This window comes from Streptomyces sp. NPDC021100 (genome assembly GCF_044333095.1).
GTDB lineage: Bacteria > Actinomycetota > Actinomycetes > Streptomycetales > Streptomycetaceae > Streptomyces.
In genome coordinates this window covers 1-55760 of record NZ_JBIRQH010000033.1, presented here as the reverse complement: position 1 = coordinate 55760, position 55760 = coordinate 1, and the positions used below count along the sequence as shown (strand labels likewise).

Annotated in this window: 54 protein-coding genes and 1 pseudogene (1 of these 55 running past the window's edge); 26 read left to right on the top strand and 29 right to left on the bottom strand. The window is 74.0% G+C overall.

Features of this window, described 5'->3' with window-relative positions; all coding sequences use genetic code 11:
* The 3 genes in view from ACH4PU_RS34875 to ACH4PU_RS34865 are tightly spaced (at most 4 nt apart) and all read right to left on the bottom strand, a layout consistent with a single transcriptional unit that may run on beyond the window.
* Positions 1–62 carry the 5' portion of a hypothetical protein gene (locus ACH4PU_RS34875; protein WP_398281601.1) on the bottom strand. Its footprint begins 574 nt before the window's first position, so the window shows 62 of its 636 coding nt (coding positions 1–62); its start codon is at positions 60–62; its stop codon lies off the left edge, out of view.
* 4 nt (positions 63–66) lie between these two features.
* Positions 67–720 (bottom strand): RNA polymerase sigma factor, encoded by a 654-nt coding sequence (locus ACH4PU_RS34870; protein ID WP_398281598.1) that lies wholly within the window; start codon positions 718–720, stop codon positions 67–69.
* Positions 717–944, bottom strand: coding sequence for a hypothetical protein (locus tag ACH4PU_RS34865; protein ID WP_398281595.1), 228 nt, complete (start codon positions 942–944; stop codon positions 717–719). The genes ACH4PU_RS34870 and ACH4PU_RS34865 overlap by 4 nt, the downstream gene beginning before the upstream one ends.
* A gap of 322 nt (positions 945–1266) precedes the next feature.
* Between ACH4PU_RS34865 and ACH4PU_RS34860 the strand changes: the two genes are divergently transcribed.
* Positions 1267–2175 (top strand): ATP-grasp domain-containing protein, encoded by a 909-nt coding sequence (locus tag ACH4PU_RS34860; protein WP_398281592.1) that lies wholly within the window; start codon positions 1267–1269, stop codon positions 2173–2175.
* Between the two features lie 54 nt (positions 2176–2229).
* On the opposite strand, the gene ACH4PU_RS34855 is transcribed toward ACH4PU_RS34860, so the two are convergent.
* On the bottom strand, positions 2230–2679 hold the full coding sequence (locus ACH4PU_RS34855) for a rhodanese-like domain-containing protein (protein WP_398281589.1): 450 nt from the start codon (positions 2677–2679) through the stop codon (positions 2230–2232).
* Positions 2680–3394: 715 nt separating this feature from the next.
* Here ACH4PU_RS34855 and ACH4PU_RS34850 point away from each other — a divergent pair.
* A complete protein-coding gene (locus ACH4PU_RS34850) occupies positions 3395–3907 on the top strand; it encodes an Lrp/AsnC family transcriptional regulator (protein ID WP_398281586.1) in 513 nt (170 codons plus the stop codon).
* Here the strand turns inward: ACH4PU_RS34850 and ACH4PU_RS34845 are convergent.
* Positions 3831–6932: an AAA family ATPase gene (locus ACH4PU_RS34845; RefSeq protein ID WP_398281583.1), complete on the bottom strand. Its 3102-nt coding sequence runs from the start codon at positions 6930–6932 to the stop codon at positions 3831–3833. The genes ACH4PU_RS34850 and ACH4PU_RS34845 overlap by 77 nt on opposite strands.
* A gap of 73 nt (positions 6933–7005) precedes the next feature.
* A complete protein-coding gene (locus tag ACH4PU_RS34840; protein ID WP_398281580.1) occupies positions 7006–8163 on the bottom strand; it encodes an exonuclease SbcCD subunit D in 1158 nt (385 codons plus the stop codon).
* 324 nt (positions 8164–8487) lie between these two features.
* Here ACH4PU_RS34840 and ACH4PU_RS34835 point away from each other — a divergent pair, with 324 nt between their 5' ends.
* Complete coding sequence (locus ACH4PU_RS34835; protein WP_398281577.1) at positions 8488–8976, top strand: Pycsar system effector family protein; 489 nt, start codon at positions 8488–8490, stop codon at positions 8974–8976.
* A gap of 38 nt (positions 8977–9014) precedes the next feature.
* Here the strand turns inward: ACH4PU_RS34835 and ACH4PU_RS34830 are convergent, their stop codons facing one another.
* Positions 9015–9641, bottom strand: a complete 627-nt coding sequence (locus tag ACH4PU_RS34830; protein WP_398281574.1) for a YigZ family protein — start codon at positions 9639–9641, stop codon at positions 9015–9017.
* A 214-nt stretch (positions 9642–9855) separates the two neighbouring features.
* On the opposite strand from ACH4PU_RS34830, the pseudogene ACH4PU_RS34825 reads away from it, so the two are divergent.
* The 3 genes and pseudogenes from ACH4PU_RS34825 to ACH4PU_RS34815 form a co-directional block, all read left to right on the top strand.
* Positions 9856–10089: pseudogene (locus ACH4PU_RS34825) on the top strand (hypothetical protein); the annotation flags it as partial.
* 494 nt (positions 10090–10583) lie between these two features.
* A complete protein-coding gene (locus ACH4PU_RS34820; RefSeq protein ID WP_398281571.1) occupies positions 10584–11009 on the top strand; it encodes a CoA-binding protein in 426 nt (141 codons plus the stop codon).
* Positions 11010–11018: 9 nt separating this feature from the next.
* The gene (locus ACH4PU_RS34815) at positions 11019–11534 is read left to right on the top strand and encodes a GNAT family N-acetyltransferase (RefSeq protein ID WP_398281568.1); all 516 of its coding nucleotides are present in this window, start codon (positions 11019–11021) and stop codon (positions 11532–11534) included.
* A gap of 19 nt (positions 11535–11553) precedes the next feature.
* Here ACH4PU_RS34815 and ACH4PU_RS34810 read toward each other — a convergent pair whose 3' ends face one another.
* Together ACH4PU_RS34810 and ACH4PU_RS34805 are read right to left on the bottom strand one after the other, a co-directional pair.
* Positions 11554–12105, bottom strand: a complete 552-nt coding sequence (locus tag ACH4PU_RS34810; protein ID WP_398281616.1) for a YbaK/EbsC family protein — start codon at positions 12103–12105, stop codon at positions 11554–11556.
* Positions 12106–12136: 31 nt separating this feature from the next.
* Positions 12137–12757 (bottom strand): helix-turn-helix domain-containing protein, encoded by a 621-nt coding sequence (locus ACH4PU_RS34805; RefSeq protein WP_398281565.1) that lies wholly within the window; start codon positions 12755–12757, stop codon positions 12137–12139.
* A gap of 95 nt (positions 12758–12852) precedes the next feature.
* On the opposite strand from ACH4PU_RS34805, the gene ACH4PU_RS34800 reads away from it, so the two are divergent.
* The gene (locus ACH4PU_RS34800; protein ID WP_398281562.1) at positions 12853–13713 is read left to right on the top strand and encodes an EamA family transporter; all 861 of its coding nucleotides are present in this window, start codon (positions 12853–12855) and stop codon (positions 13711–13713) included.
* A 42-nt stretch (positions 13714–13755) separates the two neighbouring features.
* Here ACH4PU_RS34800 and ACH4PU_RS34795 read toward each other — a convergent pair whose 3' ends face one another.
* From ACH4PU_RS34795 to ACH4PU_RS34780, 4 genes are all read right to left on the bottom strand, one after another.
* The gene (locus ACH4PU_RS34795; protein WP_398281558.1) at positions 13756–14463 is read right to left on the bottom strand and encodes an acyltransferase; all 708 of its coding nucleotides are present in this window, start codon (positions 14461–14463) and stop codon (positions 13756–13758) included.
* 93 nt (positions 14464–14556) lie between these two features.
* A complete protein-coding gene (locus ACH4PU_RS34790) occupies positions 14557–15090 on the bottom strand; it encodes a gamma carbonic anhydrase family protein (RefSeq protein WP_185942879.1) in 534 nt (177 codons plus the stop codon).
* Positions 15091–15215: 125 nt separating this feature from the next.
* The gene (locus ACH4PU_RS34785; protein WP_398281553.1) at positions 15216–15878 is read right to left on the bottom strand and encodes a DedA family protein; all 663 of its coding nucleotides are present in this window, start codon (positions 15876–15878) and stop codon (positions 15216–15218) included.
* A gap of 113 nt (positions 15879–15991) precedes the next feature.
* A complete protein-coding gene (locus ACH4PU_RS34780; protein ID WP_398281550.1) occupies positions 15992–16450 on the bottom strand; it encodes a DUF4442 domain-containing protein in 459 nt (152 codons plus the stop codon).
* 83 nt (positions 16451–16533) lie between these two features.
* Between ACH4PU_RS34780 and ACH4PU_RS34775 the strand changes: the two genes are divergently transcribed.
* Positions 16534–17586 carry a hypothetical protein gene (locus tag ACH4PU_RS34775; RefSeq protein ID WP_398281547.1) on the top strand — a complete coding sequence of 351 codons (1053 nt, stop codon included), beginning with the start codon at positions 16534–16536 and terminating at the stop codon, positions 17584–17586.
* A gap of 18 nt (positions 17587–17604) precedes the next feature.
* On the opposite strand, the gene ACH4PU_RS34770 is transcribed toward ACH4PU_RS34775, so the two are convergent.
* From ACH4PU_RS34770 to ACH4PU_RS34750, 5 genes are all read right to left on the bottom strand, one after another.
* On the bottom strand, positions 17605–18450 hold the full coding sequence (locus ACH4PU_RS34770; protein WP_398281544.1) for a spermidine synthase: 846 nt from the start codon (positions 18448–18450) through the stop codon (positions 17605–17607).
* A gap of 52 nt (positions 18451–18502) precedes the next feature.
* A complete protein-coding gene (locus ACH4PU_RS34765) occupies positions 18503–19675 on the bottom strand; it encodes an elongation factor Tu (protein ID WP_398281613.1) in 1173 nt (390 codons plus the stop codon).
* Between the two features lie 846 nt (positions 19676–20521).
* Positions 20522–21991, bottom strand: a complete 1470-nt coding sequence (locus ACH4PU_RS34760) for an MFS transporter (RefSeq protein ID WP_398281542.1) — start codon at positions 21989–21991, stop codon at positions 20522–20524.
* On the bottom strand, positions 21988–22779 hold the full coding sequence (locus ACH4PU_RS34755) for a methyltransferase domain-containing protein (RefSeq protein ID WP_398281539.1): 792 nt from the start codon (positions 22777–22779) through the stop codon (positions 21988–21990). The genes ACH4PU_RS34760 and ACH4PU_RS34755 overlap by 4 nt, the downstream gene beginning before the upstream one ends.
* Positions 22779–23861 (bottom strand): LLM class flavin-dependent oxidoreductase, encoded by a 1083-nt coding sequence (locus ACH4PU_RS34750; protein WP_398281536.1) that lies wholly within the window; start codon positions 23859–23861, stop codon positions 22779–22781. Before ACH4PU_RS34750 ends, ACH4PU_RS34755 begins: the two co-directional genes overlap by 1 nt.
* A gap of 635 nt (positions 23862–24496) precedes the next feature.
* On the opposite strand from ACH4PU_RS34750, the gene pabB reads away from it, so the two are divergent.
* The 3 genes from pabB (at position 24497) to ACH4PU_RS34735 (ending at position 28961) form a co-directional block, all read left to right on the top strand.
* Positions 24497–26614, top strand: coding sequence for an aminodeoxychorismate synthase component I (gene pabB / locus ACH4PU_RS34745; protein ID WP_398281533.1), 2118 nt, complete (start codon positions 24497–24499; stop codon positions 26612–26614).
* 41 nt (positions 26615–26655) lie between these two features.
* The gene (locus tag ACH4PU_RS34740; protein ID WP_398281610.1) at positions 26656–27849 is read left to right on the top strand and encodes a 4-hydroxybenzoate 3-monooxygenase; all 1194 of its coding nucleotides are present in this window, start codon (positions 26656–26658) and stop codon (positions 27847–27849) included.
* 389 nt (positions 27850–28238) lie between these two features.
* On the top strand, positions 28239–28961 hold the full coding sequence (locus ACH4PU_RS34735; protein WP_398281530.1) for a TVP38/TMEM64 family protein: 723 nt from the start codon (positions 28239–28241) through the stop codon (positions 28959–28961).
* 58 nt (positions 28962–29019) lie between these two features.
* On the opposite strand, the gene ACH4PU_RS34730 is transcribed toward ACH4PU_RS34735, so the two are convergent.
* On the bottom strand, positions 29020–29151 hold the full coding sequence (locus ACH4PU_RS34730) for a hypothetical protein (RefSeq protein ID WP_398281527.1): 132 nt from the start codon (positions 29149–29151) through the stop codon (positions 29020–29022).
* Positions 29152–29241: 90 nt separating this feature from the next.
* Positions 29242–29655 (bottom strand): hypothetical protein, encoded by a 414-nt coding sequence (locus ACH4PU_RS34725; protein WP_398281524.1) that lies wholly within the window; start codon positions 29653–29655, stop codon positions 29242–29244.
* A 141-nt stretch (positions 29656–29796) separates the two neighbouring features.
* Between ACH4PU_RS34725 and ACH4PU_RS34720 the strand changes: the two genes are divergently transcribed.
* The 9 genes from ACH4PU_RS34720 to ACH4PU_RS34680 all read left to right on the top strand — a co-directional run bounded on the left by ACH4PU_RS34720 (position 29797) and on the right by ACH4PU_RS34680 (position 40883).
* On the top strand, positions 29797–34794 hold the full coding sequence (locus ACH4PU_RS34720; protein WP_398281521.1) for an HAD-IC family P-type ATPase: 4998 nt from the start codon (positions 29797–29799) through the stop codon (positions 34792–34794).
* A 100-nt stretch (positions 34795–34894) separates the two neighbouring features.
* Positions 34895–35314, top strand: coding sequence for an SRPBCC family protein (locus ACH4PU_RS34715; RefSeq protein WP_398281518.1), 420 nt, complete (start codon positions 34895–34897; stop codon positions 35312–35314).
* The gene (locus ACH4PU_RS34710; RefSeq protein WP_398281515.1) at positions 35311–35739 is read left to right on the top strand and encodes a MarR family winged helix-turn-helix transcriptional regulator; all 429 of its coding nucleotides are present in this window, start codon (positions 35311–35313) and stop codon (positions 35737–35739) included. The genes ACH4PU_RS34715 and ACH4PU_RS34710 overlap by 4 nt, the downstream gene beginning before the upstream one ends.
* 311 nt (positions 35740–36050) lie before the next feature.
* Complete coding sequence (locus tag ACH4PU_RS34705; RefSeq protein WP_398281512.1) at positions 36051–36668, top strand: TetR/AcrR family transcriptional regulator; 618 nt, start codon at positions 36051–36053, stop codon at positions 36666–36668.
* A gap of 123 nt (positions 36669–36791) precedes the next feature.
* A complete protein-coding gene (locus ACH4PU_RS34700) occupies positions 36792–38186 on the top strand; it encodes an FAD-dependent oxidoreductase (RefSeq protein WP_398281509.1) in 1395 nt (464 codons plus the stop codon).
* A gap of 28 nt (positions 38187–38214) precedes the next feature.
* Entirely contained in the window at positions 38215–39072 is an 858-nt protein-coding gene (locus tag ACH4PU_RS34695; protein ID WP_398281506.1) for an alpha/beta fold hydrolase, read from the top strand.
* A 131-nt stretch (positions 39073–39203) separates the two neighbouring features.
* Positions 39204–39392: a hypothetical protein gene (locus ACH4PU_RS34690; RefSeq protein ID WP_398281503.1), complete on the top strand. Its 189-nt coding sequence runs from the start codon at positions 39204–39206 to the stop codon at positions 39390–39392.
* A 774-nt stretch (positions 39393–40166) separates the two neighbouring features.
* Positions 40167–40289, top strand: coding sequence for a hypothetical protein (locus tag ACH4PU_RS34685; RefSeq protein ID WP_398281500.1), 123 nt, complete (start codon positions 40167–40169; stop codon positions 40287–40289).
* Between the two features lie 42 nt (positions 40290–40331).
* Complete coding sequence (locus tag ACH4PU_RS34680) at positions 40332–40883, top strand: YciI family protein (protein WP_398281607.1); 552 nt, start codon at positions 40332–40334, stop codon at positions 40881–40883.
* A gap of 694 nt (positions 40884–41577) precedes the next feature.
* On the opposite strand, the gene ACH4PU_RS34675 is transcribed toward ACH4PU_RS34680, so the two are convergent.
* The gene (locus ACH4PU_RS34675; protein ID WP_398281497.1) at positions 41578–42171 is read right to left on the bottom strand and encodes a TetR/AcrR family transcriptional regulator; all 594 of its coding nucleotides are present in this window, start codon (positions 42169–42171) and stop codon (positions 41578–41580) included.
* 117 nt (positions 42172–42288) lie between these two features.
* Between ACH4PU_RS34675 and ACH4PU_RS34670 the strand changes: the two genes are divergently transcribed.
* The gene (locus ACH4PU_RS34670) at positions 42289–43155 is read left to right on the top strand and encodes an SDR family NAD(P)-dependent oxidoreductase (RefSeq protein WP_398281494.1); all 867 of its coding nucleotides are present in this window, start codon (positions 42289–42291) and stop codon (positions 43153–43155) included.
* A 532-nt stretch (positions 43156–43687) separates the two neighbouring features.
* On the top strand, positions 43688–44341 hold the full coding sequence (locus ACH4PU_RS34665; protein ID WP_398281491.1) for a hypothetical protein: 654 nt from the start codon (positions 43688–43690) through the stop codon (positions 44339–44341).
* Here ACH4PU_RS34665 and ACH4PU_RS34660 read toward each other — a convergent pair.
* Positions 44302–45372, bottom strand: coding sequence for a fatty acid desaturase family protein (locus tag ACH4PU_RS34660; protein ID WP_398281488.1), 1071 nt, complete (start codon positions 45370–45372; stop codon positions 44302–44304). The genes ACH4PU_RS34665 and ACH4PU_RS34660 overlap by 40 nt on opposite strands.
* Before the next feature lie 502 nt (positions 45373–45874).
* Here ACH4PU_RS34660 and ACH4PU_RS34655 point away from each other — a divergent pair.
* Entirely contained in the window at positions 45875–46123 is a 249-nt protein-coding gene (locus ACH4PU_RS34655; protein WP_398281485.1) for a hypothetical protein, read from the top strand.
* 287 nt (positions 46124–46410) lie between these two features.
* Here ACH4PU_RS34655 and ACH4PU_RS34650 read toward each other — a convergent pair whose 3' ends face one another.
* A complete protein-coding gene (locus ACH4PU_RS34650) occupies positions 46411–47124 on the bottom strand; it encodes a Mu transposase domain-containing protein (RefSeq protein WP_398281482.1) in 714 nt (237 codons plus the stop codon).
* Between the two features lie 13 nt (positions 47125–47137).
* Between ACH4PU_RS34650 and ACH4PU_RS34645 the strand changes: the two genes are divergently transcribed.
* On the top strand, positions 47138–47470 hold the full coding sequence (locus ACH4PU_RS34645; RefSeq protein ID WP_398281479.1) for a hypothetical protein: 333 nt from the start codon (positions 47138–47140) through the stop codon (positions 47468–47470).
* A 201-nt stretch (positions 47471–47671) separates the two neighbouring features.
* On the opposite strand, the gene ACH4PU_RS34640 is transcribed toward ACH4PU_RS34645, so the two are convergent.
* The 4 genes from ACH4PU_RS34640 to ACH4PU_RS34625 form a co-directional block, all read right to left on the bottom strand.
* Positions 47672–48994, bottom strand: coding sequence for a hypothetical protein (locus tag ACH4PU_RS34640; protein WP_398281476.1), 1323 nt, complete (start codon positions 48992–48994; stop codon positions 47672–47674).
* 109 nt (positions 48995–49103) lie between these two features.
* The gene (locus tag ACH4PU_RS34635) at positions 49104–50573 is read right to left on the bottom strand and encodes a class I SAM-dependent methyltransferase (protein WP_398281473.1); all 1470 of its coding nucleotides are present in this window, start codon (positions 50571–50573) and stop codon (positions 49104–49106) included.
* A gap of 147 nt (positions 50574–50720) precedes the next feature.
* Positions 50721–51506: a hypothetical protein gene (locus tag ACH4PU_RS34630; RefSeq protein ID WP_398281470.1), complete on the bottom strand. Its 786-nt coding sequence runs from the start codon at positions 51504–51506 to the stop codon at positions 50721–50723.
* 566 nt (positions 51507–52072) lie between these two features.
* Complete coding sequence (locus tag ACH4PU_RS34625; RefSeq protein WP_398281604.1) at positions 52073–52315, bottom strand: winged helix-turn-helix domain-containing protein; 243 nt, start codon at positions 52313–52315, stop codon at positions 52073–52075.
* Between the two features lie 89 nt (positions 52316–52404).
* Here ACH4PU_RS34625 and ACH4PU_RS34620 point away from each other — a divergent pair, with 89 nt between their 5' ends.
* Together ACH4PU_RS34620 and ACH4PU_RS34615 are read left to right on the top strand one after the other, a co-directional pair.
* Positions 52405–53148 carry an FAD-dependent monooxygenase gene (locus ACH4PU_RS34620; protein WP_398281467.1) on the top strand — a complete coding sequence of 248 codons (744 nt, stop codon included), beginning with the start codon at positions 52405–52407 and terminating at the stop codon, positions 53146–53148.
* A gap of 206 nt (positions 53149–53354) precedes the next feature.
* Positions 53355–53696 (top strand): transposase family protein, encoded by a 342-nt coding sequence (locus ACH4PU_RS34615; protein WP_398281464.1) that lies wholly within the window; start codon positions 53355–53357, stop codon positions 53694–53696.
* 16 nt (positions 53697–53712) lie between these two features.
* Here ACH4PU_RS34615 and ACH4PU_RS34610 read toward each other — a convergent pair whose 3' ends face one another.
* Positions 53713–54267, bottom strand: a complete 555-nt coding sequence (locus ACH4PU_RS34610; RefSeq protein WP_398281461.1) for a hypothetical protein — start codon at positions 54265–54267, stop codon at positions 53713–53715.
* A 79-nt stretch (positions 54268–54346) separates the two neighbouring features.
* Positions 54347–55408: a NucA/NucB deoxyribonuclease domain-containing protein gene (locus tag ACH4PU_RS34605; protein WP_398281458.1), complete on the bottom strand. Its 1062-nt coding sequence runs from the start codon at positions 55406–55408 to the stop codon at positions 54347–54349.
* Positions 55409–55760 lie beyond the last annotated feature (352 nt).

Here is a 55760-nt window from a genome sequence, read left to right as displayed (position 1 = left end):
CTGTCGGAGAACGGGTCGGGCAGGGCGGCTCCGGCCAGGAAATCGTCGATGCTGCGCGGCACGGTGTCACTCCTCTTCTAGTTCTTCGTCGGCTGCCGGCGGTGTGGAGAGGCCGAGTTTGGTGGCGATGCGCTCTTTCGCCAGCCGGCGGTGGGTACGGACGGTGTCCGCCTTGATGCCCATGACGTAAGCGATGTGGGAGCAGGGGTATCCCAGGACGTAGCGCAGCACGATGACGTCGTACTGCCGGGGAGGCAGCGCCGCTATGGCGGTGAAGAGGCCCAGGGAGGAGTCCATCACCCGCAGCTGCCTGCGCATGGCCTCCAGCGTGGCGCGGGCCGCCTGCCGCAGACCGGCGGTGCGCAGGCTCTGCGACAGGCTGCCCGTCAGCCGCAGATGGGTCTCCACGCACTGTTTCAGGTAGGAGAAGGCGTACGCCGCGGGGCTCTCCTCTTTCAGCACCATGACCCAGTTGAGCGCCAGGTGGACGTAGACCCGGCGGACGACGGTCCTGGCGGCGTCCTCGTCTCCGAGCAACGTGTGGGCGTAGCGCAGGTGCGCGCGGGCGTAGAGGTCGTAGAAGCCCTCCAGATCCGGCGGCATCCGGTACTGCACGCCCCGCAGCGCGTCGAGTTCCCTGGAGAGGTCCTGCGGGAGGAGGGGCTGCGCCGCGCCGGCTCCGTCGGCCTCGTCGGGTGACGGCAGGATGGTCACGGTCATCCCTCCTCGTCCCGCGGGACCGGCGCCAGGGCCGGCCCGTCGCCGGAGCCGCGGGTGCGGGCGCGGGTACAGGTACCGGTACGCACCATGCCGTCCGACAGACCGGCGATGCCGATCCGTACGCCGGTACGGAGCATGCGCCGCGCGAGGACACGAACGTCCGGGACGAGCACTCGCAAGGCGGCGGCCACGGCCGCCCAGTCCAACGCGTCATGAACAGTCATGAGCAGTCCTTGAGATAGTCGGCGCGACGCCCAACCCCCGGTGTCCCGGGCGCCGGAGAACGTTTGTCCTCCCTCGCAGGATCGCGAATGGGTACGCCCGAACACGTATGCCCATGACGACTTTTTTACGAGGCGTGATCATCTGAACACGAAGAGGAGTAGACCAATCAGGGCCGTCGACCGGCAGCCACCGCGCCGACCAGCGCAAACTCGCCCCCTTGCCCACCCCGTGCCAAGACCACACCTCCGCACGACTCCCTCTCAAGTGACCCGGATCACAGGGGAGTCGAGGCCCTCCCGGTACCCCCGTAGAGTCCCGCACATGACTCCGCTCCTCCTCGTCTGCCGCGACCCGCTCTCCTCCCGCCGTACGGACCCGCACTTCGCCGCCGAGGCGCGGGCGGCGGGTGAACAGGGGCTGCCGGTCGCACGGATCGACCATGACGCGCTGCTCGCCGGGGACACGGCGGGGGCGGTCGCGGACGTGCCGCGCGAGGCGGGCGCGGCGTGGTACCGGGGCTGGATGATTCCCGCCGCGCGGTACACGGAGCTGGCGGAGGCCCTGGCCGGGCGCGGGGTGACGCTGCTGACCCCACCGGCGGACTACCGGCGGGCCCACGAACTGCCGGGCTGGTACCGGATGTTCGCCCCTGTGACCCCTCGTAGCGTGTGGTTCCCGGCGGCGGCCGGGCGGACACCGGGCCGGGAGCGGCTGGCGGCGGGAGCGGCCCTGCTGGGCGGCGGCGGTCCGGTGGTGGTCAAGGACCACGTGAAGTCGCGCAAGGACGAGTGGGACGAGGCGTGTTACGTACCCGACCTCGCCGACACGGACCGGCTGGCGGCGGTCGTCGGACGGTTCGTCGAACTCCAGGGGGAGTTCCTGGCGGGCGGCGTCGTCCTGCGGTCCTTCGAGCGCTTCACGACGACCGGTGAGGCCCGGGTGTGGTGGGTGGACGGCCGCCCGGCCCTGGTGACCGCCCACCCGGACACCCCGGAACGTCTCCCGCGCCCGGATCTCGACGCGGTGGCGCCGTACGTCTCCGCGCTGGGCTGCCGTTTCGTCACCACGGACATGGCACTTCGGGAGGACGGGGTGTGGCGGGTGGTGGAGGTGGGCGACGGCCAGGTGAGCGACCTGCCACAGGGACACGATCCCGGTCCGCTGCTCGCGGCCCTCGCCCGGAGCGGACGGTCGGTTCCTGTGGCGGAGGAGCCGGCAGACACTCGCTGACCACCCGGCGGCGCCCGCTCTCCCTCGGGGACCGCGATCCCCGCCGGCCCGGCGTCAGCAGCCGCAGTCGGCGCCGTCCACCGGCGCGGTCAGCGGGTCGGGCGCCGACCGGCGCGTCCCCTCCCGGGTCTCGACCTCGTACCCCTCGCGCACCCAGTACTCGATGCCGCCGAGCATCTCCTTGACCCGGTACCCGAGCGTCGCGAGCGCGAGCGCCGCCCGCGTGGCCCCGTCGCAGCCGGGCCCCCAGCAGTACACGACGACGGGCCGCGCGGGATCGAGGAACTCCGCGGCCAGCTGGGGGATTTGGGCCGTGGGCAGGTGGACGGCTCCGGGTACGTGTCCCTGATCCCACGCCGCCGTGGAGCGCGAGTCGACGACGGTGAAGCCCGCGGCGCCGGCGGTGAGGGCGGCGTGGACGTCGGCGACGTCGGTGTGGAAGGCGAGGCGGGCGGAGAAGTAGGCGGCGGAGTCGGCGGGTCCGGCGAAGGGGGTGATCGTCATGCGGGGAAATCTATGCGGGCTCCACCGGGCCGGGAACGGCCGATCCCCGGCGGATCATGACCCTTGCCACTGATTCACCGGTCTCTCCGACACACCGCCACTGAATCCCCGACCGTAACGGCACGGTCGCGGAGCGGCACCAAGCGCACCTCGACGAGCCTCCGGACGTCATGCGGTGGCACGGAACCCGGCCCGCCGCATACCGAGCAAGTGGCGCGGCCGGTGACCACGGCGGCCCGAGAGGCCCTGCGCGAGGCGTCCGAGGAGTCGGCGCACCTCAACCGGGCGGCCGCGAAGTGGCAGCGCGCCACCGGGGCCGAGCGGCGCCGCGCCCTGGCCCGGGCGAAGGCCAGGGCCCGGCACCAAGGCAGGTGGCACCCGGGCGGCAGAACTCGCGGGCGGCAACCCCGCCCGAAGCACCCTCGGTGGAGAAGTCGGCTGCGGCCTCGGTTCGACCGGGCTCCCGACCGCCGGCCTGCTGCTGTGCGAGACCGTGCTGGGCAAGGTCGCCCAGGTCGGCCCGGCCAGGACCGACACCGCCTGCAAGCAGGCCGCCGGCTGACACCGGCGCGGCGGCGCTGTGAGCACCCCGCTGCCCACAGCGCCGCACACCCACGCCGGAACCCCACGGGCCTCGCGGAAGGCGTGCAGCGCAGTCTCCGCTTCCACGGCGAAACCCTTGATCTGCCGGACGTTCCCCTGCTAGACACCGCCTATGACCGATCATTCCCCGGACGCCACCGACTGGCGCATACTCGACGCCCTCCAGCAGAACGGACGCGTCGGATACGCCGAACTGGCGCGGATCGTGAACATGTCCTCCAGCGCGGTGACCGAGCGCGTCCGGCGGCTGGAGGAGGCGGGGGTGATCGAGGGGTACACGGCCGTCGTCCGGCCGGAGCGGCTGGGGATGCCGGTGCTCGCGTTCGTCCGGCTGCGGTATCCGAACGGCAACTACAAGCCGTTCCACGACCTCCTCGACACCACCCCCGAGGCGCTGGAGGCGCACCACGTCACCGGGGACGACTGTTTCGTCATCAAGGTCGCCGCCCGGTCCATGCGGCACTTGGAGGAGGTGGCGGGGCGGATCGGGGCGCTGGGGTCGGTGACGACGAGCGTGGTGTACTCGTCGCCGCTGGAACGCCGGGCGTTCAGCCGGCCGGAAGATCCTCAGCGCGACGGCTCCCGGCCGTCCGGTGCCGTATCGCCGAGCCCGAGCGGTCCTTGACCACCTGGAGCTGGGCCGGGACGCGCTGCCGCAGGTCGGCGACGTGGCTGACGATGCCGACCGCGCGGTCGCGTTCACGCAGCGAGTCGAGGACGTCGAGGACCTCGTCGAGGGTCTGCTCGTCCAGGCTGCCGAAGCCCTCGTCGATGAAGAGGGTGTCCAGGCGGGTGCCGCCCGCCTCCTCCGTGACGACGTCCGCGAGGCCCAGGGCAAGGGCGAGCGAGGCGAAGAAGGTCTCGCCGCCGGACAGGGTGGCGGTGTCGCGCTCGTTGCCGGTCCAGGCGTCGACGACGTGCAGGCCCAGGCCGGAACGGCCGCGTCCGGTGCCGCGGGCGTCGGAGTGGACGAGGGTGTAGCGGCCGGCGGACATCCGGTGCAGGCGGGCGGTCGCCGCGGCCGCGACCTGTTCCAGGCGGGCGGCGAGGACGTACGACTCCAGGCTCATCTTCAGCTCGTTGTCGGCGGAGGTACCGGCGGCGAGCGCGGCGAGGCCGGCGATCCGGTGGTACTCCTCGCGCAGCGGGGCGAGCCGCCGGACGTCGGCCGCGGCCTCGGCGGAGAGCCTGTCGAGGGCGTCGCAGCGGCGCCGGGCCTCGGCGTCGCGGTCGGAGGCGGCCCGCAACCGATCGACGGCCGCGGCGAGTTCGGCGTCCGCCGTCTCCGGGGCGGCGGGCGGGAGGCCGGCGGCGGCGACCGTCTCCTCGTCGGCCATAGCCGCCGCGACGGCGGCCTCCTCCTGCCGCCAGGCGTCCAACCGGGCCTGTACCGTACGAAGTTGGGCGGCGTCGAGCAGGGCGTCGGCCGCCTCGGCGGGGGTGGTGAAACCGGCGCGGTACGCGGCGTCGGCGAGCCGGTCGTCGGCGCCCTTGAGGGCGGTCGCCGCGTCCTCGGCGGCGCGGACGGCCCCGGCGGCGGCGGCGAACAGCCCGGCCCGCTCCTCCAGCGCCGCGGCGCGCCGTGCGACGGACTCCTCGCCGCCGCGCGCCCGCGTCAATTCCTCGCGGAGAGTATCGAGTTCGCGTTCGAGGTCGTCGCGGTGGGAGGCGCGGGCGGCGATCCGCAGCCGGGCGGCCTGTTGGGCGTCGCGGCGGCGTTCGTACTCGCGCTCGGCCTCGGCGAGGGCGGTGCGGGCGGCGGGCGCGTCGGCGGCGGCCGTACGCGCCTCGGCGTACGCGCGCCGGGCGGCGTCGGCGAGGGCGGTGAGTTCGGCGGTGGCCTCCTCGCCGGCGGCGGCACGGGCCGCGGCGAGGGCCTCGCGGAGCGGGCCGCGGCGGTGGGCGGCCTCCTCGCGGGCGGTCTCGGCGCGCCGGTACGCGGCCTCGGCGGTCTGCTCGGCGGCGCGGTCCACGTGGCCGGCGGCGGCACGGGCGGGGGCAGGGTGCTCGGTGGCGCCGCAGACGGTGCAGGGGTCGCCGGGGACGAGCCCGGCGGCCAGTTCGGCGGCGATGCCGCGCAGCCGGCGTTCCTTGGTGTCGAGCCAGTGCTCGCGGGCGCGGGCGGCCGCGTCGCGCGCGTCGGCCTCCGCCTGTTCCGCCGCCGCGGCCCGGACGGCGAGTTCGTCGCGGCGGCGGGCGGCGGCGAGGCGTTCCTCGGCGGGGGTGACGCGCGCGCCGAGCTGTTCGGCGCGGGCGGTGGCCTCGTGGGCGGCGTCGAGGCGGCGCTGGTGCCGCTCGCGCAGGGCGGGCCAGCCGGCCAGCCAGTCGGCGTCGTCGGTGAGGGCCTCCTCGTCGGCGCGGGCCTGCCGTTCGAGGGCGGCGATCTCGGCGGTGACCTCGGCGGCGCGGGCCTCGGCTCGGCGGGCGGCGGTGAGCGAGCCGAGTTCCTCGCGGTGGGCGCGGTCGAGGGCGGCGAGCCGGTCGGCACCGGCCTCGCGGTGCTCCTCGGGCAGCCGGGCGCGGGCGCGGCGTTCGGCTTCGGCCGCCGCGCGGTGCCGGCGCTCGGCCTCGGCCCGGAGTTCCAGGGCGGGGGCGACGGCGGCGGCCTCGCGGGCCCGGTCCAGCCGGTCGCGGAGCGCGTCGCGTTCGGGGCGCCGCTCCGCCAGCCCGTCGGCGCGGCGGCGCGCGTCCGCGAACCGCCGCTGGAGGCGGGCCCGTTCGCGGACCTCGGCGGCGCGTTCGGCCGTGCGCGCGTGGAGGTCCTCGGCGGCCCGGACGGCGGAGGCGGTGACGGCGCGGCGCTCGCGGGCGGTGGTACGGGCGAGGGCCGCCCACTCCAGGACGGCGGCGGCGAGACCGGGGGCGCCGGCGGCGAGCGGCGGCTCGGCCGCTCGCGGGGCGGGGACGCCGGCGCGGGCACGGGCCGGGGCGGCGGTGGCGGTGGCGGGCGAGGGGGTGCCGACCTCGGGCAGCGACGGGTCGTCGGCGGCCTGCCGCATCCGGTGGCCGAGCGCGAGCAGCCGCTCGTCGCCGGTGCGCACCCGGGTCTCGGCGGCCTTGCGCAGCTCGGCGAGGTGCCGCTCGGCGGCGCCGAACCGGCCGGTGTCGAAGAGCCGGCCCAGCAGCCCGGCGCGGGCGGTGTCGTCGGCGCGCAGAAAGCGGGCGAAGTCGCCCTGCGGGAGCAGGACGACCTGGCAGAACTGTTCCCTGTCCAGCCCGAGCAGCTGCTTGACCTCCTCGCCGATCTCCTGATGGGAGCGGCTGAGGCCGTGCCACTGCCCGTCGCGGAACTCGCGCAGGGCGCTGTACGCCTTCTCGCGGGTGTAGCCGCTGCCCCGCTTCTTGGGGCGCGGCTGCTCGGGCCGCCGGGTGAGCTCCAACCGGCGTCCGGCGACGGTGAGTTCGAGGACGACCTCGGTGAGGGTGTCCGGCGCGGCGTGGTCGCTGCGCAGTCCGGGGCCGCTGTTCTGGCGGGCGCCGGGGACGCCGTTGTAGAGGGCGTAGCAGACGGCGTCGAGGACGGACGTCTTGCCGGCGCCGGTGGGGCCGTGCAGCAGGAACAGTCCGGCGGCGGAGAGCTCGTCGAAGTCGACGTGCTGGGTGCCGGCGAACGGGCCGAACGCGGTGATCTCCAGGCGGTGCAGTCTCATCGCTCCCCCTCGGCGGCGGGTTCGGCGGAGCGGACGTACCGGCCGGTGATCACGGTCTCGGGGTGGCGCGGGCTCATCGCTCCCCCTCGGCGGCGGTGACCCGGACGGTGTCGAGGGCGTCGGTCAGCAGGGCGCGCTCGGCGGCGTCGGGGCCCTCGCCCCGGACGTGGGCGACGAAGTCCTCGGCGATCTGCCGGTCGGTCCGTCCACGCAGCCGGAGGGCGTACGAGGCGAGGGGGTCCTCGGGGGTGCGCTCGGGGTCCAGGACGAGGCTGAGGACGTGCGGGAAGCGGGCGGCCAGCCGGGCCATGGGGTCCTTGGGGCGGACGGGGTCGGTGAGGGTGGCCTCGACCCAGGCGTCCTCGTGCCGGTCGAGGGCGGGGTCGTCCAGCAGCTCGTCCAGACGGCCGCGGATCCGGGCGAGCGGGCGGGGCACCGGGCAGTCGATCCGCTCGCCGGTCACCGTGCCGTCGGCGTCGAGGTCGATCAGCCACATGGTCTTGCGGTGGGTCGCCTCGGAGAAGGAGTAGGCGAGCGGCGAGCCGGAGTAGCGGACGCGGTCGGTGATCGTCTGGCAGCCGTGGAGGTGGCCGAGGGCGGCGTAGTCCACGCCGTGGAAGATCTCCGGCGGGACGGCGACGACCCCGCCGACGGTGATGTCGCGTTCGCTGTCGCTGGCCGCGCCGCCCGCGACGAAGGCGTGCGCGAGGACGACGGACCGCGTCCCGGCCGGGCGGGCGGCCAGGTCGGCGCGGACCCGGTCCATCGCCGCCTCCAGCACGGCGGCGTGCCCGGCGCCCCGGGCGTCGAGGGCGGTGCGGACGAGCGCGGGTTCGAGGTAGGGCAGGCCGTAGAGGGCGACATCGCCGTGCTCGTCGGCGAGGACGACGGGGGTGCCGCAGCCGGCGGGGTCGGTACGGAGGTGGACGCCGGCCCGGCCGAGGAGCCCGGCGCCGACGCCGAGCCGGCGGGCGGAGTCGTGGTTGCCGGAGATCATGACGACCGGCACGCCGGTCCCGGCGAGCCGGTGCAGGGCCTCGTCGAACAGCTCGACGGCGGCGAGCGGCGGCACGGCCCGGTCGTAGACGTCGCCGGCGACGAGCACGGCGTCCACGGCATGCTCGCGCACGGCGTCCACGAGGTGGGCGAGGAACGCCCGCTGGGCGTCCAGGAGGCCGGCCCGGTGGAAGGAGCGGCCCAGATGCCAGTCGGACGTATGCAGCAGTCTCACGCGTCGGCTCCCGTCCCCATGCTCTCCTCGGCTCCCCTCGTTCCTGCTGCTTGTCGTGGCCCCGGCCGTCCGGGCCACCGCCGTACGGCGCACCCGCCCCGGGCGTCCGGGCCGCCCCACAGTCTCGCATCCGGCGGCGACGCCGGAGGCACGGAGGCAGGCTGCCCGGCCGGCGGCGGTGGGCGATCAGCTCGTACGGGGTGGTTGCCGCACCGGCGAGAAGCCGCCGGTCTTCGCGGCCTTTCGGTCACCTTCCCGCGGGACTCCCGTGGGGCGTCCGGTGCCGGGGGACGATCGTCGGGTCGCGAGAGGAGCGAGGTGGCCGTGCCGGAATCCCCCCAGGACACCGCTTGGAGACTGCACGCCGCGCTGTCCGACTGGACGGGCAAGGCGGACGCGAAGGCGTCGTTCGCACTCACCGTGCAGTCGACGGTCCTGCTGGTGCTGGGGCTGGCGGCGGGCGCGGGGCGGGGGTTCGGCCACGCGGGAGGGCTGGCGGCGGTGCTGCTGTGGGCCGGGGTCGCGGCCCTCGTCGTCGGCCTGGCCTGCGCGGTCCTCGCCGTCGCCCCGAGCCTGCGGGCGGACGTGCCGGGCCCCGCGGAGGAGCGCTTCGTCTACTTCGGGCACCTGCGCCACTGGGAGCCCGGCGCGCTGGAGTACCGCCTCCGGGAGGCGGACCCGCTGCCCGCGCTGAGCCGCGAGCTGGTCGTCATGAGCCGGATCGCCTGGCGCAAACACGCGTACGTGCGCTGGTCCTTCGTGTGCGCGGCGGTCGGCACGGCGGGGGTGGGCGCGGCGGCGGCCTTGACGTGACGTGACGGCGGGCCCGAGTCGCCCCGCCCGGACGGCGGCTACGCCTCCCCGTACGCCTCGTCCCCGAGCTCCAGCACCGCCGTGCCGGCCGTGGCGTCGGCGAGCCAGGCCCGGAAGGCGTCCACATCGGAGTCCGGCAGCCCGATCCCGATCGTCACGCCCGCCCCGTACGACACCTCGCGCACCGTGCGCCCGGACGCCCGCAGCTCGTTCTCCAGCTTTCCGGCGCGCTGGTGGTCGACGGTGACGGTGGCGAGCCGGTACCGCCTGCGCGTCACCGTCCCCAGCACGTCGAGCGCCTCGCCGACCACTCCCCCGTAGGCGCGGATCAGCCCGCCCGCCCCGAGCTTGATCCCGCCGAAGTACCGCGTGACGACCGCGACGACGTACCGCATCTCCCGGCGCACCAGCATCTGCAGCATCGGCACACCGGCCGTGCCCCCGGGCTCCCCGTCGTCACTGGCCTTCTGCACCGAACCGTCGGCCCCGAGGACGTACGCGAAGCAGTCGTGCCGCGCCGTCGGATGCTCCTTGCGGACGCGCGCGACGAACGCCTGCGCCTCCTCCTCCGTGGCGGCGGGCGCGAGCGCGCAGATGAAGCGCGACCTGCTGATCTCGATCTCGTGCACCCCTTCACGGGCCACGGTCCGATACGCGTCCTGCATCCTGCCCTTTCCCGGCCGTCGGCTCCGACCTGCCGAAACAGGCTATACGAGCGTCCTGCCGGCCGCTGCGGCGAGAGGACCGGGAGCGGAACGGCCGGAAGCGGACGGGCCGGGAGTGGCCCGCGGGTCCGGCGAAACCGGCGGTCCGCGGGACGCGTCCTGTTCTACGGTAGGCACCGCATGTCAACGGGCTTTTGTGACGGGGGCGTTGAGGGTGGCGGATGGGAACGCTCTGGCGGCTCGGATCGCCGAACGCCGGGCCGGGGCGGGGGATCCACGGGCCATGGTGGGCGAGTTCCGGCGGTCGGTGGTGCTGGTGCCCATGACGGCGGGCGGGCTGTGGACCCAGGCGTTCGGCGGGGTGCGGTGGATCATCGGTTTCACGGACGAGGCCGCCCTGGCCCGGTTCGCCCGGGTACGGGACGCGGCCGGTGCCGCCGGGAATGCCCGCCTCCGGCCACTCGTCGACCGGGCACGAACGCGTGAGTTGCTATGGGGCGGTGCCTGTTTCCGGCCGACGATGAGGTCGACGGTCCGGAAGCGTGCTTCTCGTACGGAGGGTTCGCCCGGTTTCGCCGACGACTGGCCCTCGCCGAAAAGGTCCGCCTTGAAGAGATGCAAGGGTTTGGAGGCGACCGTTCATGGAACGACGTCTCCACCGTCTTCGAACCACTGCTCGACCATCCGGACGATCACGGCAGACCATTGACGTCTGCGGAATGCCGCGCGTACTCGCCGCGGCTCAAGACGGTACTGGCCGTATGGCTGAACGAGGCAGCACACGACTCCGCATTCCAAGAGCACATCGCCGATGCTCGCGACCTCATCGAGGCAGCGGATGCCTGCGCGCGAAAGGAGGTCCCGCTGAGCTTCCTCCGACACGGCAGCCCGCCACCGGATCCGAGGCGGGAATCCCACACCCCCTTTCCTCGTTGACCGAGCATGTACGCGGACCCCGGCACCATCAAGAAGATCCTCCAAGAGACCGGCGACACCTGGGCGGTGGTCGGCCTTTCGAGCAACACGCGGCGCGCCGCCTACGGCGTGGCGGAAGTGCTCCGCCGGTACGGCAAGCGGGTGGTGCCCGTGCACCCCAAAGCGGAGGCCGTGGGTGGGGAGCAGGGGTACGCGTCGTTGGCCGAGGTGCCGTTTCCCGTGGACGTCGTGGACGTGTTCGTGCGGTCGGAGCTCGCGGGTGCCGTCGCGGACGAGGCCGTGGCGGTCGGCGCGAAGGCGGTCTGGTTCCAGCTCGGTGTCGTCGACGAGGACGCGTACGAGCGGACGCGCGGAGCGGGGCTGGACATGGTCATGGACCGCTGCCCGGCGATCGAGTTCCCCCGGCTGTCCGCCGGGGAGGGCCTCCGCTAACGTCGTTTCATGATCCAGACGACACGTGCCGCCCGTCCCGGGGACGCGGCCGAGATAGTGCGGCTGCGCCGCCTGATGTTCGCCGCCATGGACGGGCGGGACTCCCCCGGCGCGTGGGAGGCCACCGCCGAGGAGATCGTGCGGGAGCAGCTGTCGGGCCCGTCGCCGCGGCTGGGGGCGTTCGTCGTGGACGGGGATCCGGCCGACGGCACACGCGGCGCGCCGCACCTCGCCGCGTGTGCGGTCGGGACGGTCGAGCAGCGGCTGCCGGGGCCCGGGCATCCCACCGGGCGGTTCGGGTTCGTCTTCTCGGTCTGCACGGACGACCGGTACCGGGGGCGCGGGTTCGGGCGGGCGACGACCGAGGCGCTGCTCGGCTGGTTCGCCGCGCAGGGCGTCACGCGCGTGGACCTGCACGCGACGCCGGGCGCCGAACGGCTGTACCGCTCCCTGGGGTTCGCCGAGCACTCGACGGCGCTCTCCCTCGACGTCTCGCGCCCGCTCCTCCCCCGTTCCGGTCACTGAGAGCGGCACTGAGAACGGCTCAGCCGGCCGCCACCGCCAGCCCCTCCAGCACCGTCGCCCCCGGGAGTCCGGCGAGGGCCGCGCCCGGGACGATGAGCTTGCCGCGCCGGCTGCCGCTGCCGATGAGGACATACGGGGACGCGACGACCGCCGCGTCGATCAACAGCGGCCAGTCGGCGGGCAGTCCGATCGGCGTGATGCCGCCGTACTCCATGCCCGTGGCCTCCAGGGCGGCGTCCATGGGCGCGAAGGACGCCTTGCGCGCCCCGAGATGCCGCCGGACGGTGCCGTTGACGTCCACGCGCGTGTGGCCGAGGACGACGCAGGCAGCCAGGCTGCTCTCCCCGCCGCGCTTGGCCGCGACGACGACGCAGTTGGCGGACTGCTCCATCAGCCAGGGTCCGTAATGCTCCACCAGCACGGCCGTGTCGGCGACTTCGGGCGCCGTATCCACATGCAGCACCTGGTCGGCGGTGCCGGGGCCGGGCCAGGCGCGGAGGGCGGCGGCGACGGGCGGCACCAGCAGGTCCATCCGCTCGGGCGCGGGCCGGACGTCGTCGAACGCTTCCATGGGGGTCCGTTGGGTGATCATGCGGGGCACGTTAACAGGCGTCCCCCGCGCGGCGGGAGGAGTCCAGGCGCGCTTCCTTCCTCGCCACCGGCGGCACCGCCACCACCATCGTCATCGTGACGGGCTCCGTCCCGTCGTTGCGGTACGTGTGCCGGACGTCGGCCTCGAACGCCGCCGCCGTTCCGGCGGGGACGGTGTGCTCCTCCCCGTCGACGACGAGCGTGAGCACCCCGGCGGTCACACGGAGCAGTTCGACGGTGCCGGCGGGGTGCGGGTCGGAGGCACTCTCGTCGCCGGGCTCGACCCGCCAGTCCCACATCTCCAGCGGCCCGGGGCTCTCGGCGCCGATCAGCAGGGACGTGTGGCTGCCGGCCCCGGTGGACCACATCTGCACGGCCTCGCCTTCCGGGACGAGCCGGACGCGCGGGCCGTGTTCGTAATCGAGCAGCGTGGTGATGCTGATGCCGAGGGCGTCGGCGAGCTTGACGGTGGTGCCGACGCTGGGGTTGGTCCGCGCCTGTTCGATCTGGATGATCATGCCGCGACTCACGCCGGAGCGGGCGGCGAGGGCGTCGAGCGTGAAGTTCCGCTCGGCGCGCCAGTGCTTGAGGTTCCGGGCGAGCGACTGCGTGAGCTGGTCGAGGTCCGTCACGTTCCATCCAATATCTTCGATGACGCGGTTCAGTGCAGTGAACTACAGTGTGCCCGTTCGCGTCATTCACTGTACTGCACTGCGAGGTTCACCCCATGACACCGTTCTTCGCCCTGGCCACCAGCCTCCTGTGGGGCCTGGCCGACTTCGGCGGCGGCCTTCTGACCCGCCGTATCCCGGCTCTGACGGTGGTCGTGGTCTCGCAGATACTGGCCCTGACCGCGCTGGGCACGATCGTCGTCGCCACCGGCGGCTGGTCGGAGGCCGGACCGCGGCTGTGGTTCGCGGTGGGCGCGGGGGTGATCGGCCCGGTGGCGATGCTCTTCTTCTACCGCGCGCTGGCGCAGGGCCCGATGGGCGTCGTCGCACCGGTCGCCGCGCTCGGCGGCGTCCTCGTGCCGCTCGGCGTCGGCCTCGCGGCCGGCGAACGGCCCGGCGTGCTCCAGGTCGCGGGCATCGTGGTCGCGGTGGCCGGCGTGGTCCTCGCGAGCGGTCCGGGCGGCGGCGCGGTACGGCGGCAGACCCTGCTGCTGACGCTCGTCGCGGCGTTCGGCTTCGGCACGGTGATGGCTCTGATCGCCGAGGCGTCCCACACCCTGACCGGCCTGTTCCTGGCGCTGTTCGTGCAGCGGCTGTGCAATGTGCTCGTCGGCGGCGGCGCCCTGCTCGTCTCCGCGCGGCGCGGCGGCGCGGTCCTCCCGGAGGGCGGCCGGAACGCCCTGCTGCCCGCCCTGCCCGCGCTGGCCTTCGTCGGACTGGCCGACGTGGCCGCCAACGGCACCTACAACCTGGCCGCCCACAGCGGCCCGGTCACCGTCGCGGCCGTCCTCGCCTCGCTCTACCCGGTGGTGACGGCACTGACCGCGCGCGGCGTGCTCAACGAGCGGCTGCGTTCGGTGCAGGCGTCGGGCGCGGGACTGGCGCTGGTCGGCACGGTGTTGCTCGCGACGGGCTGAGGGGGCTGAGGACGCGCACCGGGGGCCGCGCCGGAGAACACCTCACGCGTCCGACGCCCCGCGCTCCGGCACGGGCCGCATCGGCGGCGTCCAGCCCCGTTCCTCGTCCCACCGCCGGACGACCCTGGCCGGTACGCCGGCGACCACCGCGTGGTCCGGGACCTCGCCCCGGACCACCGCCCCGGCCGCCACCACGACGTTCCGCCCGAGCCGCGCCCCGGGCAGGATCACCGCCCCCGCGCCCAGCCAGCTGCCGGAGCCGATCACGACGGGCGCGCTGCGCGGCCACTGCCGGCCTATGGGCTGCGTGGGGTCCTCGTACGAGTGGTTGTCGCTCGTCACATAGACGTACGGGCCACAGAAGACGTCGTCCCCGATCGTCACCTCGCACGAGGCGATCACATGGCTGCCCCGGCCGAGCACCACCCCGTTGCCCAGCCGCAGCAGCGGATCGGGCCCGAGGTCCATGCCGGGCACCATGCCGACGGTCAGCGTGACCTGTTCGCCGACGATGCAGTGGTCCCCGATCTCGATCCACCGCTCCCCGAACACGGTGCCCAGGGGGAACGCGAGACGCGTGTGCGCCCCGATCCGCCGGAAGCGGTACGGCCCCGGGCGCTCGGCCGTCACCGCACCGCGGTCCTGCACCCAGCGCCAGCCCCGGTGGACCGCCCGCGAGACGGCACGGCGCCGCCAGGCCCCGAAGGCCGAAGCGGCGCCGGACGAGAACGTGTTTCGATACTTCGGCACCCGCACACCGTACTCAGCCCACACCGCACCGGCCGGGCCCCACCCTGTGATCTTGCCCCCACCGGCGGCGCCCCGGCGGTTCCCGCGGGGCCGTCAGCCGCCCAGGGCCTCGCGGTGGGTCTTCGCCAGTTCCACGTAGAGGGCGGCGTTGACGCGGACGTGTTCGCGTTCCTCCGCGGTCAGTTCGCGTCGGACCTTCGCCGGGACGCCGGCGACCAGGGAGCCCGGGGGCACGCGCATGCCCTGGGGGACGAGGGCCTGGGCGGCGACGAGGGAACCGGCGCCGATGTGGGCGCCGTTGAGGACGGTGGCGCCCATGCCGATGAGGACGTCGTCCTCGACGGTGCAGCCGTGCAGGACGGCGTTGTGCCCGACGGTCACGCGCTCGCCGATGGTGACGGGGAAGCCGGGGTCCACGTGGACGGTGCAGTTGTCCTGGATGTTGCTGTCGGCGCCCAGGGTGATCGGACCGCAGTCGGCGCGCAGGACGGCGTGGTACCAGACGCCGGAACCGGGGGCGAGGGTGACGTCGCCGAGGACGACGGAGGTGGGGGCGGTGAACGCCGCCGGGTCGACCGCCGGCTCCTTGCCGCCCACACCCGTGATCAGCGCCCGTTCCGTCGTCATGGTCCGCTCCTCTTCGCCCTCGTCAGGGAGTCGCCGTCGTTCCCGGCACGGTAGACCGACGGCCCCGGCGCGTGGACGCGCCGGGGCCGGATGGGGTGAAGATCACAGGAGTCGCGCGGGGCGGGTCAGTCGCCCGCCGGGACCGCCTCCGGCCGCTCGGCGGCCGGTTCCGCCTCGCTCTCGGCCTTGGCCTTCTTCGCCTTGATCCGCATCACGACGAAGGAGCCGACGCCGAAGAGCGCGGCGGCCAGCAGGCCCAACCAGGAGAACTTGCCGATCCACTCCTCGGCCGCCTTGCCCACCGTGTAGATGAGGGCGACCGTGCCGCCGGCCCAGACGATGCCGCCGAGGACGTTGGCGATGAGGAACTTCCAGTACGGCATCTTCAGCACGCCCGCGAGCGGGCCGGCGAAGATGCGCAGCAGGGCGATGAAGCGGCCGACGAAGACGGCCCACATGCCCCACTTCGTGAAGGAGCGCTCGGCGGTGGCGACGTGGTGCGGGCCGAAGTGCTTGGGGAACTTGCGGCCGAGCCACTCCAGCAGCGGCTTGCCGCCCTTGCGTCCGATCAGGTAGCCGATCGAGTCGCCGACGATGGCGCCCGCGACGGCGCAGGCCCCGAGGATGTAGGGGTTGATGTGGTCCTGGGTGGCGGCCATCAGCGTGGCGCTCACGAGGACGATCTCGCCGGGAAGCGGGATGCCCAGGCTCTCCAGCCCGATGACCCCGCCCACCAGCAGGTAGACGGCGACCGCCGGTACGGATTCGAGCCACTCCTGGATGTGCAACGCCGGTTCCTCCCCGGTTGACGACCTGTTCCCGGCGTGCGCCGAGACGGCGCACGCCGGAAGCCTACTGGAGGTAAGGACTCATCTCCGGGGCGAGCGGTTGAGGGGAACGGCTATTTGTTCGGACGCAGCGTCCACACAACGGACATCTCGCCCGTTTCCGCCCCGTCCTCCTCGCGGGTGAGGGAGATCCGCACCGGGAACTCGGGGCGACCGCCGGCGTCCAGCTCGGCGAGCACCTCGTCCGCCGGCCGGCCGAGGACGGCGGTGGCGGTGACCTCGCCCCGGGCGATCTTCTTGTAGGCGACCTCGGCCCGGACGGGCAGCGGCGTCATCCGCGACAGGTGGTCGCCGAACGCCGCCAGGACGATCGCCCCGCTCGCCGACTCGGCCAGGGTGAACATGGCGCCGGCGTGCGGGCCGCCCACGTGGTTCCGGTACTCCGGCTGGTCCGGCAGGCGCAGCACCGCGCGCTCGGGGGTCGTCACCTCGTAGACGAGGTTGAGGGTGCGGACCATGGGGACGGTGGCCGAGAGCAGATCGCCGATCGAGGGCTGGGTCGTGTCAGACATGCGGCGAAGTTACCAGCCGGTAGTGGCGGGCGGAAAGGGTCGGCGGCCACACCTGTCACCTCGGCCCCTTATGGTTGTCGGCCATGTGGCCAGGACAGCAGCCCGCCAACGGGGGCGAGCAGAACCCGCAGCAGCCGAACCCGTACCAGCAGCCGGGGTACCAGCAGCCCAACCCGTACCAGCAGCCGGGGCCGGGCTCCCCCCAGCAGAACCCCTACGCCCAGCCGGCCGGCGCCGGATCCGGGCAGCCCGGCGGGCCGCAGTGGCAGGCACCTCCGACCCTTCAGACGCCTCAGCCTCCCCAGGCCCCGCCGGGCCCCCCGATGCCGCCGTCGGGCGGAAACGGCGGCGGCAGGCGCACCACCGTCATCGCGGTCACGGCGGCCCTGGCCGTGGTGGCGGCCGCGGTGGTCACCGGCTTCGTCGTCCTGAAGGACGACGGCGAGAAGACCTCCGCGCAGGACGACCCCAAGCCGCCGGCCTCGGCGCCCGCGTCCGCCTCCACCACGCCGAGCGCGTCCCCCGGCGGCTCGTCCACTCCGGACCCGTCGGGCGGCGGCCGCGGGGACGACGACGGGGTCAAGCCGGTGATCGCCGGCTGGAAGCCCGTCATCAGCACCAAGCGGCTGGCGGTCTTCGACGTCCCGGCGGACTGGAAGGTCGAGCCCGGGATGTCGTCCGGCTTCCTGGACGACAAGGGCAAGTCGGTCATCAGCATGAGCTCCGTCGCCAGCTACAAGGACGGCGTGTGCAAGGCCAACAACAGCCTGGGCGGCGCCGGAACCAAGGGCGCGCAGGGCGCGAAGAGCGAGGCCGACGCCGCCGAGACCGAGGCCCTGAGCTGGGTGTGGGCCGCCTTCGACCAGAAGAAGACCGGCCACTTCGCGGGCACCAAGGCCAAGCCCTTCACCAGTGACCACGGCGTCAGCGGCTACACCTCGTCGGCCACGGTCACCGGGGTCGCGAAGTCCGACGCCTGCGCGACGGACGGCAAGGCGTTCACCCTGACGTTCAAGAACAAGGAGAACGACCTGGTGACCTGGGTGCTGTACTCCGCCAAGGGCGTCAAGGACGAGCTGCCGGACGACGTCATCAAGAAGATCATGAGCTCGCTGCGGCCGTTGTCCCTGTCCTGACGCGCCGGGCGGCGGCCCTCACCCGATCCCGAACGCCCCGCCCGGCGGCTCCGGCGAGCCGACCGCGTCCCGGTCGCCCACCGGGGCCGCCCCCGCCGTGAAGCGGACCAGGGCGTCCCCGTGGGTGACCCGCGCCGGGAAGGCGTCCGCGGCGGCTCGCCGGGCCAGGGCGTCCAGCGGCAGCTCCCCGGCGGAGGCGACGAGGATCGCGTTGCCGAACCGCCGGCCGCGCAGCACCGACGCCTCCGCGATCAGGCACAGCCGGGGGAAGACCGCCGCGAACGTCGCCACCTGGGACCGCAGGAAATCGAACGGTGCCCCGTCGGCCAGGTTGGCGGCGTAGCGGCCGCCGGGGCGGAGCACCCGGGCCGCCGAGCGGGCGTACTCGACGGAGGTGAGGTGCGCGGGCACCCGCGAGCCGCCGAAGACGTCGGCGACGATCACGTCCGCCGAGGCGTCCGGGGCGTCCTCCAGGGCGGTCCGGGCGTCCTCGGCGCGGACGGTGACGCCCGATCCGGCCGGCAGCGGCAGGTGTTCGGCGACGAGCTCGACGATCCCCCGGTCGGCCTCCACCACCTGCTGCCGGGAGCCGGGCCGGGTGGCCGCGGTGTAGCGCGGCAGGGTGAGGGCGCCACCGCCGAGGTGCAGGACGTCGAGCGGGCGGCCCGGCTCGGCGGCGGTGTCGAGGACGTGCCCGATCCGCCGCGCGTACTCGAACTCCAGGTGCGCGGGGTCCCCGAGGTCGACGTACGACTGGGGCGCGCCGTCGACCGTCAGCAGCCAGGCGCGCTCACGGTCGACGTCGGGCAGCAGTTTGGCGGTGCCGCCGTCCACGTCCCGGGTCACGGGTATCTGTTCGTCCACGTCCCTATTGTGCCGAGCGCCGGGGGCCGTCCGGTGCCGGGTCGCGGGCCGGTCACTCCGCCACGGCGGTCACCGCGCCCGTGCCGACGGTGCGTCCGCCTTCACGGAGGGCGAAGGCGAGTCCCGGTTCGAGCGGGGTCCGGCGGTCGAGGACGGCGGTCAGGCCGGCCGTCTCGCCCGGGCGGGCGAGGCCGCGCGGGCCGAGGTCGAGCCGGCCGGTCAGGGCGGCCGTGCGGAAGTGGAACGTGGCGCGGCAGCCGGTGGTGAGGGGGGTGCGGCGGCCGCCCTCCGCCGGGGTGAGCACCCGCAGACGCGCCGTGAAGCGCCGGTGGACGGTGACACTGCCCGGCGTGATCACCACGTCCCCGCGCCGGACTTCGTGCCCCTGCGCCCCGCGGAGCAGCAGGGCGACCCGGTCGCCGGCCCGGGCGGTCTCCAGTCGGCGGCCGAAGCTCTCCAGGCCGGTCACGACCGTGCGTTCCAGCGCCTCCGGCACCTCGACCAGGTCCCGGAGGCGTACGCTGCCGCGTTCCACGGTGCCCGTGACGGCGGCCCCGACCCCGCGCAGCACCAGCATCCGTTCCACCGGCAGCAGGAAGGGTGCGTCGTCGCACCGCGCCGGATCGGGGAGGTAGGTGTCGACGGCGTCGAGCAGCGCCTCGATGCCGGCGGTCGCGCGCGGGTCGCCGGCCAGGGCGCCCAGGGCGGAGACCCGGACGACGGGCGTGAGTTCCCCGGGGTAGCCGTGCGCGGAGAGCAGCTCGCGGACCCGGAGTTCGACGAGCTCCGTCAGCTCCGGCTGGGCGGCGTCGGCCTTGCTCAGCGCCACGACGAGGTGTTCGACGCCCATCCGCCGGGCCAGCAGGACGTGTTCGGCGGTCTGCGGCTCCACGCCGTCGACCGCCGAGACGGCCAGGACGGCCCCGTCCAGCCGGGCCAGCCCGGCGACCACCCGGGTGACGCGTTCCGCGTGCCCGGGCAGGTCCGCGTGGGCGTAGTGCCGGAAGTCGGTTTCGTACTCCAGGTGCGCGGCGCGTACGGTGCCGCCGCGCGCGAGTTCCTCGGGCGCGCGGTCGAGTCCGGTGACGGGGACGAACGCCGCGGTGCCGCGGGCCGCGAGCACCTTGGTGATAGCCGAGGTGAGGGTGGTCTTACCGTGGCCGAGGTGGCCGATGGTGCCGATGTTGAGGTGCGGCTTCGTACGGGTGGACGCCTGCTGGGACAGTGACATGCTGCGGACTCCGGTTCTCCGGTGCTGCGCCGGACTGGATCGTCATGGGCCCCGCGGCCTGGACGACCCTCCCCGTACGGGGCCGCCGGGGACGATCCGGGAAGGGTCAGCGTCGCGTCGGCGCGGGCGCGCCGACGGGGGCGCCGGGAGGCACGGGCATGCCGGAGGGCATGGGCGCGGGGACCGGGTCACCGGACAGGTCGGCCCTGAGCGCGCCCGCGGGAGCGGGCGTCTTCGCGCGAGGGACGGGCCGGAGCATGCTTCTGATGCTCGCTCACGCCGTGGGAGGCGTCGAATGGTTTTCGACGGGGCGGAGGCGCACGGGCTGATGCCCTAAGGGGCGTCGGCCGCCCGGCCGTTCGCCCTCCTCGCGCGGCGGCGCCCCCTGACAGGCCGGGGTCGCGGGTGCGGGGCCCGACCACCGACGCCCCACCGAGAATCGGCCGGTCCTCGGGGCCCGCACGGGAGCGCGCGACGCCGACGCCCCGGCGGCACACCACCGTCGGCCCGGCCCGCCGTCACGCCGCACGAATCCCGAGGACGGCGCTGTCCCGGCTGCCGCCCGGTACCAGCCCCCGCCGGCGCCATCGGCCCCTTGCCAGGCCCCATCCGGCCGGCGCCACCCCGCCCGGCACCGACCGTCGTCACCGGGCGGAGTCCGCCACGTCACTGTTCCGGCGCCGCCCAGCACCGGCCTGACCGTCGGCGGACCCGGGCTCGTCCCGCCGGTGCCACCGCTCCCGATTCGCCACCCCACCGGGCCGGCCACCACCGGCGTCGCCTCTCCGAGCCCGCCTCGCTCACGGAGCCGACGTCCAGCCAGGGCCCGGCGCCACCACGTCACCCCTCCGACCGCCCCACCGCCCCCACGGCTTCCGCCGTCTCCACCGCCTCGCGCCGCGCCCGTTCCCCCTCCTGGCCCCGCGCCACCACGACGGCCAGCGTCACCGTCACGGCCGCCAGCGCCGTGAAGTACCAGAGCGCGCCGTGGAAGCCGGAGAGGACGTCGGGGCCGCGGGTGGCGCGGAAGAGGGCGCCGGCGACCATCACGCCCACGGAGTTGGCGATCTGCTGCGCGGTGGCGAGGAGTCCGGAGGCGACGCCGGAGAGGGGGGCGTCGACGCCGGTGAGGACGAAGCGGATCAGGGTGGGCGCGACGGCGCCCGCGCCCAGGCCGTTGAGGACCAGGAACACCGTGGCCGGTACGTCGGCGGGGTGGAGCTGGTCGGCCCGCAGGGTGGACAGGCCCAGGTAGCCGACGGCCATCAGGGCCGGGCCGCAGGTGGTCAGCAGGACCGCCCGGCGCGGGTCCGCCCGGCCCGCGGCGACCGAGGCCGCGAGGAACGCCGTGCCCAGCCCCGCGTAGAGCCCGGCCGACGCCAGGGGGCTCAGCCCGGCGCCGTCCTGGGCCGTCTGCGAGAGCACCACATAGAACGGCACCTGCGTCCCGAAGAACACCAGGCACAGCACCAGCCCCACGCCGAACGTCCACCGCCGGAACAGGGCGGTGTGCAGCAGCGGGGCCCCGCCGGCCCGGGTGAGGCGGCGCTCCCAGCGGACGAAGGCGGTGCCCGCGACGGCCACCACCAGGAGCGCGGGGACGGTACGGCCCGGTCCGCTGCCCGGCAGCGACCAGGGGAGCACCGCCGCGGCCACGGTGACGGCCAGCAGCGCGGCCCCCGGCAGGTCGGGCCGTCCGGTGCCGGCCCGCGGCGGGCGGCCGGGCAGCAGCGCGCGGCCGGCGACCAGCACGGCCGCGCAGACCGGCACGTTCACCAGGAACGCCGACCGCCAGCCGCTGCCGGCGAGGTCGAGCCGGGTCAGCACCCCGCCGCCGAGCTGGCCGAGCGTCGAGCCCGCGCCCAGGACCGCGCCGAACGCCCCGACCGCCGCCCCCCGGCGGGCGGGCGGCAGGACGGTCTGGATGCCGGCGAGGACCTGGGGGAACAGCAGCGCCGCCCCGACGCCCTGGGCCGCCCGCGCCGCGACCAGCACCCCGATCGAGGGGGCCAGGCCGCAGCCGACGGAGGCGAGGCCGAACAGGCCCGTACCGATGAGGAAGAGGGGCCGGATCCCGTACCGGTCGCCCAGCCGGCCGCCGGTCACCAGCAGGCTGGCGTACGCCATTCCGTAGCAGGCGACGACCAGGTACGTCTGCGCGTCGCCCGCGCCCAGTTCCCGCTGGACCACGGGCAGCAGCACGTTGACGACGGAGACGTCGAAGATGGCCAGGAACTCCCCGACCAGCAGGACGCACACCGCGAGCACCGCGCCCCCGCCGGCGCGCGGTTCCCGCTCCGGTCCGCTCACCCGGCCGCTCCCCCCACCGCCGGTTCGCCCCGGCCCAGCCGCAGCAGCCGGTACTCCACCACGCCGTCCCGCTCCCGTACCTCCCGCGCGGCCACGGTCGTCAGGGTGACGCCCGCCTCGCCGGCCAGCCGGCGCAGCGCCTCCGCGTCGCCCCTGCTACCGAACCCCAGGAGCGCGGCGCCGCCGGGGCGCACCCGGTCCGGGGCCTCCCGCAGGAACGCCCGGTGGGCCCGGTAGCCGGGATCGACGTAGGCGAGGTCGTGAAGGCTCAGCCGGGGCAGGTCCTCGGGGTCCTCGGGGGCGAGGACGAAGTTGGCGTGCCAGAAGACGAGGTCGAAGGTCTCGTCCGGGGCGAGCGCGGCGAACATGTCGCTCTCCCGGCACCGCACCCGCTCGGCCACCCCGTGCCGGGCCGCGTTGAGCGCGGTGTTGCGGACGGCGTGCGGGTTGACGTCCGTCGCGACCACGTGCGCGCAGCCGGCGAGGGCGGCGCTGACGGCGATGACCCCGGCGCCGCAGCCGATCTCCAGCAGCGAGCCGCCGCGCGGGAGGCCCCGGGGGCCGAGGAGGGCGAGGAGGTCGAGGAACGTGCCGGTGGACGGCGAGTAGACGGGCGGGAAGACGTCGTCGAGCAGCGTCCAGTCGCGGCCCGCGAGCGGGAACTCCGCCGGCCGGTCGGGGCGGTCGCGGCTCTCGCGGCTGCGGCGCAGCGAGTTCCGGTAGTCGGTGACCGGGGAGGAGGCGGGGGATTCGTCCAGGGACGCACGCGGTGCGGGGCGCTCCGCCATCACGCCGCCCGCGGGCCGGGCCCGCGCTCCGCGCGGAGCCGGGGCAGCGCCCGCTCGCCGAACAGGGCGACCGATTCCGCGGCGAGGACGGGGTCCAGGGTGGAGAAGTTGACCTGGAGACTGGCGACTTCGAAGCCGCCGCAGCGGTCGTGGACCTCCCACAGCTGCTCCACGACGTCGTCCGGTGTGCCCACGAGGGCCGCCGAGCGGGCGCGGACGGAGTGGAAGTCGTCGGCCGCCAGCTTCTCGATCATCTGCCGGTAGCCGGGGTAGTCGGCGCTCGACGCCCCGCTGGTCCAGTCCGAGGCGGCGGCCGTCAGGCTGCGCAGATAGGCGTTGACGGGCCCTTCGGCGCGGGCCTCGGCGGTCCGCCGGTCGGGGGCGCAGTGCATGTGGAAGGCGAGCATCACCCGGCCGCGCCCGGGGTGTCCGGCGGTCTGCCACGCCGTGCGGTAGATCTCCAGGTACGTCCGCAGGGTGTCGGCGGCCAGCGGGTTGGCCATGACGCCGCAGCCGAGTTCGCCGGCCCGCCGGAAGCTCTGTTCGCTGGAGAGGGCGGCCACCCAGAACGGCGGGTGCGGCCGCTGGGTCGGCCTGGGGAGGGAGGTGGTGGACGGGAAGGAGTGGAAGCGGCCGTCGAACGCGGTGTCCTCCTCGGTCAGCAGCCGCCGCACCGCGTCCACGCCCTCGTCGAAGCGGGCCCGGCTGGTGTCCATGTCCACCCCGAACCGCTGGAACTCGTGCGGGAGGAACGCCCGGGCGAAGCCCACCTCCAGCCGTCCTCCGGAGATGGCGTCGAGCATTCCGATCTCCCCGGCCAGTTTCAGTGGGTGGTTGAACGCCGGCAGCACCGCGCCGGTGATCAGCCTCAGGTTACGGCTGCGGGCCGCGGCGGCGGCGAGGAACACGATCGGGTTCGGGGAGTAGCCGCCGTACTGGTGGAAGTAGTGCTCCACGATGCGTATGTGGTGGTAGCCGAGCCCGTTGGCGAGCTCCACCAGCTCCAGGCACTCGGCGAAATACCGGTCCGCCGCCTTGTCGCGGTGGTGTACATCCGGGAAGAAATTGATTCCGGCCTCCATCGGCGGCACTCCCCCGTTCGTCTGATGTGGCGTCAGAAAGTGCCACAAAAGCCGGTTCGCGCGAGCCGGCCGCCTTCAGCAGAGCAGGAGCTCCCACGCGGCGTCAAGGCTGTTCGACTGCGTACGCCTTACCCGGACAAGCGTCTTTCGCCACCGGCACCGCGCGCCCCCCTAAAACGATCAACTTCCCGGCCGGATGCTTTCGAAAGGAAATACGGATAAGGCATCCGGAACGCACTTGACATGGGGTCATTGGCACCCACATCCTGTCATTTGACAGGCTGCTGAGGATCCGAGGGCGCGTGGTGCGGAGCCCGCCCGAGCAGCGGCCCACGGGGGGACTGCCATGAGGGATGTCCGGGCCGCGGCCCGGGCCGGCGGCCGGCCGCGCCGCCCCGGCCCGTTCGCGCCGCGCGCCGCGGAGCGCTGAACCTGCACACTTTCCACGCGCGATCACCATCGCGGCGGCGACCCGCGCGCTCCTTTTCGCCCCCACGGAAACCGTCGGCCACCCGGAAAGCACGAATACCGGGAAAAACCGCGGGAATCCGTGGAGCGCGAGGTGCGGGGCCGCGCGCCGCGCTTTCACCGGAGGGCGCCCGCCGCGGCCCGCCGGAATTACGGGGGAAACAACGGTGCGTACGCTACTCGTCGACAACTACGACTCGTTCACCTACAACCTCTTCCACTACCTGGCCGAAGTGAACGGCACGGAGCCGGTGGTGCTCCGCAATGACGACCCCTGCCCGTCGGCCGGGGAACTGCGGGAATTCGACAACGTGGTGATCTCCCCGGGCCCGGGAACCCCGGAGCGCCCCGGCGACTTCGGCATATGCCGGGAGATCGTCGAGCACGGCCGGCTGCCCCTCCTCGGCGTCTGCCTCGGCCACCAGGGGATCTGCCACCTGGCCGGAGCCACCGTCCGCCGGGCCCCGGAGGTCCGCCACGGCCGGGTGTCGCCCGTCCTGCACAGCGGGACGGACGTGTTCGCCGGGCTGCCGTCCCCCTTCGACGCCGTCCGCTACCACTCCCTGGCCGTCACCGACCTCCCGCCGGAGCTGGAGGCCCTCGCGGCGACGCCGGACGGCGTGCTGATGGGCGTACGCCACCGGGATTGGCCGCTGTGGGGCGTGCAGTTCCACCCCGAGTCGGTGTGCACCGAGCACGGCCACCGGCTGCTGCGCAACTTCCGCGACCTGACGGCGGACTGGCACCGGCGGACGGGCCGTTCGCGCACGGCGCCCCGGCGCGCGCTCACCACCCCGGACCCGGCGCCGCGGTCCGCGAAGGCCCCCGGTACGCCCGTCGGCGGCCCGCGCTGGCGCGTGCTCGCCGAGCGAATACCGACCCGCGTGGCCGACGAGGTGGTCTTCGACCGTCTCTTCCGCTCCTCCCGGCACGCGTTCTGGCTGGACAGCAGCGCCACAGACGCCTCCCTGGGCCGGTTCTCCGCCATGGGCGACGCCGAGGGGCCGCTGGCCCGCGTGGTCTCGGCCGACGTCTGGCACGGCACCGTCACCGTGACCTCCGCGAACGGAGTGGAGATCGTCGGCGGCCCGTTCTTCGACTGGCTCGACCGCGACCTGGCCGCCCGTCACGTCGACGTGCCCGACCTGCCGTTCGAGTTCACGCTGGGGTGGGTCGGCTACCTGGGGTACGAGCTCAAGGCCGAGTGCGGCGGCGACCGCGTCCACCGCTCCCCGGAACCCGACGCGGTCATGATCTACGCGGACCGGGCCGTGGTCTTCGACCACCTGACCTCGACCACCCACCTCCTCGCCCTCGCCGCGCCCGGCGACGAACGCCCGGCCCGCGCCTGGCTGGACCGCACCCGGGCCGAGCTGGACCGCCTCGCCGGCCGCCGCCCCGACCCCGCCCCCGCGCCGCAGCGCCGCCTCTCCGCACCACGGCTGCGGCACGACCGCGACGCCTACCTCGCCGCCATCGACACCTGCCAGGACGCGATCGGCCGCGGCGAGACGTACGAGGTGTGCCTGACGAACATGATGCGCGCCGACGGCACCCTCGTCCCCTGGGACGCCTACCGCTTCCTGCGCCGCACCAGCCCCGCGCCCTTCGGCGCGCTGCTCCTCCTGGACTCCCTCGCGGTGCTCAGCACCTCCCCGGAGCGCTTCCTCCGGGTCTCCGCGAGCGGACTGATGGAGTCCAAGCCCATCAAGGGCACCCGGCCGCGCGGCGGCACCGCCGCCGAGGACGCGCTGCTCCGCGAGGACCTGCGCACCAGCGAGAAGGACCGGGCGGAGAACCTGATGATCGTCGACCTGGTCCGCAACGACCTCGGCCGGTGCGCGGAGGTCGGCTCGGTCCACGTGCCCGAGCTGTTCGCCGTCGAGACCTACGCCACCGTGCACCAGCTCGTCTCCACCGTCCGGGGCCGGCTGCGCCCCGGCCGCTCGGCGGTGGACTGCGTCCGGGCCGCGTTCCCCGGCGGCTCGATGACCGGGGCGCCGAAGATCCGCACCATGCGCCTCATCGACGAACTGGAGGCCGGGCCGCGCGGCGTGTACTCCGGGGCCATCGGCTACCTGTCCCTGTCCGGCGCCGCCGACCTCAGCATCGTCATCCGCACGGCCGTCGCCGCCCCCGGCCGGGTGTCGTACGGCGTCGGCGGGGCGATCGTGGCCCTGTCGGACCCCGCCGCCGAGTTCGAGGAGACCGCCGTCAAGGCCACCCCGCTGCTGCGGCTGCTGGGAGCCGGGTTCCCCGGCCGCCGGCCCGCCGTCACCGGCTGACGGCCCGCCACGAGGAGAGGAACGGAAACGTGACACGCACGCTGCGCACCCCGGTCGCGATCGTCGGCGCGGGCCCGGCCGGTCTCGTCCTGGCCCATCTGCTGCACCTCGACGGCGTGCGTTCCGTCGTCCTGGAGCGGCGCGACCGCCGGTACGTCGAGGGCCGGGTACGGGCCGGGCTGCTGGAGCAGGGCACGGCGGACCTGCTGCGCGACAGCGGCGTGGGGCGGCGGATGGACCGCGAGGGCCAGGTGCACGAGGGGTTCGAGCTCCGCTTCGACGGGGAGCGGCACCGGCTGTCCACCGCGGAGCTGTGCGGCCGGACGGTGACGATGTACGGGCAGCAGGAGGTGGTGAAGGACCTCATCCGGGCGCGTACGGAGGCGGGCGCGCCCCCGTACTTCGGCGTGGACGACATCGTGCCGGGCGACCTGACCGGGGACACCGCCACCCTGCGGTGCACCCTCGACGGCGAACCCACCGTCGTCCACGCCGATTTCGTCGCCGGCTGCGACGGCTTCCACGGCGTGACCCGGCGCAGCCTCCCCGCCGGGCGCCTGGCCCGCTACGAGCGGACGTACCCGTTCGCGTGGCTGGGCGTCCTGTCCGCCGCGCCGCCGGCCGGCGAGGAGCTGATCTACGCCGTCCACGACCGCGGCTTCGCCCTGCACAGCATGCGCTCCCCCACGGTCAGCCGGCTGTACCTCCAGGTGGCGCCCGACGAGGACCTGGCCCGGTGGCCGGACGACCGGATCCGGGCCGAGCTGCGCACCCGGCTCTGCCCGGCCGGCGAGCCGCTGCACGAGGGGCCGCTCAGCCGGCACGGGATCACGTCCATGCGCGGCTTCGTCGCCGAACCGATGCAGTACGGGCGGCTCTTCCTCGCCGGCGACGCCGCCCACATCGTCCCGCCGACCGCCGCCAAGGGCCTCAACCTGGCGGTGGCGGACGCCGTCGTGCTCGCCCGGGCGCTGGCCGCCTGGTACGGCCGGGGCGACCGCGAGCCGCTGGACGAGTACACGCGGACCTGTCTGGCCCACGTCTGGCAGGCCCAGGAGTTCTCGGCGTGGCTGACCCGGCTGTTCCACCCGCATCCGGGCGAGGACGCGATGGAGGCGCGGCTGCGCCGGGCCCGGCTGCGGCACCTGGTCGGCTCCCGCGCCGCCGCGACGGACTTCGCCGAGCACTACACGGGCCTGGCCCGCGGCCCGGCGGCGACCCGCGGGGGTGCCTGAGGCCCTCCGGCACCTCGCGCTCCCCCGATGTGCCGGTGCCCGATCGCCCCGCGGCCCGCCGACGCCCGATGGGCGCCACCGGGGCGCACCGGTGCCTGAGGTCCCCTGGCGGCGCCCCTCCGGGGCCCGACGTTCCCTCCGGCACCTCATGGCCCACCGAACCACCGTCGGACGACGATCGCGCACCGGTGCCCGATCATCCTGCGGCCCACCACAACCGGTCGCCCGACCCCACCGGACCACCGGTGCCCAACGCCCTCTGCGGCGCCTCCGGCACCCGACACCCCTCCGATCCACCGGCACCCGGCACCGCCGGCCCGCTCCGACGCGCCCCTCACTTCATCCGCCGATCACACCGCGGGTGCCGCCGTGTCGGTTACGCTCCTCCGGTGCACGATTCCGCCGCGCCTGCCCCCGGCCCCGCCGAGCGGCGCCTCGTGCGTGCCCTCGCCTCCCCCTGGTCCCGGCTGACCCTGCTGGTGCTGATCGTCGCCGGTGCGGTGGCCACCGTCCTGGCCTGCCATCCCGAACGGCTGCTGAGCGGGGGCCTCCCGGCGGGCATGCCGTACGGCCTGGCGTTCGTCCTCTTCGCGGGTGCGTACGGGCTGTGCACGGCGGCGTTCGTCCCCCGGCCGGTGCTGAGCGTCGCGGCCGGCACGCTCTTCGGCACGCAGGCCGGCGCGGTGGCGGCGCTGCTGGGGACGGTGCTCGGCTCGGCGGCCTCGTTCGGCCTCGCGCGGCTGCTCGGGCAGCGCGCGCTGCGCCCGCTGCTGCGCGCCCGCTGGCTGCGGTCGGCCGACCGGCAGCTCAGCCGGCACGGCTTCCGCTCGATGCTGGCGGTACGCCTCTTCCCGGGGGTTCCCTTCGCCGCCGCGAACTACTGTGCGGCGGTCTCGCGCGTCGGCTGGGGGCCGTTCCTGCTGGCGACCGCGCTGGGCAGCGCGCCGAGCACCACCGCGTACGTGATCGCCGGCAGCCATGCCGCGTCGCCCGGGTCCCCGGCGTTCGTCGCCGCCGTGGCGTTCATCGCGATCACCGGCCTGGCGGCGGTGCTGGTGGTCTGGCGCCGCCGGGGCCGCGCGTTCGCGGCGGGCCCGCGGCGGCCCTCCTGACAGCGACCCCGGACGGCCTCCGTCAACGGCCGCCCGGCTCCTCGTCGTCCTGACCGTCCTACTCGTCCTCGTCGTCGTCCCGTTCGCCCTCCGCCTGGGAGGGCGTGGTGTGCGGCGTGTCGGGGTGCACCTGCTCCGCGGGCTCGTCGTCCCGTTCGCCCTCGGCCTGCGACGGTGTGGTGTCGCTCATGCTGCTGCCCCTTCCGCGGCGCTCTGCGTGGACCACCCGAGTACCCGGGCCGCCGGGCGGCATGCCGGCCGGGGCCGGCCGGGCCGCCGGTCAGCCGCTGTCGACGGCCCGGCGCGGCGGCGGCCTGAGGTCGCCGCCCTTGCGGAGGACTGCGTAACCGATGCCGATCCCGGCGGCCACCGGCCATTCCAGGACGCCCGCCACGCCCAGGGCGCCCACGCCGAGGTAGAGGGGCAGGCCACCTTTGGCCGGGAGGATCCGCTGGGCCGCGGTGATCGGCAGTTTGACGGCCTCCACGGCGACCCCGGCGATGGTGTCGACCGGGATGGTGACGGTGACCGTCCGCCCGCCGTCCCGGTGGACGACGCCCGCGGTGGGCCGGCGCTCCTCCGCGCCCTCCTCGGGGCGGTGGTCCGACGGCTGCTCGTGGGCGGCCCCGCGGTGTTCCGCGGTGTTCCGCTGCCGGGTGGAGTGCTTGTGGGCGTGCTTGGTGTGGTGGCTCACGGGCGTCCCTCCAATGGCCCCGCCGGAAATACCGGCATTCATGCACTTTTCTCATTATGTTCATTTTCGGGGTGCGCGCCTCCTGTCTCCCGATCGGCGGGCGCGACCCAGGGAACGCGGTCCGACGTGCGGGAGGTGCCGGTGGGATCGTGGAGCGCGCTGGTGCCCGCCCTCGTCGGCGCGGCCCTGCGGGAAGGCCCGGTCCGGGCGTGGGACACCGCGGCCGGCGCCCTCGGCTGGGGGCGGCGGACGGCCGGTGAAGCGCTCTCCTCGCTGACCACCGCAGTGGCCTCCGGCCTCGCCGAAGCCGGCGCCGCGCTCGCCGAGGGCGGCCGGGACCGCACCCGGCGCCGGGTGTGGACCAGCGGCGGCCGGACGCACCTGGAGGTACGGGGCCTGGGCCGCGGGGAACGGCACGACCGGCTCGCCGCCGCCCTGTGCGAGGCGCTGCACCGCCTGGAGGGGGTCAACTGGGCCGAGGTCAACGCCGTCCTGGGACACCTGGTGATCGACGCCGACGAGGACCGCTTCGACCCGGCGGACGCGCTGGAGCTGGTGGAGCGGCTCGAAGACGAACACGCGGAGCACCTCGCCGCCGGGGCCTTCGACGCCGACCGTCCCCGCCCGCCGTTCGACACCGTGCCCGCCACGCTGGCGAAGGTGGCGCTCGCCGCCGACTGCGTGGGGCTGGTGTGCGCGACCGCCCGCCGGCTGTCCCCGCTCCCGGCCCTGCCGCCCGCCCTGCGGCTGCCCGCCGTGCTGGCCGAGACCCAGCCGCGGCTGCGCCGCCTGCTGGAGGACCGGCTCGGCCGCGAGCACGCCGACGTGCTGCTCGCCGCCTCCAACGCGGCGGCGCACGCGCTGACCCGCGGGACCGGTCCGCTGGCCCTGGACCTGGTGCACCGGGTCTGGCAGCTCGCCGAGATCCGGGCCCGGCAGGACGTCTGGGCCCTGCGCGAGCCCGAACTGGTGGGCGGCGGCCCGGACCTGCCCCGGCGGGCGCCCGAACGGGCCGGCCGGCCGGTGCCGCTGCCGGAGGGCCCGGTCGAGTCCTGCGGCCGGCGCACGGCACTGACCGCCCTGTTCGGCGCGGGCGGGCTGCTCGCCTGGACCCGCGACCCGGAGCGGGCCGCCCGGACCGTCGTGGCCACCGCGCCCAAGGCCGCCGAGGCCGGCCGCGAGGCGTTCGCCGCCCGGCTGGGCCGCGACCTGGCCCGGGCGGGCGCGCTGCCCCTGGACCCCGGCGCGCTGCGCCGCCTCGACCGGGTCACGACGGTGCTGTTCGACGCGCCGGTGCTGTGCGCCCCACGGCCCCGGCTGCTGTCGGCGGTCGCCACCGGGGAGCTCGACGAGGCGGCCCTGTGGAGCACCGCCCACCGCGTCCTGGCCCGGTTCACCGTGGGTGAGCTGTCCGGGCCCGGCCCCTGGACGGCCGGCGACTGGCGGCTGGCGCGCGCCCGCGACGCCCCGCTGGGACGGCCGGACGCCGCCGGGGGCCTGGCCCTGGACCTCTGGGGCCCGGACGGGACGCGGGCGGGCCGGATCCTGGTCGGCTGCGCGCTGGACCCGCTGGCCGACGCCCTCCTCGCCGTCGCCCGCGGCCCCACCCGCCGGGTCCTGCTCACCGAACACGCCAGCGCCGCCGAGCTGTTGCCGCGCGCCCACCGCACGGTGCCCGCCGGGGTCTCGCTGTGCGAGGAGGTGCGGCGGCTCCAGCGCGACGGGGAGGTGGTGCTGCTCGTCGCCCAGGGCGACGCCGCCGCGGACCGGGCCCTGGCCGCCGCCGACGTGGCCGTCACCGCGCCGCCGCGCCCCGGCGCCCCGGGCCGACCGTGCTGGTCCGCCGACCTCGTCTGCGGCCCGGGTACGGCACTGGTCTGGCGCACCCTCGCGGCGCTGGAACCCGCCCGCGAGGTCAGCGCCGCCTCCGCCCGGCTCTCCCTGGGCGGGTCCCTGCTCGGGGCGCTGATCGCCACCGGCGGGGCGCGGAGCGGGCGGGCCGGCCTCGCCACCTCACCGGTGCACGGCGCCGCCCTGCTGGCCATGGCGGGCGGGATGCTGGCCGCCCGCCGGGTGGCCGGACGGCCGCTGCCGCCCGGCCGCGTCCGGGGGACCTGGCACGCGCTCGGGGCCTGGGAGACGCTGTCCCTGCTGCGGGCGTCCGCCGGTCCCGAGGGTCGCGACGGCCTCGAACGGCCGGCTCCGCCGTGTCCCGCCCGGCGGCCCGCGCCGCTCGCGGCCGCCGCCCGGGGGCCCGGCCGGCTGCTGGGCGCGGTCCGGGAGGAGCTCCGCGACCCGCTGACCCCCGTCCTCACCCTCGGCGCCGCCGCCTCCGTCGCCGTCGGTTCCACCGTCGACTCCGCCCTCGTCGGCGGGGTGATGACCGGCAACGCCCTGATCAGCGGGGTGCAGCGGCTGCGCGCCGAACGCGCGCTGAGCGGCCTGCTGCTCGCCGAACGCCCCGTCGCCCGCCGGCTGAGCTGGTCCCCCGCGCCGGACGGGCTCCTCCTCTCCCTGGCCGCCGCGCCCGTCCGGACCGTCCCGGCCGACGAACTGCGCGCCGGGGACGTCATCGCGCTGGGCCCGACCGACGTGGTCCCCGCGGACGCCCGGCTGCTGGCCGCCGACCGGCTGGAACTCGACGAGTCCCCGCTCACCGGCGAGTCCGCGCCCGTCCCCAAGGGCACCCGGGCCACTCCCGGCGCCGACCTCGCCGACCGGTCCTGCATGGTCTACCAGGGCTGCACGGTGCTGGCCGGGTCCGGATACGCGGTGGTGACGGCCACCGGCGCCCAGACGGAGGCGGGCCGGGCCGCCGACCTCGTCGGCGAGGCCACCGCCGCGCCCGGCATCGAGGCCCACCTCGCGGCCCTGACCCGGGCCGCGCTGCCCGCCGTCGCCCTCGGCGGCGGCGCGGTGACACTCCTCGGGCTGGTGCGCGGCGTACCGCTGCGGCAGGCGGTCGCCTCCGGCGTCGCCATCGCGGTGGCCGCCGTCCCGGAGGGGCTGCCGCTCGTCGCGACCGTCGCCCAGTCGGCCGCCGCCCGGCGGCTGTCGCGGCACGGCGTCCTCACCCGCTCGGCACGGGCCCTGGAGGCGCTGGGACGCGTGGACACGGTCTGCTTCGACAAGACCGGCACCCTCACCCGCGGCCGGCTGTCCGTCACCCGCGTGGCCCTCCCGGACCAGGACCCGCCGCCCCTCGGCAGCCCGGCCGCCCGCCGCCTCCTGCGGACGGCGGCCCGCGCCTGCCCACCGCCCGTACCCGACCGTCCGCCGCCCCACGCCACCGACCGAGCCGTCCTGGACGCCGCCGCCGCACACGGCTCCCCGGACCCCGCCTGGCACCTGACCGCCGAACTCCCCTTCGAAACCGCCCGCGGCTACTCCGCTTCCCTCGGCACCGACGACGGCACCCCCCTCCTCACCGTCAAGGGCGCCCCGGAGACGGTCCTCGACCGCTGCACGGCGGTGACGACCGGCGACGGCACCACGGCCCCGCTCGACGCGGCCCGGCTGCGGGCCGCCCACGAGCTGGTCCAGGGGCTCGCCCGCGACGGGCTGCGGGTGCTCGCGGTCGCGGAGAGCCGGCCGGCGGGCGCCGCCGGGAGCGTGGAGGGTGCGGAGGGCCGGGCTTCGTCGGCGGGTGACGGGACTCGGCCCGCCGCCACCCCACGTGGCGAAGCCCGGCCCGCCGTCGCCGCGGCCCCCGCGAGCCGGACCGCCCCCACCGTCGTGAGCGGTGAGGCTCGACGCGCCGACACCGCCCCGGACCACGGCGCCCAGCCGGCCGCCGCCGGTCCGGGTGACGAGGCCGAACCGGACGGTGCCGGTGACGGCCACAGCGGTCCCGAACTCCCGGATCTCGTCCGGGATCTGACGCTGCTCGGTTTCCTGGCGCTCGCCGACACACCGCGTCCCGGCGCCGCCGAGGCCGTCCGGCGGCTCGCGGAGGCCGGTACGCGCGTCGTCATGATCACCGGTGATCATCCGGCCACGGCCGCCGCCGTGGCCCGCGAACTCGGCGTGCCCGCCGGGGAAGTGGTCACCGGCCACCAGCTCGACACCCTCCCCGAGCCCGAGCGCACGGCCCGCGTCGTCGGGGCCACCGTGTTCGCCCGTGTCTCGCCCGAGCAGAAGGCGGGCATCGTGCACGCCCTGCGGTCCGCCGGCCGCGTGGTCGCCATGACCGGGGACGGGATCAACGACGCCGCCGCGATCCGGCTCGCGGATGTGGGCATCGGCCTGTCCGCGCACGGGTCCACGTCCGCCCGGGCCGCCGCGGACCTCGTTCTCGCCGATCCCGATCCGCGCCGCATCGTGGCGGCCCTGCTGGAGGGCCGGGCGCTCTGGCGGAGCGTCCGGGACGCGGTCGCCGTGCTGGTCGGCGGCAACGCGGGCGAGGTCGCGTTCACCGTGCTCGGCACCGCCGTCTCGGGCCGGGCACCCCTGGGCACCCGGCAGTTCCTGCTGGTCAACCTGCTCACCGACATGCTGCCCGCCCTGGCCATCGCGGTCGCCCGCACCGGCGCGGCGGAGGACGACGAGCTGGCCGCGGGACCGGTGCCCGCGCCGCTGGGCCGCGAACTGGCGCGCGCCCTGGCCGTCCGGGGCACGGCCACCGCGCTCGGCGCGGCCGCGGCGTGGCAGTGCGGGCGCACCACCGGCCGGGCCGGGCGTGCGAGCACCATGGGGCTCGCCGCCCTCGTCCTGACCCAGCTCGGCCAGACCCTGACGACGGACTGGCGCAGCCCGCTCGTCCTCACCACCGCCGGGCTCTCCGCGCTGGCCCTGGTCGGCGTGGTGCAGACCCCGGGCGTCAGCCACTTCTTCGGCTGCTCCCCGCTGGGCCCGGTGGCCTGGGGCACGGTGCTCGGCACCTCGGCCGCCGCGACCCTCGCCGCCGCGCTCGCGCCCCGGGTGCTCGGCGGGGACGGCCGCGAGGCCGTCACCGCCCCGGCGCCGGACGGCACCCCGCCCGTACGGCCGCCGTCCGGCCACCGGCCGTCCTCCGGCCGGTCGTCGTCGGGCCGGGCGTCGTCGGGCCGGGCGCGGTCCGGTCCCGGCCGGCCTTCGCCCGACGTCGCGCCCCACGCCGCGGCGGCTTCCGGCCCGGCACCCTCCGATCCGTCGGCTTGACGGCCGGCCGGTTGGTACCGGACCCGACGAAGGGGTGGCGGAGATAGTCTGCGTAGAGATAATCTCTGCACAGATAATCTTCTCGGTCGGGAGGCCATCAATGTGGACGTATGAGCACAGCGTGGAGACCAATGCGGCGCCTGAAGCGATTTGGGACTTGTGGGCCGACGTCGAGCACTGGGCGGACTGGAACGCCGATATCGCGCACATCCGGATCGACGGCCCGTTCGAGGCGGGCTCTCGGATCGTGATGACCCCGGCCGGGGACGACCCGGTGCACTTGCTCGTCGCCGAGGCGACCGTCAACGAACTGTTCGTGGACGAAGCCCGGTTCGACGGGCTGCTCCTGCGCACCACCCACCGGCTGACCCCCGGCGAGCGGGACCGCACGCGGGTGACCTACCGGATGGAGATCACTGGCGCCGGGGCCGACGACCTCGGCCCGCGGATCGGTCCGGCCGTCACCGCGGACTGGCCGCAGACCATGACCGCCCTGGTCGCGTTGGCGCAGGACGTATGACCCTCGGCCCCGGCGACAGCCCCGGTTTCCTGCTCTGGCACGCCACGCTGCGCTGGCAACGCGCCATCGCCGCCGCGCTCGGCCCCCTGGATCTGACCCACGTCCAGTTCGTCCTCCTGGCCTGCACCTGGTGGCTGAACGAGCAAGGCGAACATCCCAACCAGCTGACCCTGGCCCGCCAGGCCGGCACGGACGTCAAGATGACCTCGCAGGTCCTACGCGCCCTGGAGGCCAAGGGGCTGGTCACGCGCGAGGTCGACCCCGCCGACACCCGCGCCAGACGGCTGCGTGTCACCAGCGCGGGCGCCGACCTGGCGCCCCGCGCGATCGCCGCCGTCGAGGACGTCGACGCACGTTTCTTCCGGTCGGTGACGCACGACGACGCCGTGAAGCTGCTCGGCCGGCTGGCGCGTCCCGCGCCCTGAGGCCCCGCTCCCGACACCGCCGGATGCGCGCCGGACGGCACGGACGGGCCGGTGGGTGGCCCGGCGCTCACCCGACCGCACCGGCGGGTTGGGTTCTTGGGTTCGTGGACGGCGGCCCGCCCGGCGCCCATGCCGCGCGCCGCCGGCCCCCGCGCGACAGCGCGGCCGAGCACGCGGAAGCCGCTGATTCGGACGATCCCCCGCGTCGCCCGAATCAGCGGTCATACCGGGTTCTCCCTGCTCAGCGGGCCAACCGACCGGTATGCTCCTGAGTATATTGGCTCGGAGCCAGTCAACGCAGGAGTTACAGCATGTCGCCCCGCAGTGCGTCGGTCAATGAGGAGTTGCGCCGCAGGTCCCGCGAGCGGCTCCTCCAGGCAACCGTCGAACTGATCGACGAAAACGGCTACGAGGCGACGACCCTCGCGGACATCGCCTGCCGGGCCGGCGCCGCGCGGGGGCTCGTCTCGTATTACTTCCCCGGTAAACGGCAGTTGCTGCAGTCGGCGGTGCACCGGTTGATGCACATGGAGCTCGCGGCGGCCCTGGAGCGCGAGCCGGTGAGCCCGGACGGGCGGGAGCGGCTGGCGCGCGCCATCGACGCGGTGCTGGGCCTGGCCCGGGACCGGCCGCGGCTGATGCGTACGCACATGGCGGGCATCCTCCAGTCGGAGGGCTTCATCCAATGCCCTGAGCAGCAGCGGCTCGCGGCCCTGCTCCGGGACACCGTCGAGCGGTACGGGTCCGCCGACCCGGAGACCGACTACCGGCTGCTGCGGGCCCTGATGATGGGCGCGGTGGTGGCGATCCTGCTGCCGGGGGTGCCGATGCCGCCGGAGCGGCTCAGGTCGGAGCTGTTCCAGCGGTACGGGCTCGACTGGCGGCTCGGCCGCCCGCCCGGCGCGGAGCCGCCCCCGCCCGGCGTGTGACCGGCGCCCGAGGCGTAAGGGGCGCGCGACCGGCGTGCGACCGGCCTCCGGGCGACGCGTGAGGGGCTGCCGCGCGCGGGCGCGGATGGGATGCTGGACGCAGCCTCCGGAAGGAGAACCTCCGTGCTTCGCGTCGCAGTCGTCGGTTCCGGGCCGAGCGGGGTCTTCACCGCCCAGGCCCTGGTGCAGCAGGAGACCGTCCCCGGGGTAACGGTCGACGTGCTGGACCGGCTGCCCTGTCCGTACGGACTGGTGCGGTACGGGGTCGCCCCGGACCACGAGAAGATCAAGTCGCTGCAGCGCACCCTCCGGACGGCCCTGGAGCACCCGCGGATCGCCTTCCTGGGCAACGTCCGGGCCGGCGAGGGGCCGGGCGAGATCCCGCCGCGGCGGCTGCGGGAGCTGTACCACGCGGTCGTCTACTGCGTGGGGGCCGCGTCCGCCCGCCGGCTGGGGATCCCCGGCGAGGACCTGCCGGGGAGCTGGTCGGCCACCGAGTTCGTCTCCTGGTACAGCGCCCATCCGGACACGCCGCCGGACGGGTTCGCGCTGCCCGCCCGGTCCGCCGTGGTCATCGGGGTCGGCAATGTGGCGGTCGACGTGGCCCGGGTGCTGGCGCGGGGCGCGGACGAGTTCCGTACGACCGACGTGCCGCACGCCGCGCTGGCGGCGCTGGCCGCGAGCCGGGTGACGGACGTCCACATGGTGGGCCGACGCGGCCCGGCGCAGGCCAAGTTCACCACCAAGGAGCTGCGCGAGCTCGGCGGGCTGAACGGGGTGCGGACGCTGGTGCGGGCCGACGAGGCGGCGCTCGACCCGGCGTGGGAGGACCCGTCCGGGCTGCCGGCGGCCGGCCGCCGCAATGTGGAGGTGCTGCGCGAGTGGTCGAGACGGCCGGTCCCGGAGGGCGGCCGCCGCATCCACGTGCGCTTCTTCCTGCGGCCCGTCGCCCTGCTCGGTGACGACGCCGTACGGGCGGTGCGCTTCGAGCGGACGGCCCCCGACGGCTCCGGCGGGGTGGCGGGAACGGGTGAGTTCGAGGACGTCGAGGCGCAGTTGGTGCTGCGGTCGGTGGGGTACCGGGGGGTGCCGGTCGGCGGACTGCCGTTCGACGAGGAGAACGGCACCGTGCCGCACGCGTCGGGCCGCGTGCTGCGGGACGGCGTCCCGTCGCCCGGGGAGTACGTCGCGGGGTGGATCAAGCGCGGCCCGACCGGCGTGATCGGCACCAACCGCCCGTGCGCCAAGGAGACCGTGGCCTCCCTGCTCGCCGACGCCCCCGCGCTGCTCGCGGCCCGGGAGCCCGTCGGCGATCCGCGCGCGGCACTGCGCGCGGCGGGTGTGGAACCGGTGGAGTGGCCCGGCTGGCTGGGCATCGAGGCGGCGGAGACCGCCCTCGGCCGGGACTTGGGCCGGGGCACGGTGAAGATCCCGGACTGGGAGGGCCTGCTGGTGGCGGCGCGCGGAGGTGCCACCGGCCGGCCGACGCCCGGTGAACGGCGTGTGCTTGACTGGTGACGGCCAATCACCGTGTAGGGGTGGGACGTTGCAGATCGAACTCTCGTCCGGAACGATCGACTACGAAGACACCGGCGGCGACGGGCCGGTGCTGGTGTTCACACACGGGCTGCCGATGGACGGCAAGCAGTGGCGCAAGGTGGTGCCGCTGCTGGACGGCTACCGCCGCGTCCTTCCCACGCTGCCCCTGGGCGGCCACCGCAGACCGATGCGCCCGGACGCCGACCTGTCGCACACCGGAATCGCCCGGCTCCTCGACGAGTTCATGGAGCGGCTGGGTCTGGATGACGTCACTCTGGTGCTCAACGACTGGGGCGGCGCCCAGTTCATGATCTCGGAGGGGCGGGCGGACCGCCTGGCACGCATGGTGCTGGTGGCCTGCGAGGCGTTCGACAACTTCCCGCCGGGACCGGCCAAGGCGCTGTCGACGGTCTGCCGCCTCCCGGGAGGCGTCCGGCTGCTGACCCGGCTGATGAGCGTCCCGGCCTTCCGCGACCACCCCAAGGGGTACGGCGGGATGAGCCGGCGCGGGCTCCCCCCGGAGCTCGTCGCCGAGTGGTTCGGCCCCGCGTCCCGGAGCAAGGCGATCCGCAGGGACTTCGCCAAGTTCGCCACTTCGGCGCCCGATCGCCGCACCCTGCTCCGCTGGAGCGAGCGGCTCCGCTCGTTCGACCGCCCGGTGCTGGTCGTCTGGGCCACCGAGGACCGGCTGATGCCGCGCGAGCACGGCCCGCGGCTGGCGGATCTCTACCCGCGGGGGCGGCTGGTCGAGATCGAGGACTCGTCCACCCTGATCCCCGAGGACCAGCCCGAGAAGCTCGCCCGCGTGCTCCTCGACTTCCTGGTGGAGACCGGGGCCGAGCCGGTGCGGAAGCCCACCGGCTGAACCGCGTCGACGGCACGCGCGCCATCGGACGCTCGTTCCCCTTCTTCCCGTACGGGTGAAGACGGGCATGGCGAGGGGCGGCCCGGGAACCTACGGCGTATCCGCAACCGCCCTCTGCGAAAGGGCTGTTCATGCGCCGCGCCATCGCCGTCCTCCTCGGGGTCGCCGCGACCGCCGCCCTGCTCGCCACACCCGTACGGGCCGCCGGTGTGCCCGGTTCCGGCGGGCTGCACGCGCACGCCCGGCCCGCCGCCGCGTCGTCCGGGCCCGGCCAGCCGCCGTGCCTCCTCACCCTCTTCCGGCTCATCTGCGTCGTCTGACCGCCCCCCGTCCCGGGGGGCTCGCCCGTCACAGGACGCACTCCCCCGGCTGCCCTGGGGTGCGGGTGGCGGCCCCCGCTCGCGTACGGTCGCTCCCCTACGCGGATCCCGAACCCTTCCCGCTCGTCACCCATTCGGCCCAACGACCGGGCACAAGATCGGCAATGGGCCAACCGTGGCGTCTGAGAAACCCGCAGGTCAGAAGCTCAGAAGCGGCTTAGCGTGGGTTTTCCGGCGTGAACTACCGGCACTCCAACATGCCTGCGCGCGAGGGTTGCACCGGCCTTGGCTCGGACTTTGAACCGCCTTGGCAGAGAGGGGCAGCGGTCAGCCCGGTGCCGGTGTGGTTCACGACGGTGCTCGGATCCGGCGAGTACGCCGTCTTGCGGCCGCTGCTGCCCCAGCAGGTCGCCCGGTCCGTCGAGGCGGTCCGCAGCCCGGCCGCCCGCCTGGCCCTTGCTCTCGCCGCGGTCCACGCCGCCCGGGCCGGAGCCATCCGCGCCCTCCGACTCGACGATGTGGACCTCGGCAACCGGCGGCTCATCATCGCGGGACGCGCCCGCGGGATGGACGATCTCACCTGCCAAATACTGCCGGCCTGGCTGGACTACCGGCGTCAGCGCTGGCCGAACACCGCCAACCCCCGCCTGCTGATCGACCAGATGACCGCGCTGGAGACCGGCCCGGTCAGCGGCTGGTGGATCAAGCACGAACTCAACGGCCAGGACGCCACTGGAACGGCTCCGCGTCGACCGCCGGCCCGAAGAAGCCCTCGTGCACGGCCCCGATCCGCTCCCCCTCGCCGAAGTCTTCGGCCTGGACGAGAAGACCGCGATCCGCTACGCGAACTCCGCACGGATCCTGCTGGAGCAGGCCGCCGAGCAGCCTTCGCAGTGAAACCCGCTCGACCTGGTTACCTCCGTGAAGAGATCCTTGGGCATGGAGTTCTTCTGTTACCACCGCGACCGGCCCGGCTCCCTGCCACTGCGCGACGAACTGTTGGAAGAGCATTGGTCCTATATGGACCGGTACGCGAAGGAGATGATCGCCCGGGGGCCGACCCTCGCCGGCGACGGCGACACACCCACCGGCAGCGCGCACATCGTCGACCTGCCCGATCCCGCCGCCGCCCGCGCGTTCGCCTTCGACGAGCCGAACTACCAGGCCGGCGTCTACCGGGACGTGCTGGTGCGACGGTGGCGCAACACGCTGGGGCGCACCATGTGGGACTTCCCCGGCGGCCGGACTGGCGGCAACCGGTATCTGGTGCTCGGCCTCGGCACAGGGCAGGCCGCCGACCTCGCGGTGCCACCCGACCGGGACGAGCTGATCGCCTATGGGCCGCTGCTGTCCGACAACGGCGCCACCTGGCTGGGCACGGCGGCGTTGGTCCGGGCGCCGGACCCGGGCACGGCACGCGCCATCCTGACCCCGGACCGTTATGCCGACATTGAGGTGCACAACTGGCAGTTCGGCGGACGCCCGTCATAGCCGATGATGTCCGCCGACATCACCCGCCGAAGCCCTCCGAGTCTCTCAGCATCCTCGTGTTTCACCCGAACTCACGGATGCATCGGCCTGACGCACACCGGTGGCCCCGTGGGTTCGCGCTGAAGAGCCTTCAGTTCCCGAGAACTCGCGGGGATCTCGGGGCCCCGGTAGGAACGGAACGAAGAGTCCGGGTTACTGTCAAAACTTTCGACGCAACTGGCTGAGGGCCATGCGGCACGGGGGCTGGCGGTTCGCACGGGTTTCACGGTTCTTGATCGGCCGGTGGCGTCGGCGGCCAAGGTCTCCGGGTTCGCACTCGTACGAGAGGAACTGCGCGATGCCGGAGCCGATCCAGCACCCCATCTCGAAGTTGGGGTTCTTCGTGGAGCACACGGCTCGCTGGCTGGCGGACGTACGCGACAACGCCAGGCGGTCTCGACGGCGGTCACCTTTGCCGGCATCGGGACGTCGCATGCTCGGAAGACGTTCTGCTGGGCGTCGGTGGGTCGGGTGGTGTGGACGAGCTGTCCGGCGGGGCCGGCGAGGGTGACCGCGTCCTGCCGTGCCGGCTCGCCCTGCTGCTGATCCGGGTTGCCGGGCGCCGCACCGGCTCGACCTGGCGCCGAGCGCGACCAGCCACCCGGGACGAGGAGCTCGCGCAGTTCCCCGCGCTCCTGACGGGCTGCCCAGTCGCTCAGGGCCGGAGGCCGCGGAGGGCGGTCTCCACGACGGTGTCGGCGAACTCCGGGGTGAGCGGGCCGCTGCGGAGCAGCCAGCGGGTGAGCAGCGGGCTCCAGACGGCGTCCACAGCGGCGTCCAGGTCGGTGCCGGGGGCGAGCTGGCCGGCGTCGAGCGCGGCGCGCAGGCGGCGGCGCTTGAGCTCGCGGACGGGCTCGTCGAGGCGCTCGGCGTACTCCGCGGCGAGCGCGGGGTCGGTGGCGACCTCGACGGTGAGCGCGCGCATGGGTTCGGCGATCCGGGGATCGTTCAGTTCGGCGACGGTGGCCCGCAGGACGATCTTCAGGTCGGCTTCCAAATCGCCGGTGTCGGGGAGCTCGGCGCTGGTGCCGTCGGCGTCCTCGCTGAGCATCAGGAAGGCGTCGAAGAGGACGGCACCCTTGCCGGGCCACCACCGGTAGATGGTCTGCTTGCCGACGCCGGCCCGGGCGGCGATGGCTTCGACGCCGAGTTTCGCGTAGCCGAGCTCGCCGGCGAGCTCGAAGGCGGCGGTGAGGATCGCGCGACGGGAGGCCTCGTTGCGGCGGGACGCGTCCGGCGGTCTGGTCATGGGCCCACGCTAGCACCAGCACGAGACGAGACGGTCCGTCTTGACACGGTCATCCCGGCGGCTCATAGTGGGGAGGCGCGAGACGGACCGTCTCGTCTTATTGGAGGGAGTCAGCTCATGACCCGCACGTGGTTCATCACCGGTGCCAGCCGCGGCCTCGGCCGCGCGTTCGCCGAGGCCGCCCTGGCCAAGGGTGACCGGGTGGCAGCCGTCGCCCGCACCACCTCGGCACTGGAGGAGCTGGCGGCCGCCCACCCGGGCCGCGTCCTGCCGGTCACCGCCGACCTCACCGACCGGGCACAGGCGTTCACGGCGATCGGCGCCGCCGCCGAGCACTTCGGCCGGCTGGACGTGGTGGTCAACAACGCCGGCCTGCTGTCGGCGGGCATGGTGGAGGAGTTCACCGAGGCTGAGGCGCGCGAGCAGATGGAGCTCAACTTCTTCGGCGCGCTCTGGGTCAGCCAGGCGGCGATGCCGGTGCTGCGCGGGCAGGGCGGCGGGCACCTGGTGCAGATCTCCAGCATCGGCGGCCTCGGCGGCTTCCCGACCACTGGCCTGTACAGCGCCTCCAAGTTCGCCCTGGAGGGGATGAGTGAGGCGCTGGCGATGGAGGGCGCACCGTTCGGCGTCAAGGTCAGCATCGTGCAGCCGGGCGGCTACTGGACCGACCTGTACTCCGCGATGCGCACGACCACCCCGATCGAGGCGTACGCCCCCCTCCGGGCCGAGCTGGAAAAGCAGTGGGCCGAGTCATCGATCGACAGCGAGCCGAGGCTGGCCGCCGAGGCGCTGGTCAAGCTGGTCGACGCGCAGGACCCGCCGCTGCGCCTGCTGCTCGGCAGCATGGTGTACGACCTGGCGTTCGACCTGGCGAAGCAGCGGATGGCGACCTGGGCCGGGTGGGAGGAGACCAGCCGGGCCGCGGAGAAGGCCGTCCCGGCCCCGGCCCCCGCGCCGTCCCCCGCCCCGGCCGAGGGCCAGTAGTGCTTCGTTAGGTCTGTGAGTGTCTGCTTCTGGTGCGGATGCGTGTGCTGGGCAGCGGACGACCGCAGGTAGTGCAAGTGCCGGTCCAGCACCGCAGCAGGCCCTGCAGAGCGTCGAGGACCTGGTAGAGGCTCAGGCCGGCATGACGGCTTTTGGGTGCAGCCACCGCAGAGTGAGGAAGGCCTGTGCGGCGGTGACGAGCGTGACGTGGTGGTGCCAGCCGCGCCAGGTGCGGCCTTCGAAGTGGTCCAGGCAGCAGTCGCTCTCACGGTCACCCCCTTGGCTTTGTTCACGAGTTTTGGTTCTGGCTCGACTTGTGGATGCCGTCGGTGATCTTCGCCTGGGATGGCAGTGGCGCATGGCCGGTTTCATCTCCGCCCTGTTCCCGCTCCGCACGGTGGTCATTCAGTCTTGCGGTATTGCGGGCCCAGCCGGAGCGAAGGGCATAAGTGCAATGGCCAATGCGCGGAACAGCGGAGCAACATCCGAGGTCAGCGCCTCGCAGTCGAGGGCTGTTCCTATCACCGCAGGCATGACACAGTTCGATGGCATCTATGATCAGCCGGACCCTCGGGCCTATTTCCGCGTGTTGGGCCCGCTGGAGTACCAAACACCCCACCACGCTCAGGGCATCTTCCGTCGTGTGCTCGCGGCTTGCGAGCCGGAAGCCCAGCCGGCAGAACCGGCAACGATGCTGGACATCTGCTGTTCATACGGCATCAACGCCGCCCTGCTCAATCATCGCGTGACGTTGGATGACCTGTATGCCCACTACACGTCGCCGCAGGCCACTGCGCTCACCACCGCCGAGCTGATCGAGTGGGACCGCGCCTATTACGCGGCTCGACGGCGCCCTGACGCGGTCCGGGTGATCGGACTCGACGCGGCCACGAACGCCATCTCCTACGCCCGCGCCGTCGGCCTGTTGGAGGAAGGGTTCGACGAGAACCTCGAAACCGCGACGACCTTCCCGTCATGGAAGTCCTGCACAGCGACGGCTCGATCCGCGGCATCTGCGAAACCCTCCTGCCCAAACTCACCGCCGCCAAGCAGCCGGCCACATGAGGCACCACCGCGCGGCCACGCGTCTCCCGACGTCATGGGCCGGCGGCAGGAGGAGCGCCGACCGCGCTCGGCCCCGCCGTACTACCGCGGCAGTGCCGAGCACGCGGCGCCGGTGAGGTGATCGCGGACCGCGGCGTACGAGGCGCTCGGGCCGGCCTCCGCGTACGGCAGCGCACAGCGCCGGCAGTGGTCCCGGACCAGGGCCTGCGCGCTGCGGAGGTTCGCGCGCGGCATGCCGGGAAACAGGTGGTGCTCGATCTGGTAATTGAGCCCGCCCAGAAGCCAGTAGACCACGCGGCCGCCCCGCACGTTGCGGGTGGGCAGCACCTGCCGCCGCAGGTAGTCCGTATCCGCCCGGCCGGACGCGGGCATCCCTTTGTGGTTGGGCGCGAACGCACAGCCGATGTGGAACCCGAAGAGGACCAGGGTGACTGCCGCGAAGAGGACGGCCTTCGCGGGTGCCATGCAGACCAGGAGCACCCCGACGCACACGGTGTAGTGCCCGGCCAGCAGCACCGTCTCGACCAGTCGTTCCGCCAGGGGGCGGCCGCGCAGGTACAGGACGCTGGTGAGCAGGACCCACAGCGACTCGATCACCATCGCCGCGCAGAAGAGGAGGAACGGGCGGCCGGCCAGCACGGAGAACACCATGCCCTGCCGCCGTGCCAGCACGCCCGCCGGACCGCGCCGGGCGCCCGACCGCTCCAGCGTCCAGGCCAACGGCCCGTCGATCAGGTTGCGGTCCTTCTCCGGGTCGTTGGGGTGGGCGTGATGGTGGTTGTGCCGGTATCTCCAGCCCGCCAGGCTCACCCCGGTCACCAGGGGGAAGAAGACCAGCCCCAGGATCCGGTTCACCCGGTGGGACCGGGCGATCGCCTGATGGGCCGCGTCATGCCCGAGGAACGCGGCACGGACGAAGCACTCGGCGACCGGAACGGCCAGCGGCAGCGTCCACCACGAGTCACCGACGGCGGACAACGCCGCCACCAGCGCCGCCAGCGACATCAAGGTGAGGACCACACCGCAGGCAGAGCGGCCGGGACGCCTCTCCAGCAGCCCGGCTTCCTTCACCCGGCGCAGCAGTACCGCGTACTCGCTGCCGCCCGTTTCACCGCCCGGCACCCCGGGGCCCGACACCGGCGAACGTCCCACAGGCCCTCCCGCATGCCACGCCGCGGCGCTGCCGCTGCGGGCTCTCGGGCTCAAGCATCCCCCCGGGCGGCGGGGCGCATGCCGCGGCGAGCCGGGGCACGGGCGGCGAAGGGCGGACACGGCTCTGCGCCGCCCGCCGAGCGCGACGAGCGGCCGGGCCGGCGCGCGGTCCGCGCGTCACACCCGCCGCACGGTCCTGGCCCGGACGTCCCGTGCGACATCTCCCGGTTAGGCGGCAGGCAAGTCAGAATCGGAGCATGCCGAGCCGAGATGGCGATGACGTGGAGTCGCGCATCAGAGCACTCTCCGACGAGGAAGCCGTCCGAGCACTGTCGGTCCTGGCGGAGGATCGCGGCCTCCTCCCCGCCGAGGGACGACCGGCGGGCGCGGAGGGCGAGTCGCTCCATGACGTATCCGTGTCCGGCGTCGAGATGGACCTGCCGCCGGACCGGCCGGCCGTCTCCGAAGGGGGCTGGCCCGCATCGCCCTGGAGCACGCCGCGGTGCGGCGGGCGGACCTGGTGGAGACGGTCGGCGGGGCCGTGGAACACGCGCGGTCCCCGAGGGAACGCCTGGATCCCGTGACGCTGTCCGTCACCGCCCTGGTCGTCGCACTCCTGCGGACCGAGGTGAGCGTGAAGCGTGATCCTCGAGGCGGATGGAGTCTGAGCGTCCACAAGCGGGCCCTCCGGGACTCGGTTCTCGGGCGGGTGCTGACGGCGCTGCCGTCCCACCTCAACGGCGACAAGTAGCCGGAGCGGAAGCCCGGCGGGCCGGTGCCTTCGCCGGCGCCCGGGCCGTGCCACTGCCGCGCCGGCTTCCAGCAGGATCCGCACCACCTCGGCGGGGTCCCATCGCTGCGAGCGGGCGGTGGCCAGGACGTTCGGGGCGGCCTTGCGGAGATAGGGGAACCGCATCCGCTTGGGCACGTGCTCGAGTTCGGGCGGGATCGGCGGGGCCGCCGGCGGAGGCGGAACGGCGGCCGGTGGTGGAGGCTGGGCCGCGACGGGGGTGCCGGGCTCCATCAGCGCGATGCCGGTCATGGCTGCGGATTCCTTTCTGCCGGGCCGCTGTTGGTGCGGCCGAAGCCGGCCCAGGCGGAAGTGCCGGGCTGGACTGAGTGGGCCTCGTCGGTGACAACGAGGTCGGCGGGACGGACGCCGGACTTGCGGTGCTGGACGATCGACAGCAGGTCGTCGTCGGCGAACCTGCCGGCGGTCGCCGCGAGCCCGAGCGCGATGTCGACCTCGGCGACTCCGACCAGGGCGGCCAGTTCGACAGCGGCGGCCATCTTCACGCGCATCCGCCTCGTCCCCGCCGCGGCGGCCTCGCTCAGCCACGACTTCGCCCCTGGCCCGAGCGCGAAAAACGCGGCCTCGGCGTCATCGGCCGGCTTCGGCCGCGGCGGCCTGGGAGAACCATCCATTACCTGCGGGTGGTTGGGATAGTGGGCCGGGTCGACGACCGGCCGACCGGGCAGGGCGATCTGGTGACGGGCGACTTCCGTCAGTCCGGCCGGGCCTTGCAGCCACTCCGGCCGGCGGGCCAGCCGTGAGAGGTCGACCACGACGACCAGCTCGTCGCCGTCGACGCGGACGAAGACTTCCTGCCCGACCAGGCCGGCCGGCGTCGAATACCGCACCGACCCGAAGCGGACGGTCTGGTCCCGCAGGACCTGCTTCGACTCGCCGAGCGCGAGTGTGTGAGGGTAGTTCGGCAGCGGATGCAGCCGCGTCCGCTCGACGTCGAGCATCGAGGACGGGGCCTTGCCCGTCTCGCGGTGGGTCCGGTTGTTCACCGTCCGGCAGAAGATCGCGCACTCGCCGCGGAGTTCGGCGAAGGAGTCCTACTCCTTCCGCAGGTTCGCCGTCATGGGCACCAGGTCCGCCTTCGCCATGCGAACCATCGGCGTACGGGCCCGCCCGCCGTTCGTCGCCCACGCCTGGGCCGAGGCGGAGGGCCGCATGGTCGGCGAGGACGCGGCCCCTCCTACTTCCGCCGGCTCTGCTCCGTCCCGGCCCCGCGAAGCGGCCGACGCTGTCCCGCGCGCCCCGGCGCGGGGCACGTCCGTCCCAGGGCGGCGTCGACGGCGTGCCTGACAAACGCGTGGGCGCGGGCGCCGCGGACCCGCGCGCCCCCGTTCCTCCGCCGGTGGCCGGGCATGAGGTCAGCCGGAGGCTGGAACCGTCACGGCCATCCGGTCGGAGGCCGCCGTACGCCCCCGTACGAGGCCAGGAGCGCCACAGGAGTGCCGGTGCGCGGCATCCGACCGGCACGTTCAGGCGAACCCGCCGACCACCTCACCAGGTGGCGTCGAGCCGCGCCGGCCCGCGCGTGAGCGCGTTGAGCGGCCAGGACGCGGCGCCGCCCGAGCCGTCGGCGCCGGGTTCGATGAGCGCGAGGCCGGGGCAGGCCCGGTTGAGGGCGGTCATGGCGTGGCGGGCCAGGCGCAGGCTGAAGGCAGCGCCGGGGCAGTAGTGGATGCCGGCGCCGAAGGCGGGGGTGGGCGCCGTGGTGGGGGCGTCTTGGCAGGCGGAGCCGAGGAGCAGCAGGAGTCTGGCGTGTGCGGGAACGGGCGTGTCGGCGAGGTGGAGTGGGCGGGTGGTGGCGCGCAGCCAGCCGATGAGGGGGGTGGCGTGGCGCAGGGTGCCGGTGATGGCCCGGTCGATGTGTTCGGTGGAGCGGAGCGCGGAGAGGCCGCCGGGGTGCGGGCGCCGGGGGCCGAGGTGGTGGTGGAGGGTGTTGGTGATGAGTTTGGGCATCACCTCGGCGGTGGTGATGAGCATCTCCATCAGGACGGACGCCGCTTCGTCGGGGGTCAAGGCGGCCCCGCCGGCGGGCCGGTGGCCGAGCAGGGTGGGCAGCAGACCGTCCAGGTCGAGATGGCGTGCGTCGTGAGCGAGGGACCGGCAGAAGGCCCACAACTCGCCGAGGGCGTGGGCGGCTTCCGCCTGCCGGGCGGGAGTGAGCCGGTCGGCGACGAGCACGGTCATCGCGGCGGCTTGGGCGGCGACGGCGGGGTGGTGCGCGTCCGCTACGCCGGCGAGGCGGCCGAGGACGGCCAGGCACAGGGGCCGGGCGTAGTCGGCGACGAGGTCCCCGGTCCGGGAGGGGCGCCCGGCCAGGGCGGTGGCATGGGCCGTCGCCACGTCGTGCAGCAGGCCGTCGAGGGCGTCGACGCGCCGTTCGGTGGTGGGGAAGGCGGCGTTGACCGCGCGGCGCAGGCGGGTGTGCTCGGGCGGGTCGAGCGAACTGGCGGCCGGGGCCATGTCCGTGGCGGCCAGGACGGCCTGGGCCTGCGGAGCCGGCGGGCACAGGGGTTCGAAGGTCCGCTGGTTGGTGAAGTCCCCCGGGGTGTCGCGGAAGGCCCGGACGACGTCCTGATGGCGCGAGACCACCCATACGTCGAGCAGCGGGTCGTGGAAGAGGGGGTGGTGCGTCCGCAGATGCGCGTACAAGGGGGCGGGGTCGCCCGCGCCGTGGTGGAGGATGCCGCCCGGGTTGGCGACGGGGCAGCCGGGCGTCCCGGCGGCGCAGACCTCACCGGCCGGTCGGGTGCGGTCGTCCGAGGCCGGGCTCCGGGCCGGCTCGTCGGTCGAGAACTCGGGCGGTGTCGTGGTCATCGACGCGGTTTCCTCCATGGGGCCGTGCGAGCGGGCATACGGCGGCGCCGGCCGGGGAGGTCTGGGACGGGCACCCCCGCCCCGGACCGGACCGGCGCCGGGAAGGGGGTCAGAGAGCGGGCCGGGGGCGGGCCACGAGAAGCACGCCGTCGTCGCTGAAGCGGTCGGTCCCCGTGGCGAAGTGCTCCCGCATGACGGGCAGCAGGGCCTCCCGCAGGCGTGCCGGGGCGGGGTCTCCGGTGCTCCAGAACGCGGCCAGGTCCCGCGCGGCCGCCTCGGCCTTGGCCTCCGGTCCGTCCTCGGGGAAGACGACGTCGACCGGCGCGCGGGTGAAGGAGACGTCGGCGAACCCGCTCGCGGCGAGTTCCCGTGCGGCGAGGGTGAGCAAGTAGCCCTGGTGGTCGGGTCCCTGGCCGGTCAGGGACGCGCAGGTGCGGTTCCACAGGGCGATGAGCTCGTTGTCGGGGGCGCCCTGGACGAGGACGATCCGGGCTGCGGGGTGCGCGGCGTCCACGACGCGCACCATTTCCCGCACCGCCTGCCGTGGGTCGTCGGTGTAGTGCAGCACCCAGGTGGCCACCGCCGCGTCCACCGCGTCGTCCGGGACGGGCAGGTCCTCGGCGCGGCCGGGCAGCACCGTGACGCCATCGCGGGTGAGGGGCCGCATGCTCCGCTCGCGGTCCAGGTGCGGTTCGACGGTCGTACACGCGCCCAGCCGGGCGGTGATCTCCTTGACGACCGCGCCGGTGCCGCCGCCGACGTCGAGCACCTTCGCGTTGCCCGCCAACGCGTCGGCGACCAGGGCGATGTCGCGGCGTTCGAAGCGGGTCTCCATGCCCAGCCAGCCGTCCTGGCCCAGCGCATGCGGCCCCCGATAGGCGGTGGGCAGCGGATAAGGGCCCGCCAGGGCGTGCGGCGGGACGTCGGGGCCGCCGGGTTTGACGGCGCGGACGAAGAGGTGCTCTTCCTCGCCGGCGGCGGCGAGGTCGGGCCGGAAGAGACTGGTCCGGGCGTGCACGATGTGCAGTCCGGCCTCGCGCACCAGGTCCAGGAACACCGGGGCGGGGAAGCTGGAGGCCCGGCACGCCTGGCCCATCCAGGTCAGTTCGAAGTCCTCGGCGTCGGCGGGGATCGTGGCCAGGGCCAGCAGCCCGCCGGGCTTGAGCCAGGCGCCGATCCGGCGCACGGTGGCGGCGATGTCGGCCCGGGACATCTGCAGCAGCGGGAAGAACGCGGTCACCGCGTCCCAGCCGTCCGGCTCGTCCGGCAGGTCGCGGAGGTCGACCTGCTCGAAGCGGGCGGCCGGGACCCGGCTGCGGGCCAGGTCCACCATGGTGGCCGAGACATCGCACCCGAACACCTCGTGCCCGGCCTCGGCCAGCCGCTGCGCGGTCGGACGTCCCGTCCCGCTGCCGAGGTCCAGCACCCTCGCCCGCTCCGGCAGACGGCCGGTCAACCAGTCGAGTGAGGCGAGGAGTTCGGGGATCCGCCCGTGCGTCTCCTCGTAAGTGCCGCCCAGCGCGTCGAACGTGAGGGCCGCGGCGTCGCCGGCCCCCGCGGGTCCTGCAACCGTCGTCAAGAAGTTCTCCGATCAGCTTGCGGTGCGGTGCCTCCGGGCGTGGCGGCACCGCGCGGAACTGCGCGTGATGAAATCCGGAAGGCATGTCCGGAACGCCCGCGCCCTAACAGGCCCAGGCCCGTCGCCCGCGGTCAGCCGTCCAGGCGGTCAGCCGTCCAAGCGGTACAGATGGAAGTCCATGTTGGCTCCGTACGGCAGCTGGGGCGACGGCGTGACGGTCGCCAGGTGCTCGGCACCGGCGAAGGAGCGCGCCAGGGAGTCGTGGGCGATCTGGTCGTTGGTCTTGATCGCGACGTTGCAGGGCAGGCCGTCGCGGGTGCGGCGGATGTCCTGAAGGATTTCCGGCACGGGCGGCGAGGTAAGAGTCAGGTCCAGGCCGGAGGCGGTGAAGGCCGGGCCCCAGGGCGGCTCGACGATGTAGGTGTCGTGCGTGGACGCGGCCGGCAGCTTCCCCAGCAGGTCGCGGTAGTCGACCGGGTGCAGGGTGATGGCGGACCCGATGCGCTCCAGGTTGTTGCGCGTCGTGGCGTAGACGGCCGGATCCAGCTCCGCGGCCTGCACGGGCAGGGCCAGGCGCCGGCCCAGGTGGTACCCGAAGTTGCCGGAGCCGCAGAACAGGTCCACGATCAACGGCGCGTCGGTGTCCGGCCCTTCGAGCACCGTGGAGGCCAGAAGGCCGGCCAGAGCGTCGGCGACGGGAGCGACGTAGGCGTCGACCGAGCACTCGATGGTCGTTCGGCCCAGCAGGGTGATTCCCTTGGCGGCCATGTCGGGGGCCGGAATCCCGTACAGGGACAGGCCGTCGGGTTCGCCGTAGATGAGACGCCCGGCCTCGCAGAGCTGCTCACCAGTGAGGACGGTGGTGCGCAACGGGCCGAGAAGCCGGTCGCGGAAGGCGAAGTAGGCCGCCGGGTCCGGTGTGTTAGAGGGCACAGGGATCGGTCCTCCGAGAAGGAAGCGCGGAAAGTAATTGAGTGCGCACATAGCGTAGCCAGCGAAAGAAGCGCGGGCTGCGTGTTCGACTCGCCCCACCCCCGCGCCCTCCGGCGTCATCGCCCGTCATCGCCGCGCGAACGCCTCCTACGTCCGATGCCGCCCTCCACCCGGAAGACTGAGATGTTCGAACCAACAGACCCGCCCATCCCGAGCGTCGATCCCGCGCGCCCTTGGTCGTCTCCGCATGCCGATGCCTGCCGGTCGGCAATGCCCGGGCGGGGCGCGGCGTCGCGTTCCGCCGCGGCGGCGGATCGGTCCCGGACCGCCCGGGCCGAGCGGGCGGCCCTACCCCGAGGCCGGTCACATACGTGATGGTCGGCGGGGTGCCCAGGGGTACGTCATGGCGTAGCGAGGACATTGGTGCCATGCACAGGTGTCGGCGCACGACCGTTCGTCGAGGCTGAGGTCGTGCCCGGCTGCCCGCGAGCCGGGCGCGAGCCGGATTCGGTCGAGCTCGCGGCTCGGGGCCGGATCGGACCCCCCTCCGGTGTGCTCAGCTGTGCTCAGCGAGGAGCGGTATCGGCCGGAGGCGCCGCCCCCAGGAGCGCGAGGAGCCCGGGGAATCTCTTCTCGATGTCCGCGCGTCGCAGTCGGATGCCCTTGCGGTTGCCGTAGTCGATCTCGTCAATGAGACCTGCCTCGCGAAGGACCCGGAAGTGGTGGGTCTGGGTCTGCTTCGAGATCGGAAGATCGAACGAGTTGCAGCCTCGCTCGCTGTCGCTGCGGTCGGTGGCCAACTGCGTCATCACCGAACGACGGTGCTCGTCGGCGAGGGCGCGGAACACCGCACCCAGATCGAGCGCATCGCACCGCTCTCGACCAGGACGGAGGAGGGGTGGACGTCACCTTCCGGCGGTCCGCGCCACGGCGCTTCGACTTGGTAGTCGGTGCCGACGGGATGCACTCCACCGTACGGCGCCTGGTATTCGGGCCCGAGCGGCAGTTCGCGAGCGACCTGGGCCTGTACGGCGCGACCGTCCCACTGGAACCCGACGCCATCGAGGACCCGACCGAGATGACGATGCTGACCGTGCCGAACCGGATGCTGGTCCTCCACCCCTCGCGGACCACCCCGCTCGCGATCTTCACCTTCCGGGCCGCACAGCCGGCGCCCCACGACCGCAAGAACATCGCCCTTCACAAGCAGACCGTGGCCGACGCCTACGCCGACGTCCGGTGGCGGGCACCGGAACTCGTGGCGGCCTTCCTCGACCACCCGGCTCCGTTCTTCGACCCCCTGACCACCGTCCGGGTGCCCTCGTGGTCCCGCGGACGGGTCGCACTGCTCGGGGACGCGGCGGCGGCGACGGCCCTGCTGGGTGACGGGTCCAGCATGGCGATGGCGGGCGCGTACGCCCTCGCGGACGAGCTCGCCGCCCATCCCGGTGATCACGCCCGCGCCTTCGCCGCCTACGAGTCGCGGCTCCGCCGTGAGGTAGGCCCGCGGCAGCGACGCGTCGGTCTGCTCTCCAGGCTCATGGTGCCCCGCACCCGGCCGGGCCTCGCGGTGCGCAACGCGGTGGGCCGCGCGGTCGTTCGCACGAACCGGATCGCCTCTCGCGAAGCCGCGAACCGGTAGACCGAGCCCGCACCGACCGGTCACCGGTCGATGCGCAGCTCCGCGGGAGCTCTCAACCGGGTCGGCGCCGCCATGTCCGACGAGCCCGGTTCGGAGTGGCAGGTCATCGCCGATGCGGCAGGTCTACGGCTGTGGGCCTCACCCACCGTTCCCGGCGCTCGCCACGACATGGGGACGGCCGGTGACTACGCCCCCGCGACGCGGAGGTGAAGTGCTGGGCGGACAAGGCGTATCAAGGCGGCGACGGCATCATCCCGGTGCCCTTCCCCAGCCTGCGTCTCAAGCTGCGGCAACGTCGGCACAACAGCACCCACGCCAGGATCCGCTGCCTCGGCGAGCAAGCCATGGCCGCCCTGAAGGGCTGGCGCCTCCCGCGGAAACTCCGCTGTAGCAGCAACCGGGTCACCGCCATCGTGAAGATCATCCCCGCCCTTCATCACGCCTCAACCTGCGGTTGGAAAAAGCTCAGTGACGGCGGTCTCGTCGGGTTCGCCGGCGGCGGTCGGGTCTCCGGCGAGGTGGGCGGTGAAGACGCCGACCGGCAATGACCTCGATCTATGCAAGTCATTGCCGCCAGGCGGCGGCGTTCCGGTCGAAGTCCTCCTTGTAGGAGCGGCGTAGCGTGAGATCGGATTCGGTGAGCTCCGGGTGCACTGGCGGTTTCTGCGAAGCGGCCCACAACTGGATCAGGTGGTGCTCGCCGAGGTCGCCGACGCCGTGTTCCGGGTCTGCGGTGCGGCAGTACAGGCGCATCCGGATCCAGACCGGTACCTGATCGGTGGGCAGCATAAGTGGGCCGTCGTCGGGTTCGGCCTCTTCGAAGTCGCCACTGCTGAGGATGTAGATGATGGGGGTGTCCTCGGTGGCGTGCAGGCTCATTTCTTCTGCGCGATCCCAGCCCGAGCCGGTCTCGGGTGGGGGCGGCTCGTTATGGGTCTGGATGGTGATGGTGATGGTGCCGGTATCGGTGTCGGTGAGGATGTGCGCCGTGTCGCTGCCGACGGGCCCGCACCGCCAGCCGTACGGCCACTCGGGCGGCCACTGGTATTCCTCGCCGAGCGCGAGGAGGTAGCCGTACTCGCCGGTCTCCGGCGTCAGGGTGATCTCAGCGATGATCACTGTGGTTTCCTCGCGCAGGAGGGCACCCCCGGGTACTCGGGGATGCCCTTTGTTGCCGTTCGGGCCAGCCTGCCAAACGTCAGGCGATGACGTAGAACGGATCGTTGTCCATGACGTGCATCGGCCGGCGCCAGTTCGTGATGCGGGCGCCCTGGGTGTTGTTCTCGTTCGGGCTCACCCACGTCGTCTCACGCTGTGAAGCCGGCAGCTTCTTTCCACCCTCGTAGGTGGAGGCGAAGGGGTACTCGTCACAGTACGTGCGCCCGACCCGCTTCATGTCCGGCGGTGCCGTGCGGCCCCCGCAGACCGCCCTGCGGTTGTCGTTCTTCTGCTTGGCGTTGATCATCCAGTGCAGGGGCTTGCCGCCGTTCGGGTCGCCGTAGTGGCCGCCGCGGGCGCGGAGCGTGCGGATCCCGTCGTCGATCCACGGGATACCGACCATTGATACCGCGGTTGGCTGGTCGGTCATGGCGCAGCCGGAGGTGCCGTAGTAGTTGTCACACCGCCAGGTCGCCGAGGGGTAGGCGGTCGAGCCGGGGACGTAACCCAGTTTGGTGTATTCAAACATGTACCTGGTCTGAGTCTTTGCATTGATGCGGCCCTTGCGCATGACCCCGGTCGTGTAGGTGACGCTGCCTGACGAGGCCGCGTCCAGCAGGTGCGGGTTGTAGTGCGTCTTCGCGGTGGTGCCGTTCCCGGCCGTGGCGGTGACGCTGACGGTGATGCCTTTGCCTTCGCCGGTGGTGCTGGCCTTGGAGAGCTGGAACTTCTCGTCCCAGTTCGCCGACTTCGAATGCAGCGTCATCGTGTGACGGGCGGTGAATGTGGCGGTACCGACCTGCCGGGGGACGCCGTTGACGACCCGGATGACCTTCAGCCGCAGGGTGACCCATTCACATTCACTGAACCGGTTGATCGAGATCATGTTGATCTTGCAGGTGGCATTCGCCTGCGGCGTCGCCACCACCCCTGCGGTCGTAACCGATGAGGCGGTCTCCACAGACACCGGGGCGACGTCGGCCTCGATCAGCGCCGGGGCAGCCGGCTCAGCCCCAACCGCCTGCGAAGACACTGCGGCCGGTACAAGCAAGCCGGCCGCCAGGGCGGAGACGGTGAGACCTCTGACGATCTGTATTCGCAAGATGATTCCCCCTTGTGCCGTGCGAGCCCCGTGAGCCGTCTTGCCCTAAATGGGGCGCGGCAGCGGTCAATGACCGTACGCCAGGGCGCAGTTGGCGGAAACGTTTTTGCCAAGAGTGGCTGAGAACGGTCGGCGCCGGCTCCCATCGCCTTGTGCGTTCAGGCCCACACCGGCCCGAATCAGACGGTGTGGTTTCCCGTCGAGGGCCTGGCTTTGTTCACGAGTTCCGGCTCTGGCTCAACTTGCGTGGTGCGGTCACTGAGCGTCTTTCATCCTGAGTAGTTGCAGTTCAGGAGGGTGTGGACGGCGGCCACGATGCGACTGATGCGGTTGGTGGAGCATCGGGCTCGTC

Bases quoted from the DNA above. Each gene is read 5' to 3' on its own strand.
- ACH4PU_RS34870 (WP_398281598.1), bottom strand. From the start codon at position 720: ATGACCGTGACCATCCTGCCGTCACCCGACGAGGCCGACGGAGCCGGC.
- ACH4PU_RS34865 (WP_398281595.1), bottom strand. From the start codon at position 944: ATGACTGTTCATGACGCGTTGGACTGGGCGGCCGTGGCCGCCGCCTTG.
- ACH4PU_RS34860 (WP_398281592.1), top strand. From the start codon at position 1,267: ATGACTCCGCTCCTCCTCGTCTGCCGCGACCCGCTCTCCTCCCGCCGT.
- ACH4PU_RS34855 (WP_398281589.1), bottom strand. From the start codon at position 2,679: ATGACGATCACCCCCTTCGCCGGACCCGCCGACTCCGCCGCCTACTTC.
- ACH4PU_RS34850 (WP_398281586.1), top strand. From the start codon at position 3,395: ATGACCGATCATTCCCCGGACGCCACCGACTGGCGCATACTCGACGCC.
- ACH4PU_RS34845 (WP_398281583.1), bottom strand. From the start codon at position 6,932: ATGAGACTGCACCGCCTGGAGATCACCGCGTTCGGCCCGTTCGCCGGC.
- ACH4PU_RS34830 (WP_398281574.1), bottom strand. From the start codon at position 9,641: ATGCAGGACGCGTATCGGACCGTGGCCCGTGAAGGGGTGCACGAGATC.
- ACH4PU_RS34820 (WP_398281571.1), top strand. From the start codon at position 10,584: ATGTACGCGGACCCCGGCACCATCAAGAAGATCCTCCAAGAGACCGGC.
- ACH4PU_RS34815 (WP_398281568.1), top strand. From the start codon at position 11,019: ATGATCCAGACGACACGTGCCGCCCGTCCCGGGGACGCGGCCGAGATA.
- ACH4PU_RS34810 (WP_398281616.1), bottom strand. From the start codon at position 12,105: ATGGAAGCGTTCGACGACGTCCGGCCCGCGCCCGAGCGGATGGACCTG.
- ACH4PU_RS34800 (WP_398281562.1), top strand. From the start codon at position 12,853: ATGACACCGTTCTTCGCCCTGGCCACCAGCCTCCTGTGGGGCCTGGCC.
- ACH4PU_RS34790 (WP_185942879.1), bottom strand. From the start codon at position 15,090: ATGACGACGGAACGGGCGCTGATCACGGGTGTGGGCGGCAAGGAGCCG.
- ACH4PU_RS34780 (WP_398281550.1), bottom strand. From the start codon at position 16,450: ATGTCTGACACGACCCAGCCCTCGATCGGCGATCTGCTCTCGGCCACC.
- ACH4PU_RS34775 (WP_398281547.1), top strand. From the start codon at position 16,534: ATGTGGCCAGGACAGCAGCCCGCCAACGGGGGCGAGCAGAACCCGCAG.
- ACH4PU_RS34755 (WP_398281539.1), bottom strand. From the start codon at position 22,779: ATGGCGGAGCGCCCCGCACCGCGTGCGTCCCTGGACGAATCCCCCGCC.
- ACH4PU_RS34750 (WP_398281536.1), bottom strand. From the start codon at position 23,861: ATGGAGGCCGGAATCAATTTCTTCCCGGATGTACACCACCGCGACAAG.
- ACH4PU_RS34730 (WP_398281527.1), bottom strand. From the start codon at position 29,151: ATGAGCGACACCACACCGTCGCAGGCCGAGGGCGAACGGGACGACGAG.
- ACH4PU_RS34715 (WP_398281518.1), top strand. From the start codon at position 34,895: ATGTGGACGTATGAGCACAGCGTGGAGACCAATGCGGCGCCTGAAGCG.
- ACH4PU_RS34710 (WP_398281515.1), top strand. From the start codon at position 35,311: ATGACCCTCGGCCCCGGCGACAGCCCCGGTTTCCTGCTCTGGCACGCC.
- ACH4PU_RS34705 (WP_398281512.1), top strand. From the start codon at position 36,051: ATGTCGCCCCGCAGTGCGTCGGTCAATGAGGAGTTGCGCCGCAGGTCC.
- ACH4PU_RS34690 (WP_398281503.1), top strand. From the start codon at position 39,204: ATGCGCCGCGCCATCGCCGTCCTCCTCGGGGTCGCCGCGACCGCCGCC.
- ACH4PU_RS34680 (WP_398281607.1), top strand. From the start codon at position 40,332: ATGGAGTTCTTCTGTTACCACCGCGACCGGCCCGGCTCCCTGCCACTG.
- ACH4PU_RS34675 (WP_398281497.1), bottom strand. From the start codon at position 42,171: ATGACCAGACCGCCGGACGCGTCCCGCCGCAACGAGGCCTCCCGTCGC.
- ACH4PU_RS34670 (WP_398281494.1), top strand. From the start codon at position 42,289: ATGACCCGCACGTGGTTCATCACCGGTGCCAGCCGCGGCCTCGGCCGC.
- ACH4PU_RS34665 (WP_398281491.1), top strand. From the start codon at position 43,688: ATGACACAGTTCGATGGCATCTATGATCAGCCGGACCCTCGGGCCTAT.
- ACH4PU_RS34650 (WP_398281482.1), bottom strand. From the start codon at position 47,124: ATGCTCGACGTCGAGCGGACGCGGCTGCATCCGCTGCCGAACTACCCT.
- ACH4PU_RS34640 (WP_398281476.1), bottom strand. From the start codon at position 48,994: ATGACCACGACACCGCCCGAGTTCTCGACCGACGAGCCGGCCCGGAGC.
- ACH4PU_RS34625 (WP_398281604.1), bottom strand. From the start codon at position 52,315: ATGACGCAGTTGGCCACCGACCGCAGCGACAGCGAGCGAGGCTGCAAC.